This is a genomic window from Pseudoduganella aquatica (genome assembly GCF_009857595.1).
GTDB lineage: Bacteria > Pseudomonadota > Gammaproteobacteria > Burkholderiales > Burkholderiaceae_D > Rugamonas > Rugamonas aquatica_A.
Map to the genome: position 1 here is coordinate 1 of NZ_WWCU01000025.1, position 56,231 is coordinate 56,231.

General features: G+C 67.0%; 50 protein-coding genes and 1 pseudogene (1 of these 51 running past the window's edge). 24 read left to right on the forward strand and 27 right to left on the reverse strand.

Features of this window, described 5'->3' with window-relative positions:
• From GTP77_RS19845 to GTP77_RS19875, 7 genes are all read left to right on the forward strand, one after another.
• On the forward strand, positions 1-1,294 hold a 1,294-nt coding region (locus GTP77_RS19845; protein ID WP_161073885.1), incomplete at its 5' end, for a glycosyltransferase family 4 protein.
• A gap of 70 nt (positions 1,295-1,364) precedes the next feature.
• On the forward strand, positions 1,365-2,462 hold the full coding sequence (locus tag GTP77_RS19850; protein ID WP_161073886.1) for a DegT/DnrJ/EryC1/StrS family aminotransferase: 1,098 nt from the start codon (positions 1,365-1,367) through the stop codon (positions 2,460-2,462).
• 14 nt (positions 2,463-2,476) lie between these two features.
• Positions 2,477-3,466, forward strand: coding sequence for a glycosyltransferase family 2 protein (locus tag GTP77_RS19855; protein ID WP_161073887.1), 990 nt, complete (start codon positions 2,477-2,479; stop codon positions 3,464-3,466).
• Positions 3,463-4,392, forward strand: coding sequence for a GNAT family protein (locus GTP77_RS19860; RefSeq protein WP_161073888.1), 930 nt, complete (start codon positions 3,463-3,465; stop codon positions 4,390-4,392). The genes GTP77_RS19855 and GTP77_RS19860 overlap by 4 nt, the downstream gene beginning before the upstream one ends.
• Before the next feature lies 1 nt (position 4,393).
• Positions 4,394-5,272, forward strand: a complete 879-nt coding sequence (locus GTP77_RS19865; protein WP_228893756.1) for a WxcM-like domain-containing protein — start codon at positions 4,394-4,396, stop codon at positions 5,270-5,272.
• On the forward strand, positions 5,273-5,698 hold the full coding sequence (locus GTP77_RS19870) for a GtrA family protein (RefSeq protein WP_228893757.1): 426 nt from the start codon (positions 5,273-5,275) through the stop codon (positions 5,696-5,698).
• Complete coding sequence (locus GTP77_RS19875; RefSeq protein WP_161073890.1) at positions 5,695-7,995, forward strand: DUF7024 domain-containing protein; 2,301 nt, start codon at positions 5,695-5,697, stop codon at positions 7,993-7,995. The genes GTP77_RS19870 and GTP77_RS19875 overlap by 4 nt, the downstream gene beginning before the upstream one ends.
• 91 nt (positions 7,996-8,086) lie before the next feature.
• Here the strand turns inward: GTP77_RS19875 and GTP77_RS19880 are convergent, their stop codons facing one another.
• Complete coding sequence (locus tag GTP77_RS19880; RefSeq protein ID WP_161073891.1) at positions 8,087-9,622, reverse strand: DEAD/DEAH box helicase; 1,536 nt, start codon at positions 9,620-9,622, stop codon at positions 8,087-8,089.
• Positions 9,623-9,802: 180 nt separating this feature from the next.
• Here GTP77_RS19880 and GTP77_RS19885 point away from each other — a divergent pair, with 180 nt between their 5' ends.
• Positions 9,803-12,961: a ligand-binding sensor domain-containing diguanylate cyclase gene (locus GTP77_RS19885; protein WP_229202268.1), complete on the forward strand. Its 3,159-nt coding sequence runs from the start codon at positions 9,803-9,805 to the stop codon at positions 12,959-12,961.
• A complete protein-coding gene (locus GTP77_RS19890) occupies positions 12,958-13,137 on the forward strand; it encodes an oxidoreductase-like domain-containing protein (RefSeq protein WP_161073892.1) in 180 nt (59 codons plus the stop codon). The genes GTP77_RS19885 and GTP77_RS19890 overlap by 4 nt, the downstream gene beginning before the upstream one ends.
• 67 nt (positions 13,138-13,204) lie before the next feature.
• On the opposite strand, the gene GTP77_RS19895 is transcribed toward GTP77_RS19890, so the two are convergent.
• On the reverse strand, positions 13,205-14,920 hold the full coding sequence (locus GTP77_RS19895) for a methyl-accepting chemotaxis protein (RefSeq protein ID WP_161073893.1): 1,716 nt from the start codon (positions 14,918-14,920) through the stop codon (positions 13,205-13,207).
• A 147-nt stretch (positions 14,921-15,067) separates the two neighbouring features.
• Here GTP77_RS19895 and GTP77_RS19900 point away from each other — a divergent pair, with 147 nt between their 5' ends.
• A complete protein-coding gene (locus GTP77_RS19900; RefSeq protein WP_161073894.1) occupies positions 15,068-15,409 on the forward strand; it encodes a hypothetical protein in 342 nt (113 codons plus the stop codon).
• Here the strand turns inward: GTP77_RS19900 and lpxO are convergent.
• Positions 15,396-16,295: a lipid A hydroxylase LpxO gene (gene lpxO / locus GTP77_RS19905; protein ID WP_161073895.1), complete on the reverse strand. Its 900-nt coding sequence runs from the start codon at positions 16,293-16,295 to the stop codon at positions 15,396-15,398. The two genes, GTP77_RS19900 and lpxO, sit on opposite strands and share 14 nt — an antisense overlap.
• A 94-nt stretch (positions 16,296-16,389) precedes the next feature.
• On the opposite strand from lpxO, the gene GTP77_RS19910 reads away from it, so the two are divergent.
• Complete coding sequence (locus GTP77_RS19910; protein WP_161073896.1) at positions 16,390-16,704, forward strand: hypothetical protein; 315 nt, start codon at positions 16,390-16,392, stop codon at positions 16,702-16,704.
• Here the strand turns inward: GTP77_RS19910 and GTP77_RS19915 are convergent, their stop codons facing one another.
• A complete protein-coding gene (locus tag GTP77_RS19915; RefSeq protein ID WP_161073897.1) occupies positions 16,705-17,604 on the reverse strand; it encodes a hypothetical protein in 900 nt (299 codons plus the stop codon).
• A 106-nt stretch (positions 17,605-17,710) separates the two neighbouring features.
• Here GTP77_RS19915 and GTP77_RS19920 point away from each other — a divergent pair, with 106 nt between their 5' ends.
• Complete coding sequence (locus GTP77_RS19920; RefSeq protein ID WP_161073898.1) at positions 17,711-18,361, forward strand: hypothetical protein; 651 nt, start codon at positions 17,711-17,713, stop codon at positions 18,359-18,361.
• Here the strand turns inward: GTP77_RS19920 and GTP77_RS19925 are convergent.
• Positions 18,358-19,260 (reverse strand): beta propeller repeat protein, encoded by a 903-nt coding sequence (locus GTP77_RS19925; protein WP_161073899.1) that lies wholly within the window; start codon positions 19,258-19,260, stop codon positions 18,358-18,360. The genes GTP77_RS19920 and GTP77_RS19925 overlap by 4 nt on opposite strands.
• Positions 19,261-19,430: 170 nt before the next feature.
• Here GTP77_RS19925 and GTP77_RS31080 point away from each other — a divergent pair, with 170 nt between their 5' ends.
• The 4 genes from GTP77_RS31080 to GTP77_RS19945 are packed head-to-tail and all read left to right on the forward strand — an operon-like array spanning position 19,431 to position 24,149.
• Positions 19,431-20,675 (forward strand): AMP-binding enzyme, encoded by a 1,245-nt coding sequence (locus GTP77_RS31080; RefSeq protein WP_161073900.1) that lies wholly within the window; start codon positions 19,431-19,433, stop codon positions 20,673-20,675.
• A complete protein-coding gene (locus GTP77_RS19935) occupies positions 20,672-21,061 on the forward strand; it encodes a phosphonate transporter (protein ID WP_161073901.1) in 390 nt (129 codons plus the stop codon). Before GTP77_RS31080 ends, GTP77_RS19935 begins: the two co-directional genes overlap by 4 nt.
• Positions 21,058-22,386, forward strand: coding sequence for a sensor domain-containing diguanylate cyclase (locus GTP77_RS19940; RefSeq protein ID WP_161073902.1), 1,329 nt, complete (start codon positions 21,058-21,060; stop codon positions 22,384-22,386). The genes GTP77_RS19935 and GTP77_RS19940 overlap by 4 nt, the downstream gene beginning before the upstream one ends.
• A complete protein-coding gene (locus GTP77_RS19945; protein ID WP_161073903.1) occupies positions 22,383-24,149 on the forward strand; it encodes a putative bifunctional diguanylate cyclase/phosphodiesterase in 1,767 nt (588 codons plus the stop codon). The genes GTP77_RS19940 and GTP77_RS19945 overlap by 4 nt, the downstream gene beginning before the upstream one ends.
• A gap of 9 nt (positions 24,150-24,158) precedes the next feature.
• Here the strand turns inward: GTP77_RS19945 and GTP77_RS19950 are convergent, their stop codons facing one another.
• On the reverse strand, positions 24,159-24,893 hold the full coding sequence (locus tag GTP77_RS19950) for a siderophore-interacting protein (protein WP_161073904.1): 735 nt from the start codon (positions 24,891-24,893) through the stop codon (positions 24,159-24,161).
• A 25-nt stretch (positions 24,894-24,918) separates the two neighbouring features.
• On the opposite strand from GTP77_RS19950, the gene GTP77_RS19955 reads away from it, so the two are divergent.
• Together GTP77_RS19955 and GTP77_RS19960 are read left to right on the forward strand one after the other, a co-directional pair.
• The gene (locus tag GTP77_RS19955) at positions 24,919-25,401 is read left to right on the forward strand and encodes a MarR family winged helix-turn-helix transcriptional regulator (RefSeq protein WP_161073905.1); all 483 of its coding nucleotides are present in this window, start codon (positions 24,919-24,921) and stop codon (positions 25,399-25,401) included.
• Positions 25,402-25,506: 105 nt separating this feature from the next.
• Entirely contained in the window at positions 25,507-26,451 is a 945-nt protein-coding gene (locus GTP77_RS19960; protein ID WP_187358781.1) for an alpha/beta fold hydrolase, read from the forward strand.
• Between the two features lie 12 nt (positions 26,452-26,463).
• Here the strand turns inward: GTP77_RS19960 and GTP77_RS19965 are convergent, their stop codons facing one another.
• The 8 genes and pseudogenes from GTP77_RS19965 to ybiB form a co-directional block, all read right to left on the reverse strand.
• The gene (locus GTP77_RS19965; RefSeq protein WP_161073906.1) at positions 26,464-26,736 is read right to left on the reverse strand and encodes a DUF4242 domain-containing protein; all 273 of its coding nucleotides are present in this window, start codon (positions 26,734-26,736) and stop codon (positions 26,464-26,466) included.
• Positions 26,737-26,788: 52 nt separating this feature from the next.
• Positions 26,789-27,675 (reverse strand): annotated as a pseudogene (locus GTP77_RS19970) (RNA-guided endonuclease InsQ/TnpB family protein).
• A 434-nt stretch (positions 27,676-28,109) separates the two neighbouring features.
• A complete protein-coding gene (rpoD, locus tag GTP77_RS19975; protein WP_371869378.1) occupies positions 28,110-30,308 on the reverse strand; it encodes an RNA polymerase sigma factor RpoD in 2,199 nt (732 codons plus the stop codon).
• 492 nt (positions 30,309-30,800) lie between these two features.
• The gene (gene dnaG, locus GTP77_RS19980; protein ID WP_161073908.1) at positions 30,801-32,597 is read right to left on the reverse strand and encodes a DNA primase; all 1,797 of its coding nucleotides are present in this window, start codon (positions 32,595-32,597) and stop codon (positions 30,801-30,803) included.
• 194 nt (positions 32,598-32,791) lie between these two features.
• Positions 32,792-33,241, reverse strand: coding sequence for a GatB/YqeY domain-containing protein (locus GTP77_RS19985; RefSeq protein WP_161073909.1), 450 nt, complete (start codon positions 33,239-33,241; stop codon positions 32,792-32,794).
• Between the two features lie 134 nt (positions 33,242-33,375).
• Positions 33,376-33,588, reverse strand: coding sequence for a 30S ribosomal protein S21 (gene rpsU, locus GTP77_RS19990; protein WP_008451879.1), 213 nt, complete (start codon positions 33,586-33,588; stop codon positions 33,376-33,378).
• Between the two features lie 192 nt (positions 33,589-33,780).
• On the reverse strand, positions 33,781-34,989 hold the full coding sequence (locus GTP77_RS19995) for a BaiN/RdsA family NAD(P)/FAD-dependent oxidoreductase (protein ID WP_161073910.1): 1,209 nt from the start codon (positions 34,987-34,989) through the stop codon (positions 33,781-33,783).
• Between the two features lie 124 nt (positions 34,990-35,113).
• Positions 35,114-36,070: a DNA-binding protein YbiB gene (ybiB, locus tag GTP77_RS20000; protein WP_161073911.1), complete on the reverse strand. Its 957-nt coding sequence runs from the start codon at positions 36,068-36,070 to the stop codon at positions 35,114-35,116.
• 127 nt (positions 36,071-36,197) lie between these two features.
• Here ybiB and GTP77_RS20005 point away from each other — a divergent pair, with 127 nt between their 5' ends.
• Positions 36,198-37,256, forward strand: coding sequence for a 3-deoxy-7-phosphoheptulonate synthase (locus tag GTP77_RS20005; protein WP_161073912.1), 1,059 nt, complete (start codon positions 36,198-36,200; stop codon positions 37,254-37,256).
• 4 nt (positions 37,257-37,260) lie between these two features.
• Here GTP77_RS20005 and GTP77_RS20010 read toward each other — a convergent pair whose 3' ends face one another.
• Positions 37,261-37,575 carry a Rieske (2Fe-2S) protein gene (locus GTP77_RS20010; RefSeq protein ID WP_161073913.1) on the reverse strand — a complete coding sequence of 105 codons (315 nt, stop codon included), beginning with the start codon at positions 37,573-37,575 and terminating at the stop codon, positions 37,261-37,263.
• Between the two features lie 225 nt (positions 37,576-37,800).
• On the opposite strand from GTP77_RS20010, the gene tsaD reads away from it, so the two are divergent.
• Positions 37,801-38,841 carry a tRNA (adenosine(37)-N6)-threonylcarbamoyltransferase complex transferase subunit TsaD gene (tsaD, locus tag GTP77_RS20015; RefSeq protein WP_161073914.1) on the forward strand — a complete coding sequence of 347 codons (1,041 nt, stop codon included), beginning with the start codon at positions 37,801-37,803 and terminating at the stop codon, positions 38,839-38,841.
• A gap of 106 nt (positions 38,842-38,947) precedes the next feature.
• On the opposite strand, the gene GTP77_RS20020 is transcribed toward tsaD, so the two are convergent.
• The 5 genes from GTP77_RS20020 to GTP77_RS20040 form a co-directional block, all read right to left on the reverse strand.
• The gene (locus tag GTP77_RS20020) at positions 38,948-39,751 is read right to left on the reverse strand and encodes an ABC transporter ATP-binding protein (protein ID WP_161073915.1); all 804 of its coding nucleotides are present in this window, start codon (positions 39,749-39,751) and stop codon (positions 38,948-38,950) included.
• A 1-nt stretch (position 39,752) separates the two neighbouring features.
• Positions 39,753-40,673: a nitrate ABC transporter permease gene (ntrB, locus tag GTP77_RS20025; RefSeq protein ID WP_161073916.1), complete on the reverse strand. Its 921-nt coding sequence runs from the start codon at positions 40,671-40,673 to the stop codon at positions 39,753-39,755.
• Between the two features lie 9 nt (positions 40,674-40,682).
• Complete coding sequence (locus GTP77_RS20030) at positions 40,683-41,915, reverse strand: CmpA/NrtA family ABC transporter substrate-binding protein (RefSeq protein ID WP_161073917.1); 1,233 nt, start codon at positions 41,913-41,915, stop codon at positions 40,683-40,685.
• Between the two features lie 194 nt (positions 41,916-42,109).
• Positions 42,110-43,018, reverse strand: coding sequence for a LysR family transcriptional regulator (locus GTP77_RS20035; protein WP_308807759.1), 909 nt, complete (start codon positions 43,016-43,018; stop codon positions 42,110-42,112).
• Between the two features lie 54 nt (positions 43,019-43,072).
• On the reverse strand, positions 43,073-44,041 hold the full coding sequence (locus tag GTP77_RS20040) for a LysR family transcriptional regulator (RefSeq protein WP_161073918.1): 969 nt from the start codon (positions 44,039-44,041) through the stop codon (positions 43,073-43,075).
• 109 nt (positions 44,042-44,150) lie between these two features.
• Between GTP77_RS20040 and GTP77_RS20045 the strand changes: the two genes are divergently transcribed.
• Positions 44,151-45,002, forward strand: a complete 852-nt coding sequence (locus tag GTP77_RS20045; protein ID WP_161073919.1) for an oxidoreductase — start codon at positions 44,151-44,153, stop codon at positions 45,000-45,002.
• 20 nt (positions 45,003-45,022) lie between these two features.
• On the opposite strand, the gene GTP77_RS20050 is transcribed toward GTP77_RS20045, so the two are convergent.
• The 6 genes from GTP77_RS20050 to ybaK form a co-directional block, all read right to left on the reverse strand.
• Positions 45,023-46,249: a metal-dependent hydrolase gene (locus GTP77_RS20050; protein WP_161073920.1), complete on the reverse strand. Its 1,227-nt coding sequence runs from the start codon at positions 46,247-46,249 to the stop codon at positions 45,023-45,025.
• Positions 46,250-46,316: 67 nt separating this feature from the next.
• Complete coding sequence (locus GTP77_RS20055) at positions 46,317-46,607, reverse strand: DUF427 domain-containing protein (RefSeq protein WP_161073921.1); 291 nt, start codon at positions 46,605-46,607, stop codon at positions 46,317-46,319.
• 21 nt (positions 46,608-46,628) lie between these two features.
• Entirely contained in the window at positions 46,629-47,684 is a 1,056-nt protein-coding gene (locus tag GTP77_RS20060) for a sensor domain-containing diguanylate cyclase (protein WP_161073922.1), read from the reverse strand.
• Between the two features lie 129 nt (positions 47,685-47,813).
• Positions 47,814-48,470, reverse strand: a complete 657-nt coding sequence (locus GTP77_RS20065; protein ID WP_161073923.1) for a DsbA family oxidoreductase — start codon at positions 48,468-48,470, stop codon at positions 47,814-47,816.
• A gap of 57 nt (positions 48,471-48,527) precedes the next feature.
• Positions 48,528-49,157, reverse strand: a complete 630-nt coding sequence (gene plsY, locus GTP77_RS20070; RefSeq protein ID WP_161073924.1) for a glycerol-3-phosphate 1-O-acyltransferase PlsY — start codon at positions 49,155-49,157, stop codon at positions 48,528-48,530.
• Positions 49,158-49,236: 79 nt separating this feature from the next.
• Complete coding sequence (ybaK, locus tag GTP77_RS20075; protein WP_161073925.1) at positions 49,237-49,728, reverse strand: Cys-tRNA(Pro) deacylase; 492 nt, start codon at positions 49,726-49,728, stop codon at positions 49,237-49,239.
• Between the two features lie 36 nt (positions 49,729-49,764).
• Here ybaK and GTP77_RS20080 point away from each other — a divergent pair, with 36 nt between their 5' ends.
• Positions 49,765-50,727, forward strand: coding sequence for an endonuclease/exonuclease/phosphatase family protein (locus GTP77_RS20080; protein ID WP_161073926.1), 963 nt, complete (start codon positions 49,765-49,767; stop codon positions 50,725-50,727).
• On the opposite strand, the gene GTP77_RS20085 is transcribed toward GTP77_RS20080, so the two are convergent.
• Positions 50,724-53,159 (reverse strand): sensor domain-containing protein, encoded by a 2,436-nt coding sequence (locus GTP77_RS20085; protein ID WP_229202269.1) that lies wholly within the window; start codon positions 53,157-53,159, stop codon positions 50,724-50,726. The two genes, GTP77_RS20080 and GTP77_RS20085, sit on opposite strands and share 4 nt — an antisense overlap.
• 286 nt (positions 53,160-53,445) lie before the next feature.
• Here GTP77_RS20085 and GTP77_RS20090 point away from each other — a divergent pair, with 286 nt between their 5' ends.
• The gene (locus tag GTP77_RS20090) at positions 53,446-54,696 is read left to right on the forward strand and encodes an efflux RND transporter periplasmic adaptor subunit (protein ID WP_161073927.1); all 1,251 of its coding nucleotides are present in this window, start codon (positions 53,446-53,448) and stop codon (positions 54,694-54,696) included.
• Positions 54,697-54,699: 3 nt separating this feature from the next.
• Positions 54,700-56,231, forward strand: partial view of an efflux RND transporter permease subunit gene (locus GTP77_RS20095; RefSeq protein WP_161073928.1) — the start only. It continues 1,600 nt past the right edge of the window; 1,532 of the gene's 3,132 nt are visible here — the first part of the coding sequence; the start codon lies at positions 54,700-54,702; the stop codon falls past the right edge of the window.

Genomic DNA, 56,231 nt, shown 5'->3' on the forward strand with positions numbered 1-56,231 from the left:
CCTGCCGCACGCGGCGGCCGCGCAGCCGGGCGAGCTGCTGGCGGCGGCGCGCGCCATCGCCTGGAACCAGCCGCCGCGCGGCCTGCGCCAGTTGTTCGTCGACATTTCCGCGCTGGTCGAATCGGATCTGCGCACCGGCATCCAGCGCGTGGTGCGCAGCGTGCTCAAGGCGCTGATCGACGCGCCGCCGCCCGGCTGGCGCGTCGAGCCGGTGTACGGCGACGGCGGCAACCGCCCCTACCGCTATGCGCGCCGCTACATGCTGCAGCAGCTGGGCCTGGCCGATCCCGGCCTGGAGGACGCGCCGCTGGCGCTGCGCCCGGACGACGTCTTCCTCGGCCTGGATCTGTACACCAACGGCACCGCGCAGAACCGGGCGCAGCTCATGGCCATGCGCCAGCAGGGCGTGGCGGTGCATTTCGTGGTGTACGACGTGCTGCCCATGCTGCGCCCGGACTGGTTCCCCTTCGGCACCCAGGACTACTTCGGCGACTACCTCGACACGCTGTCCGAGGTGGCCAACGGGGTCGTGTGCATCTCGCGCGCGGTGGCCGACGAGCTCACCGGCTGGATGGCCGAGCGCCCGTGGCGGCGCCAGTCGCCGCTCAAGCTGGGCTATTTCCACCTGGGCGCCGACATCGACGCGAGCAAGCCGAGCTTCGGCCTGAGCGAGAACGCCGAGCAGGTGTTCGCGGCGGTGGCCGCCCGTCCCTCGCTGCTGATGGTGGGCACGCTGGAGCCGCGCAAGGGCCATGCCCAGGCCCTGGCCGCGTTCGACCTGCTGTGGCAGCAAGGGGTGGACGCCAACCTGGTCATCGTCGGCAAGGAGGGCTGGATGGTGGAGCAGCTGGCCAAGCGCCTGCGCAGCCATCCGGAGCGCGAACAGCGCCTGTTCTGGCTGGCCGGCGTCTCCGACGAAATGCTGCTCAAGCTGTACCAGAGCTGCAGCGGCCTGCTGGCCGCCTCCGAGGGCGAAGGCTTCGGCCTGCCGCTGATCGAAGCGGCCCAGCACGGCATCCCCATCCTGGCGCGCGACATCCCGGTATTCCGCGAAGTGACCGGCGCGCACGCCCATTATTTCCGGGCCGCCGACGCGGCCCAGCTGGGCGCGGCGCTGACCGAGTGGCTGGCCCTGCTGGCCGACGGCAAGGCGCCGGGCTCGGACGGCATGCCCTGGCTGAAATGGCAGCAGAGCGCGCAGCAATTGGTGGACGTGGTGGTGGGGCAGCGCTGGTACCGCAGCCTGACGCAAGACCAGCGCGCCGCGCCGCCCAAACCAGAAGTCCATGAGTAATCAAAGTGCTAAGATGAGCGTCTACGCAACGGCGCCCGCGGCACTTTCCAACCAGTATCGGAACCCTGACATGCAACAAATTAACAACCTCTCGACCCGTTTGACCCAGCACCAGACCCAGATCAAGGCCGCCATGGACCGCGTCATCGCCAGCGGCTGGCTGGTGCTGGGACCGGAAGTGAAGCGCTTCGAGCAAGACTTCGCGGCCTGGCTGGGCGCGGCGCACTGCGTCAGCCTGGCCAACGGCACCGACGCCATCGAACTGGCGCTCAAGGCGCTGGGCGTGCAGCCGGGCGAGCGCGTGGCCACCGTGGCCAACGCCGGCATGTACACCACGCTGGCCATGCTGGCCGCCGGCGCCGAGCCCTTCTTCATGGACGTGGACCTGGACACGCGCGGCGCCACGCTGGCCGAAGTCACGCGCGCGCTGGACGCGGGCGTGAAAGCGGTGGTGGTGACCCACCTGTACGGCCTGGCCCTGCCGGAAATCAAGGCCATGGCGGCGCTGTGCGCCGCGCGCGGCGTGCCGCTGCTGGAAGACTGCGCGCAGGCGCACGGCGCCACCGTGGACGGCCAGCGCGTGGGCACCTTCGGCGACGCCTCCACCTTCAGCTTCTACCCGACCAAGAACCTGGGCGCGCTGGGCGACGGCGGCGCCGTCGTCACCAGCCGCGCCGACGTGGCCGCCACCGTGGGCATGCTGCGCCAGTACGGCTGGACCGCCAAGTACAAGGTGGAACTGCCGGCCGCGCGCAACAGCCGCCTGGACGAGCTGCAGGCGGCCATCCTGAGCGAATTCCTGCCGCTGCTGGACGCGGCCAACGCGCGCCGCCGCGACATCGCCGCGCGCTACCGCGCCGGCATCGCCCACGCGCAGGTGCAGACCCCGGCCGACGCCGGCGCCGCCTCCGTGGCCCACCTGTACGTGGTGCGCAGCCCGAACCGCGACGCGCTGCGCGAGCACCTGAAGGCCAATGCCATCGGCTCCGACGTGCACTACCCGATTCCCGACTACGCGCAGCCGGTGCTGGGCGCGCGCTTTGCCGGCGTCAAGCTGGCCAACACCGAGACGCTGGCGCGCGAGATCCTGACGCTGCCGTGCTACCCGGAAATGACCGACGCCGAAGTGGACGCGGTGATCGCCGCCGTCAACAGCTGGCAGGCCTAAGCGGCATGGGCAGCATGAAGTTTTCCGTCGTCATTCCGGTCTACAAGAACGAGGAGTCGATCCCGCGCCTGCTGGCGGCCGTGCAAGGCATGAACCAGGCGCTGGACGGCCGGCTCGAAGCCGTGTTCGTGGTGGACGGCAGCCCGGACCAGTCCTTCGCGCTGCTGCGCGACGCCCTGCCCACGCTGCCCTTCGCGGCCCAGCTGCTGGCGCATTCGCGCAATTTCGGCTCCTTCCCCGGCATCCGCACCGGCCTGCAAGCGGCGCGCGGGGAATACTACGCGGTGATGGCGGCCGACCTGCAGGAACCGCCCGAGCTGGTGGTGGAATTCTTCCAGTCGCTCGAGCGCGACGAGTGCGACGTGGCCATCGGCACCCGCACCACGCGCCAGGATCCGCTGCGCTCGCGCCTGGCCTCCAGCCTGTTCTGGGGCATGTACCGCCGCCTGGTGGTGCACGACATGCCCGAGGGCGGCGTGGACGTGTTCGGCTGCAACCGCGCCTTCCGCGACCAGCTGCTGCAGCTGGAGGAATCGCGCTCCTCGCTGATCGCGCTGATCTTCTGGCTGGGCTACCGGCGCAAGCTGGTGGCCTACGAGCGCCAGGTGCGCCAGGAAGGCAAGTCGGCCTGGACCTTCAGCAAGAAGCTGGACTATATGATGGACAGCATCTTCGCCTTCACCGACTATCCGATCCGCATGCTGGTACGCATGGGCGCGATCGGCTCCATGCTGTCGATCGGCCTGGGCCTGCTGGTGGCCGGGGCGCGCCTGAGCGGCGCCATCGACGTGCCCGGCTATGCCGCCACCATGCTGGTGGTGCTGCTGTTCGGCACCCTGAACCTGCTGGGCCTGGGCCTGGTGGGCACCTACGCCTGGCGCGGCTACGAGAACAGCAAGCAGCGTCCGCTGGCCGTGGTGGCCGCGCGCCTGAGCCATACGCCGCCGGCGGCCGCGCACAGCGCCGCCGCGCCGCATCCCCTGACAGAAGGAGTTTCCTCATGACCTTGACCGTTTCCGACAAGGCCGGCTTTTACTCGCCGGTCAGTTTCCTGAGCCGCACGCCCGAACAGCTGGGACCGGACTGGCTGGGCGAACTGGCGGCCGACCTGGCCGCCGGCAAGGCGCAGCTGTTTGAAGGCCGCCAGGACCAGGGCAGCGCGGGCGTGCAGATAGTCTACCGCGCGCTGCCGTGGGACACCGATTTCTTCGGCACCGCCACCTTCCGCGTCGACTACACGGCGGCCGCTCCGGGCACGCCGTTCAGCGCGCTGCAGGCGGCCTTCGCCGGCCTGCGCGCCCACCTGGCCGCGCAGGCCCCGGCGTTTTACCTGTTCGCCGAAGTGCCGTCGGAAGACACGGCCGCCATCGCCGGCATGAGCGGCGCCGGCTACCGCCTGATCGAAACCCGCCTGACCTGCTTCCGCGACGACCTGCAGCGCTTCGACGCCAAGGGCGCCGCCGCCGTGCGCGGCGCCACCGCGGCCGACATCCCGGCACTGCGCGTGGCCGCCGCCCAGGCCGTCAACCACTATGACCGCTTCCACGCCGACGACTTCTTCAGCGCGCAGCAGGCCGACGACTTCCTGGCCGTGTTCGTCGAGAACTCGGTCAAGGGCTATGCGGACGAAGTCATCGTGCCGGCCGACGGCCCGGCCGACGCCTTCCTGACCGGCAACTACGTGACGGCCCCGGCCGCGCTGGGCGGCCAGAAGCTGGGCCGCATGGTGCTGTCGGCGGTGACGCCGGCGCGGCGCGGCTGGTACGTCAAGCTGATCGGCGCGCTGAGCGCCAAGTTCCAGGCCGCCGGCGTGGGCACCGCCTTCATGACCACCCAGGCCACCAACCGCGCCGTGCTCAAGGTCTGGGCCCACCATGGCTACCGCGTCGGACGCAGCAGCCATATCTTCTCCACTTACAGCCGAGGCTAATATGCAGCACAGCTCCTCCCCTTCCGCCGTGGTGCACGACGGCGCCCAGGTCGACGCCAGCGCCCAGCTGGGCGACTACGTGGTGGTCTACGGCGGCGCCGAACTGGCCGCCGGCAGCGCCGTGGCCGGCTTCACCCAGGTGTGGCCGGGCGTGCGCCTGGAAGCCGGCGCCAGGCTGGCCGCCGGCGTGACGCTGGAGCGTCCCGACGAGGCCAGCGGCCACACCGTGTTCGGCACCCACAGCAAGGTCGGCGCCGGCGCCACCATCTGCGCCGGCGTCAAGGTCGGCCAGGGCGCCGTGGTCGAGGCCGGCACCGTGGTGAGCCACAGCGTGCCGCCCTACGCCATCGTGTCCGGTTCGCCGGCGCGCATCGTCGGCTACGTGGAAACGCTGAGCCAGTCCGAGCGCCCGAACTGGCACCGCCAGGCCGAATTCCCGGCCACCCAGTCCACCGTGCCGCTGGGCGTGGGCGGCGTGACGCTGCACCGCTTCAAGGCCGTGAAAGACCCGCGCGGCGACTTGTCGGTGGGCGAATTCGCGCGCGAGATCCCGTTCGAGCCCAAGCGCTACTTCCTGGTCTACAACGTGCCGACCGAGAAGACGCGCGGCGAGCATGCGCACCATAAATGCCACCAGTTCCTGATCTGCGTCAAAGGCAGCTGCGCGGTGGTGGTGGACGACAACGCCTCGCGCTGCGAGGTGCTGCTCGAGTCGCCCGACCAGGGCATCTACCTGCCGCCGCTGACCTGGGGCATCCAGTACAAATATTCGAGCGACGCGGTGCTGCTGGTGTTTACCTCCGACTACTACGAAGCGGCCGACTACATCCGCAACTACGACGAGTTCTCGGCCGTGGTCGGCGCGCAGAAGGCAGGCTGAGTGGGCCGGCGGGCAGTACTGGCGCGCTGGGCGCGCTTTGTGGCCGGCGGCGCCATCAACACCGGCTTCAGCTACGGCCTGTATCTGCTGCTGGCCCTGGCCCTGCCCTATCAGGCGGCCTATCTGCTGGCCTACGCGGCCGGCGTGGTGTTCTCCTACTGGTTCAACGCCGTGGTGGTGTTCCGCGTGCCGCTGTCGTGGAGCGGCTTCCTGGCCTTCCCGCTGGTGTACGCGCTGCAATACCTGATCTCGGCCGCCCTGCTCGGCCTGCTGGTCGAATGGCTGCAGGTGCCGCACAAGCTGGCGCCGCTGGCGGTGGCCGCCTGCATGGTGCCGCTCAGCTACGCCATCAGCAAAATGGTGCTGGCATGGTCGGCGCGCCGCAGCGCGGCCGCCGCTACGATACAAACAACGGAAACTGAATGACTAACTATCACAATGGCGGCGCCGCGGACGCGGCGCTGCTGGCGCCGCAATCGCTGGGCGCCTTGATGCGCGCCGAATGGCGCTGGTGGCTGCCCGGCGCGGTCCTGTGCTTCTTCCTGGCCAGCCTGGTCACGGTCGGCTGGCCGCAGGGCCTGCTGCCCGACCTGAACGTGCCGTATTGGTATGTCGGCGACGGCCTGAGCCATTCCTGGCTGATGAAGCGCCTGATCGAGGGCTGGGCGCTGCACAACGACCACAGCGGCTATCCCTTCGGCTCCGACTTCCACGACTACCCGGGCGCCGACGTGGGCAGCCTGGTGCTGATGAAGCTGCTCGGCCTGATCAACGGCAATTTCGCCACCGTGTTCAATCTGTACTACCTGCTCAGCTTCAGCGCCGCCTTTGCCAGCGCCTTCCTGGTGCTGCGCGCGCTGCGCCTGGAGCGTCCTTACGCGGCCGCCGCCGCGCTGCTGTTTACCTTCATGCCCTTCCACATGATGCGCCTGTCGCATCTGTTCTACACCTGGTACTTCGTGGCGCCGCTGTATTTCTACGCGGCCCTGCGCATGGCCGAGGGCAAGCTGTTTGAAGGCAAGCTCCGCGGCAGGATGCGCCCCACGCTGCTGGCCGGCGCCGGCCTGATGGTACTGGCCAGCTTCGGCGTGTATTACGCCCTGTTCGGCGTGCTGGTGTTCGGCGCCGTGGCGCTGGCCGGCCTGTGCCGGGGCGAGTGGCGCAGCGTGCGCGCCGCCGCCGTCGCCACCGCCTTCGTGGTGCTGGGGATCGTGCTCAACATCGCGCCCAACCTGGCCTACCAGCGCGCGCACGGCGCCAATGCGGAAGTGGCCAACCGCGGCATCGCCAATGCCGAAGTGTACGGCCTGAAGCTGATGCAACTGATACTGCCGCGCGGCGGCCACCGCAGCAGCACGCTGAACGGCCTGGCCGACATGTATGCGCAGAATATGCCGCTGGTCAATGAAAACAGCACTGCCGCGCTGGGCCTGCTGGGCGGCGCCGGCTTCCTGGCGATGCTGGGCGTGCTCCTGGCCGCCACGGCTGGCCGGCGCATGGACCGGCGGCTGACCCTGCTCGCACTCATCGTCACCCTGCTGTTCCTGTTCGGCACCATCGGCGGCCTGGGCGCGCTGTTCTCCATGACCATCTCGTCCTCGATCCGGGGCTGGAACCGCATCAGCGTGTTCATCGGCTTCGGCGCGCTGGCCGGCCTGATGCTGCTGCTGCAGGGCTGGCTGGCCGGGCGCCTGCAAGGACGCCGCCTGGCGCTGGGGGCGGGGGCGCTGTGCGCGCTGCTGGCTGGCGCCGGCATGTGGGACCAGTCGGGCGCAGTCTGCACCGGCTGCCGTGCCCAGCTCAAGCAGGAGTTCCAGCAAAACCAGGACTTCGTGCGCGCCATCGAAGCGGCGCTGCCGCGCGGCGCGGCGATTTACCAGCTGCCGTATATGCCGTTCCCGGAAGTGCCGCAGCTGCACCAGATGTCGGTGTACGACCACATGCGCGGCTATCTGCACTCGAAAGAATTGTCTTGGAGCTACGCCGGCATGAAAGGCCGCGAAGGCGACCTGTTCTACCGCCACCTGGACAGCCAGCCCATGGCGCAGCAGCTGGCCACCATCGCCAAACTGGGCTTTAGCGGCATCTACCTGAACCGGGACGGCTACGCCGACCAGGGCGCGGCAGCGGTGGCCGAGCTGAGCGCGCTGACCGGCGCGCCGCCGGCGCTGGCGCGCGCCGACGGCAAAGTGGTGTTCTTCCGCGTGCCGGCCCCGGCCACGCCACCGCTGGCGGTGGCCGGCAAGAGCGCGCGCCAGATCATCCGCAGCCTGTACGGCGGCCCGAACGGCGTGCTGAACACGCCGGCGGCGCTGGCTGCGGGCATCCGCTTCGCCGATCCGGCCTATCCGGTGATCGTGGCGGCCGCGCGCGGCCTGTCGGTGGCCGAAGGCTGGGGCCGCTGGTCGGATGCCGTGCTGAGTCCAACGGTGCAGATCGATTTCCTGGAGCCGCTGGAGAAGCGCTTCACGCTGGCCCTGACGCTGCAGCCCTTCGGCCCCAACACCGGGCAGCCGCTGACCGTGCGCATCGGCAAGCAGAGCCACAGCGTGGTGCTGCAGCCCGGCCAGCAGACCTACCGCCTGCCGTTCGACCTGGGCGCGGACCGTGCCGACCGCCTGGAACTGGTGCCGCCGCACCCGGTGTCGCCGCAGTCGATAGGCGCCGGGCCGGACGGCCGCCGTCTCGGCATCGGCCTGATCCAGATCAGCATCACGCCCTAAGCCGGCGCGGCGCCGCCGCGGCGCCAGCCGCGCATAAAAAAAGCGCCGGACGAGATCATCGTCCGGCGCTTTTTTATTGACGCTGCGCGTTTCAGAGCTTGCGCAGGCCGCCCAGCAAGGCGGCGAGTTTCTGCTTGGGCTTGCTGCTCACCGGCAGCGGGGCCGGCGCCGGCGCGCTGCTCTGGGCCGGCTCGTAGGGCTTGAGGAACCACGGATCGACCTTTTCGCGGCGCGGCATCGGGCCGGAGCTGGAACGGCTGCGTTCCGGGCGCGCGCCGGCGTAGCTGCCGCCGGCGCTGCTGCCGCCGCCGTTGCTGCGTTCCGGCGCAGCGCGCGTTTCGCCTTCCGGACGGCGGCTGCTGCCGTGGCGGCGTTCGCCGTGGCGCTCGTCGCCGCGCGCGGACGACGGCGCGAAGCCGTCCAGTTCGCCGCGCTTGATGGTCTGCTTGATCAGTTTTTCAATGTCGACCAGCAGGCGCTCGTCCTTGTCCGAGTAGATCGAGATGGCGTCGCCCGAGGCGCCGGCGCGGCCGGTGCGGCCGATGCGGTGCACATAGTCTTCCGCGTTGTAGGGCAGGTCGTAGTTGATGACGCAAGGCAGGTCGGAAATGTCCAGGCCGCGCGCCGCCACGTCGGTGGCCACCAGCACGTCGATCTCGCCCTTCTTGAACGATTCCAGCGCGGCCATGCGTTCCTGCTGCGTCTTGTCGCCGTGGATGGCGGTGGCTTTCATGCCCTCCTGCTCCAGGCTGCGCGACAGGCGCGAGGCGCCGATCTTGGTGTTGGAGAACACGATCACCTGCTTGAGCTCGCGCTGGCGCAGGATGTGGGCGACCAGGTCGCGCTTGTGCTCTTCGCTGACTTTGTACACCACCTGGGTCACGCGCTCGGCGGTGGCGTTGCTGCGCGCCACTTCGATCAGCTGCGGATCCTTCAGGAAGCTGTTGGCCAGCTTCTTGATCTCGCCCGAGAAGGTGGCCGAGAACATCAGGTTCTGGCGCTGCTTGGGCAGCAGGTTGATGATGCGCTGCAGGTCCGGCAGGAAGCCCATGTCCAGCATGCGGTCGGCCTCGTCCATGACCAGCATCTGCACCTGGCCCAGCGAAATATTCTTCTGCTCGATGTGGTCCAGCAGGCGGCCCGGCGTGGCGATGACGATCTCGACGCCGGCCTTCAGGGCCACGGTCTGGCCCTTCATGTCCATGCCGCCGAACACCACGCAGGAGCGCAGCGGGGTGAATTTGCAGTAGGCGGCCACGTTCTCGGCCACCTGCACCGCCAGCTCGCGGGTCGGGGTCAGGATCAGCGCGCGCACCGGATGGCGCGCGGGCGACATGGAGCTGTTGGCGGTGGCCAGCAGCAGCTGGATGATGGGCAGCGAAAAACCGGCGGTCTTGCCGGTGCCGGTCTGGGCCGCGCCCATCACGTCGCGCCCTTGCAGCACCACGGGGATCGCTTGCGCCTGGATCGGCGTCGGGTGGACGTAGCCTTGCGCGGTCAGCGCGCGCAGAATGTCGGGCGACAGGCCAAAATCGGCAAAGCGGACCTGCTCGGCAGCTTCGGTAGCGGCGGCCGGGGCGGCAGCGGGGACGGCTTCTGGCGTGGAAATGTTCTCGATGTCGGACATAAATTTTTCAATAAACAGCAAAATCCGCGCGAAGCGGCGAGGCGGGAGGACAGCAGGGCGGGGCCAGCTTGCGCGGATACAGGATACAAATTCAGCGGCCTACACGATACCCTAAATTTCCGCCACTGTACACGGAAACAGTCGCTTTCCCGCGATTCTGTTACATGAATGAAATGTATAATGGCAATGATGGCAACCCCCTTCCTCCCCCTTTTTCAGCGCCCCCGCTGGCCGCGCTGGCAGCAGCTGCTGGCCGCCCTACTCCTTCTGGGTATCTGCGGCCTGGGCTGGCCCCAGCCGCCGGCGCACAGCGCCCCGCCCTCGCTGCGCTTCAAGAAACTGGGGCCGCTGGACAATGACGAGCCGTCCATGCTGTCGCTGCTGCAGGACCGCCAGGGCTTCGTCTGGATAGGCACCCACAGCAACGGCCTGTACCGCTATGACGGCTACCGCGCCGTCAAGTTCGCCCACGCCCGTAACGAAGCGCGCAGCCTGCCGCACGACCGCGTGGCCGCCATCTACGAGGACCAGCGCGGCCGCCTGTGGGCCGGCACGGCCAACGGCCTGGCGCGCTACAACCCGGACAGCAACGATTTCACCGTCTTCGCGCCGCCCTCCGGCCCGGCCAACCGCCTGATCGTCAAAAACATCATCTCCGACGGCAAGGACGGCATGTGGGTGGGCACCTGGGGCGGCCTGCAGCATTTCAACCCGGACAGCGGCAAATTCACCGTCTACGCGCACGACGCGGCCCAGCCCGGCAGCCTGGGCAGCAACGACCTGAACGCGCTGGCGCTGGACAAGGACGGCGGCCTGTGGGCCGGCACCTGGCCCGGCGGCGTGGACTACCTGGCGCCCGGCGCCACAACCTTCCAGCACTACCGGGTGGACAGCGCTGCCCAGCCCGACAGCCGCAGCAACATCGTGCGCGCCATGCAGTTCGACCGCGACGGCACCCTGTGGCTGGGCACCGAGGCGGGCGTGCTGAGCCAGCCAGCCGGCCAGCCCTGGGCGCCGCGCAGGCCGGCCGCCAGCCCGTCCAGCCGCATCACCAGTTTCTATGTGGACCAGGCCCAGACCCTGTGGGCCACCACGCTGTCGGCCGGCCTGCTGCGCTGGAATCCGGATAAGGCCAGCTTCGACCAGTACCAGCACCAGGCCAGCGATCCCTATTCGCTGCCGGGCAACAATCTGCGCGCCATGCTGCAGGACCGGGGCGGCATGCTGTGGGTGGCCTCGTTCACCGACGGCATCAGCCTGGCCAACCTGAACAGCCGTGGCTTCCGCCGCCACGTGCCGCACCGCCTGGACCAGGGATCGCTGTCGACCAACGCGCTGCTGGCGCTGGCGGCGGCGCCGGACGGCAAGGTCTGGCTGGCGGCCAATCTGGGCCTGAGCCTGTACGACCCGGCCAGCGGCGCCGTGCTGCAAAGCTACCGCGCGGACGGCAAGCCGGGCGCCCTGAGCCACGACATCGTCTACAGCCTGTACCAGGATGTGCCGCAGGGCCAGGGCAAGGACGCGGCCGGGCCGCTGTGGGCCGGCACCGCCAACGGCCTGAACCGGCTGGGGCCGGACGGCCGCTTCCAGGTAATCCGCTTCGGCAACACCGCCAGCGACTACATCAACGCCATCGCGCCCGGCCGCGACCATGTGCTGTGGCTGGCCACCGGCAACAGCCTGGTGCGCTACGACAGCAAGCGCGGCAGCCACCACATCTATTACAACGACCCGGCCGACCCGGCCAGCCGCAGCGTCAACGGCACCTCGGCGGTGCTGGAGGACCGGGCAGGCCGCGTGTGGGCTGGCTCGGAGTGGAACGGCGGCGGACTGGACATGCTGGACCCGGCCACCGGCAAGTTCCGCCACCTGCGCCATGCGCCGGATGCCAGCAAGGACGGCGGCCAGCCCTCGCTGTCGGACGACAACGTCTCCAGCCTGCACGAGGACGCGGCCGGCCGACTGTGGGTGGGCACCGCCAAGGGCCTGGACCTGGTGACGGTGGCGGCCAGCGGCGCGCTGCGGGTGCAGCCCTACGCGGCGGCGGTCGGCTCGGGCAAGGTGCTGGCCATCCGCAGCGACCAGGACGGCATGATCTGGGCCAGCACCATCGCCGGCCTGTACCGGCTGGACCCGGCCAGCGGCAAGGTGGAACGCTACAGCCCGGCCGACGGCCTGACCGACGGCTACACCACCAACTCCTCGGCCAACGGCAGCGACGGCACGCTGTACTTCGGCGGCGTGCACGGCATGACCGCCGTCACGCCGCGCAGCGTGCGCAGCGACACCGTGGCGCCGCAGGTGGCCATTACCGACATCACCGTGTTCAACCGTTCGCTGGGCGAAGGCCAGCGCAGCGAGGGCGCCGAGCTGCAAGGCCCGGTGACGGCGCCACGCGTGTTGACCCTGTCGGCCCAGGCCTCGGTGTTTTCGATAGAATTCGCGGCGCTGCACTACACCGATCCCGGCCAGAACCGCTACGCCTACCAGTTGGCCGGCTTCGACCGCGACTGGGTGCTGGCCGACGCCTCGCACCGCAACGCCAGCTACACCAATCTCTATCCCGGCACCTACACCTTCCGCGTGCGCGCGGCCAACCACCGCGGCGTGTGGAGCGCCGAGCCGGCCAGCATGACCATAGTCATCACGCCGCCGTTCTGGCAGCGCTGGTGGTTCCGCGCCGGGCTGGGCCTGCTGGTGCTGGGCGGCCTGCTGGCCGCGCACCGCTGGCGCATCCGGCGCCTGACGCGGCGCCAGGCCGAGCTGGCCGCGCTGGTGACGGCGCGCACCGCCGCGCTGGAGGAATCGAACCGCAAGCTGGCCGCGCTCAGCACCACCGACGGCCTGACCGGCGTGCGCAACCGGCGCGGCTTCGACGAGGCGCTGGCGGCCGAATGGCGGCGCGCCGCGCGCACCGGGCAAACGGTGGCCCTGTCGCTGCTGGACGTGGACCACTTCAAGAAGTATAACGACCACTACGGCCACCTGGCCGGGGACACCTGCTTGCGCACGGTGGCCGAACTGATCACCAAGCACGGGCGCCGCAGCACCGACCTGGTGGCGCGCTACGGCGGCGAGGAATTCGCGCTGCTGGCGGCGGCCACCAATGCGGCCGACGCGTTCGGCGTGGCGCAGGATATCTGCGCGGAGCTGGCCAGGCTGGCGCTGCCGCACGCGGACGCGCCGCTGGGCATCGTCACCATCAGCATCGGTGTGGCGGTGCTGGCGCCGACGGACGACAATACGGAGGAAATGCTGGTGGCGCTGGCCGACCAGGCGCTGTACCGCGCCAAGGAGAAGGGCCGCAACCAGGCGCTGCTGGCACTAGGAATGGAATGAACGAGATGACTGAAACAACGCTGGATGCGGAAGACCCGCGCCCGGAACCGCCGCAGCCGCCCGAACCGGGCGACTGCTGCCATAGCGGCTGCGCTTATTGCGTGGACGATATGTACCAGGATGCGCTGGACAAGTACCGGGCCGATTTGAAGGACTGGCAGGCGCGCCATCCTTGAGGACGCGCACTGCGGCGGGTTACGCGCCTTGCGCTAACCCGCCCTACGCGTTTCGGCGGCAGCGGTTTTAGAACTCTTCCCATTCGTCGGCGGCGGGCTTGGCCGGCGCCTTGACGGCGGCGCGCGCAGGCGGCAGGGCCTTGGCAGGGGGCGGACTGACCGCCCTTGCCGGCGCTGCCGGCGCGGCCTTGCGCGCGCGCGGCGGCGCTTGCGTGGCGCTGGCGGCCATGGCGCTGGCGCTGAGCTTGAAGGCGCTGACCACCTGGCTCAGGTGCGCGGCCTGGTCCATCATCGATTCGGCGGCGGCGGCGGCCTGCTCCACCAGGGCCGCGTTTTGCTGCGTCACCTGGTCCATCTGCACGATCGCCGTATTGACCTGCTCGATGCCGCTGCTCTGCTCCTGGCTGGCCGCCGTGATCTCGGACATGATGTCCGTCACGCGCGTGATGCTGGCCACGATTTCATCCATCGTGGCGCCGGCCTGGTCCACCAGGCGCGAGCCGGCGTCCACTTTTTCCACCGAATCGCCGATCAGGGTCTTGATGTCCTTGGCCGCCGCCGCCGAACGCTGCGCCAGGTTGCGCACCTCGGACGCCACCACCGCGAAGCCGCGCCCCTGCTCGCCGGCGCGCGCCGCTTCCACGGCGGCGTTGAGCGCCAGGATATTGGTCTGGAAGGCAATGCCGTCGATGACCGCGATAATGTCCACGATCTTGCGCGACGATTCATTGATGGAGGCCATGGTGCCCACCACCTGCCCCACCACGTCGCCGCCCCGGACGGCAATGCCGGAGGCCGACTGCGCCAGCTGGTTGGCCTGGCGCGCGTTGTCCGCGTTCTGCTTGACGGTGGAGGTCAGCTCCTCCATCGACGAGGCGGTCTCCTCCAGCGAACTGGCCTGCTGCTCGGTGCGCGAGGACAGGTCCTGGTTGCCCGAGGCGATCTGGCCGGACGCGGTGGCGATGGTGTCGGTGCCGCTGCGCACCTGGGCCACCAGCGACTGCAGGCTGCCCGTCATGTCCTTGAGCGCGCCCATCAGCTGGCCGGTTTCGCACTGCGACTTGACCTCAATCTCCTGCGTCAGGTCGCCGCCGGCCACCTGCTTGGCCACCGACACCGCTTCCTGCAAGGGACGGGCCACGATGCGCGCCACCCACAGCGCCAGCAGCATGCCCAGCACCACGGTGGCCACCAGCAGCACCACGATAATCAGGCGCGAATTGTTGTAGGTGGCGGTGGCCGCGTCGCTGGCGGCGTCGCCGCCGTCCACATTGAGCTTGACCAGCTTGTTGAGCTTCTCGCTCAGCGCGGTCATGACCTGCGCCGAAGTGCCTGTGGCCAACGCGCGCGCCTCATCCTTGAGTCCCTTGCGCGAGGCCTCCACCAGCTTGGGGTTCTCGGCCACAAATTGCTGCCACTCGGTCACGAAGGCATCGTACTGGGCTTTTTCTTCCGGGCTGGAAATGAGTTTCTGATAGCGTTCGCTGTCGGCCTTGAAGGTGGCCAGCGTGTCGGTCATGCGCTTTTCGTAGGTGTCGTACAGCTTCTCGTCATTGCCCAGGATGTGGGCCAGCTGCCAGCGGCGGAAATCGCCCAGGTCGACGCGCAGCGCCATCACGGCCTGGACGCTGGGCATCCAGTTTTGCGCCAGGTCGTCCGACGCCTGGTTGATGCGGCCCATGGCGGCGATGGCGTTGAAGCCCAGGATCAGCGACAGGATCTGCACTGCGCCGAATGAGACGATCAGTTTGGTGGCGATTTTGAGGTTGTAAAACCATTTCATGGCATCTCCCTGGCTATCTGTCCGGAGATCCAGTATAGACCGATGGCGGTTTCGCTACTGGAAATCCACGCACGGTTTTGCGTCAAGACAACAGCAGCGGGCGCGGCGATCGGGTAAGCTGGCGCTTTCCCTGAACGGACCCGCACCATGTGGAAACGACGCAGCCTGGCAGTGCTCTTGATGTTGCCCTTGCTGGCCCTGGCGGACAGCCGCCCCTTCCCGCCCGACGCCAAGCGCGGCAAGATGACGCCGGCCTGGCATCCGTCGATTGTTATCGACGGCAAGAAACGCACGCTGTCGCCGGCGGCGCGCATTTTCAACCAGGACAATATGATAGAAATGCCGGCCAGCCTGCGCGGCGAGAACTTGCTGGTGAACTACCAGGAAGACAGCGACGGCCAGATCCTCAACGTGTGGATACTGACCAGGGAAGAGGCCAGCCAGCGTCTGCCGGCCGGCCAGACAGGCAGGCGGCTTACAGCAGAATAATGGCGGCGGCCACGCCGATAATCAGGCCGAACTTGGTCAGCTTGTAGGCGGTCTTGTTCCAGGCCTTGTAGCGGCGGCGGTACTGGCCGGCCACATAGGACACCTTGAACAGCTTGCTCACCAGGCCGGTCTGGTCGCCCTGCTCGTTGGGCGAGGCGGCGGCGGTCATCATGGTGCGGCCCAGCCAGCGGTTGATGGCCTGCGCCCAGCGGTAGCGCATGGGGCGCTCGACGTCGCAGAACAGGATGATGCGGTCGCTCTCGCTGCCGTTGATGGCCCAGTGGATATAGGTTTCGTCGAACATCACGCCCTGGCCGTCGCGCCAGCTGTGGCGTTCGCCATCCACGTCGATAAAGCAGCGGTCGTCGTTCGGCGTGGCCAGGCCCAGGTGGTAGCGCAGCGAACCAGCGAAGGGGTCGCGGTGCGGATTGAGCTTGCCGCCCGGCGGCAGCTCGGCGAACATGGCGGCCTTGACGGTGGGGATGCCTTTGAGCAGCGCATAGGTCTGCGGGCACAGCTGTTCAGCGGACGGATGGCTGGCGTCGTACCACTTCAGGTAAAAGCGTTTCCAGCCGTTCTTGAAGAAGGAATTGAAGCCGGCGTCGTTGTTCTGTTCGGCGGCCTTGATCTTTTTCAGCGCCAGCAGGTTTTCCGCTTCGGCACGGATGATCTGCCAGTTCTGCTGCAGCGGCTCGAGTTCCTTGAACTGGTCCAGCGACAGATAGGGCTTGGACGGCACCTTGGAGAACACGTGCATGAACAGGTTGATCGGCGCCATGAACGAGGAATGGTCGAACAGCTGGCGCATGAACGGCAGCCGCACCTTGCCCCGGAAGTGGATGTGGAAAATAGCTAACAAATAAAACGATACCAGTGCCAACTTCATGGCGCCTCCAGCGTACACAATCCACCATGATATCGCCAAACGGCTTTTTCTGCGCGATCTTCGTGGGCCGTAAACTTCCGGCTACAATGCCCGGATGGCAAGAAAAACTCCCACCTTCCCCGGCCCGCAAAGTGCGCGGGCAGCCGTGCTGGCGGTGCTGCTGTCGAATAGCGACCAGACCGGCGCGGAGCCGCTGCAGGGGCGCGTCTCGCTGGCGGCCATCGTCAAGGCCTTGAAACGCAAATATCACTGGCCCATCGAGGCGAGCAGCTTTCCGGCCAACAGCGGCGACGGGCGCGCCACCTGGGCCACGGTGTACAGCCTGCCGCCGGACGTGATCGCCGCCGCGCTGGCCAACGGCGGCGCGGACTGGCTGGCCAGCCGCCGCTCGGCCAGGCGCGCGGGCTGACTACTTCTTCGCCGCCTTGCTGATGGCGCGGCAGCGCGCCGTGGCGCGGTTGGCCGCATCGCAGCGCGGCTTGGCCGCTACGGCGGTCTTGCGCGCCGGCTTGGCGGGCGCCGCCTGCTTGCGCGGCTCGCGCACGGCGCCGGCCTTGGCAGGCTTGCCGGCTGTCTTCTTGGCCTTCTTGACCGCCGCCTGAGGCAAACCGGTGCGCGCACCGGTGCGCGCGGCCGTCTTCAGCTTGGCCGGAGCAGCTTCCGCCGGCTGCAACTGCAGCGCGGCGACGGCACGGCTGGCCGGAGGCGCGGCGGCGACGGTGCCGCTGGCGCTTGTACCAGCCGGAGCGGCGGAATTTGCCGCCAAAGGTGCGGCAGACAGTAGCGCCGAAGGCGCGGCGGCGGTCGCACCGGGCGGTACGGGCGGGACCGGCACCGCATGCTGCGGCTCGGACGGCGCCACCAGCGCCGACTGCACCACCGGCGGCGGCGCTATCTTCTGCACGTCCGGCGCCGGCAGCGCCTTGGCGCTCATGCCTGCCGGAGCGGCCAGCGCCGGCGGCTGGTGGCGCTGTTCCTGCGCCGTGTTGCCGATCCACACAATCGCTCCGATCAGGCCGGCGGCAAGGGTGCCGCCCAGCGCCATGGTTTTCAGCGGCAGCGGCTTCCTGGCGGGCGCATCGGCCTTGAGCGGATCGGGATCGGCGGCGAACGGATCAGGCACAGAAGCATCAGGCGCTGCTCCCGCAGGCGGGGCCATATGCGGTTCGGTATGGGCTTCGCCCACCTCGGGCCAGGCGGTGAAAACGGCCTCGGCCGGGTCCGCGCCGGCAGGCGCTGGGGCGGAGGCGGAGGACAGAGGGTCGTCCCCGAAAGTCGGTTCAACGCGCGGCGTAGTCTGCATCTTCATGGGTCTGGAATTCTGGGATATGCGCAAAAAGCGAACAGGACTCTACCACACCTGCCCGCCCGCCAGACCTCTGCGCCGCAGCAAAAGCCCGTAGTATACTGCGCGCATGACCTTATCTGCCCCACAAATCACCCTCACCCTGGCCGAACTGGCGGCGCGCTGGAACATGAGCACGCGCGAGCTGCTGGAACTGTCCCTGCCCGAGCCGCTGCCGGTGTATTTCTACTTTGACGGCCTGGTGTTCGACTTCGGCGACAAATGGCTGCGCGCCAACGGCGACGTGAAGGACGCGCAAGACCTGGAAGCCCACCAGCAGCACCTGAGCGCGCTCGACATCGACCTGCAGCGCCAGACGCTGCACAAGCAAGGCCTGCTGAAACTGAGCCAATGGGAAGAAGCCATGAGCGACGTTGAGCTGCAGCGCCAGCACGCCGAAGCCGAACGGCTGCGCAAGGAAACCACGCGCCTGAGCACGCTGCTCAAGGAGCGCAGCGAAGAACGCCAGCGCCATGTGCGCAACGGCCTGCTGCGCGCCGCGCCGCGCACGCTGCACGAGCTGGCCCGCAACGGCAGCGCGCGCTTCCCGCAATTCGCCTTCCTGCCCGCCCGCCCGGACCAGCCGTCCGACCGCCTGCTGGTGGCGCTGGAGGACGGCTTCCCCGTCCAGCAGCTGCTGACCGAGGCCGACCTGGTGGTGGCCATGCAGGACGTGACCGCTGCCGAAGCGGCCCGGCCGGGCCTCGCGCCCGCAGCCTAGTCGCTGCCCGCCGCGCGGCGGCGCTGGCCCTCCAGCCACGCGGGCGGCAGCCGGCCCAGCAGCGGATCGTCGCGCCGCAAGCTGGCCCAGCTGGCGCCGCCGTCGCCCGAGTACGACAGCATATACGGCCGCTCTTCGCTCTCCCCGCTCTGCGCGGCGGCAACCCAGATTTCCTTGTCATTCACGGCATAGCTGCTCGTCAAGGGCGCGCCTTGCGCCGGCACCCGCACCTTGCGCCAGCGCCGTCCATCCGCCGAACGCAGCAGCGTCTGCGCGGCCGAACCGGTGATCCACCAGCCGCCCGCTTTGGACGCCGCCAGTTCCACCAGTAAATCCGGATTGCCCAGCCAGGTGCTGTGCGCCACCTTGCACGAGGCCGCGTCGATCAGGCTGGCCGTGTAGCCGGACACCTTGCCGTTCATTCCCAGCTGCGTGGCCAGCCCCACCACCCCGCGCGGCGACGACGCGAACGCCACGCTGGCGTCCTTCATCGCCCGCAGCGCGGACTTGCCGCCGCCGGCGTTGAGCTTGTTCAAAGGCAGCAGGCAGTCGCGGCCGGGCGTGGCGCTGCTGCGGAAACGGTAGCCGCCCGCTTCCGGCGCCACCTGCACGCCATACGGCAAGGCCAGCACGTCGCGCCCGCCCGCCTGCAGCACGCGGCCGCTGAGCGCGTCGATCACCGTGCCGCCCACGTAGATGCGGCCGCCGTCGTCCACCACCAGCGGCGGCCAGATCCGGCCGCCCGGGCGCAATTCCAGCCGCACCGGCTCGTGCGCATGGATCACAATGCCGTGCTCGTCCTCGGTTATGCCCGTGGCGCCGATGCGGTAGTCAAACGGCACGCCGGCCATGGCCGCTGGCGCCAGCACGGCGGCGCCCAGCGCCAAAGCCAATCTCATGCGCGCGCGCGCCGGCGGGCTCGCATCGTGTTGTAGCGTGTCGCACTTGGCCATCATTCCCCTTCCAAAGTTTGTTGCATTCTAATACTGCTTTGCATACCTACAAACTTGTTTTGCTCAGGAAACCCCACGCGCCGCTACGGCCGGCCAAACCGCTCTATACTGCTGCCATGTCAACCCTAGCCCCATTCGCGCCCACCCGCCCCTGGTGGCAGCAGGACAGCCTGCCGCGCCTGATTGCCGATCTGGCCAGAAGCGAACTGGCCGCCATGCGCCTCAGCCATGCCGGCCTGCCGCACGCGCCCTGGTCCGGTGAGCTGCATTTTGAGCGCGACCTGGGCGCCGACTCGCTGGAGCGCTTCCAGCTGGCCACAGCCTTGAGCGCCGCGCTGTGCATGGAGCAAACCGGCCTGGACGAGCAACTGCCGGCGCTGCCGACCCTGGCCGGCTGGTGCAGCATCGCGCAGGCCAGCCTGGCGCTGCAGGACGCGCACATCAGCTTCCGCACCTCGGGCAGCAGTGGTGCGCCCAAGCAATGCCAGCATGCGCTGGCGCAGCTGGAACAGGAAGTGCAGTACTGGTCCGGCGTGCTGGGGCCGGTCAAGCGCATCCTCTACACCGTGCCGGCCCACCATATCTACGGCTTCCTGTTCACCGTGCTGCTGCCGCAGGCGCTGCCCGATGCGCCGCAGCTGGTCGACGCGCGCGCCACCCTGCCGGCGCGCCTGGCCGGGCTGGCCCGGACGGGCGACCTGATCGTCAGCTTCCCGGATTACTGGGCCGGCGTGGCCGCCGCCGGCCAGCCCTTCGCCCACGGCGTGGCCGGCATCACCTCCACCGCGCCCTGCCCCGACCCGGTGGCGCTACAGCTTCAGGCACTGGGCCTGGACCTGCTGCAAATTTACGGCAGCAGCGAAACGGCCGGCATCGGCTGGCGCCGCCAGGCAGGCGAGGCCTACGCGCTGCTGCCCTACTGGGACCGGACGGCGCAGCCGGGCATGCTGCTGCGCGACGGCCGGGAGGTGGCGCTGCAGGACACGCTGGACTGGCGCGGCGAGCGCGCCTTCGTGCCGGCCGGGCGGATCGACCAGGCGGTCCAGGTGGGCGGCGTGAACGTGCACCCGGCCGCCACCGCAGCGGTGCTGGAGCGCCACCCGGGCGTGGCCCAGGCCAGCGTGCGGCTGATGCGCCCGGACGAGGGCCAGCGCCTGAAGGCCTTCATCGTGCCGGCCCCCGCCGGCGCGCAGGAAGCCGCGCTGGCCGCAGAATTGGCGGCCTGGGCGCGCGCCCATTTGACTATGGCCGCGCGCCCGGTATCATTCACCTTCGGCAGCAATTTGCCCAGGACAAAACAAGGCAAGCTGGCGGACTGGATTATCGACGCCGGCAACGAATCAACCCCGGAGCAACCATGACTGAAGCAAACACCCTCACCTTTACGCAAGCCGCCTTGGGCGAGCGCCTGGACCAGCTGGACCAGGCCGCGCTGGACGCGCTGCCGTTCGGCGTGATCGGCTTTGACGAGAGCACCCGCGTGCGCCGCTACAACGCCTTCGAATCGCGCGCTGCCGGCCTGAGCCCCGAACGCGTGCTGGACCAGGAGCTGTTTACCGTCGTGGCGCCGTGCATGAACAATTTTCTGGTGGCGCAGCGCTTCGAGGACGCACAGGACAGCGGCACGGCGCTCGATGCCACCATCGACTATGTGCTGACGCTGCGCATGCGTCCGACCAAGGTGGCGCTGCGGCTGCTGTGCTCGCCCGGCTCGGCCATGCGCTACGTGCTGGTGCAGCGGCTATGAACGCCGTGGCGGACGCGCCCGACGCCGCCGAGCACGAGGCGCTGCTGCAATTTTTGTACATGGCGCCGGTGGGCCTGGTGCAGGCCGGCAGCGACGGCGCCATCCTGATGCTCAATCCGCTCTCGGCCCAGCTGCTGATGCCGCTCAGCGCCGACGGCAATCTGCTCAACCTGTTCGAGGCGCTGGCGCCGGTGGCGCCCGACCTGCGCCAGCGCTGCGCCGGCTACAGCGCGCCCAGCGGCAATGTGTGCGAAGGCATGCGGCTCTACCTGAACGGCGCCAGAGGCGGCCCTCAAGTGCTGTCGCTGACGCTGCTCAAGCTGGACGCGGCGCGCCTGATGGCGGTGCTCAGCGACATCACCGAGCAGGACAAGCGCGAGCGCCAGCTGCGCAACACCGACGCCTGGCTGAACGCCATCATGACCAATATCGCCGACTACGCGCTGGTGAGCCTGGACCAGGACGGCCGGGTGGCCGCCTGGAATGACAGCATAGGCCGGGTCACCGGCTTCGACGAAGCCGGTGTGCGCGGCCAGCCCTTCGGCCTGTTCTACCCGGCCGACGACGCCTCTGCAGCACAGCAGGCGCACCGCCTGCAGCAGGCCAACCTCAACGGCTGGCACCTGGACGAAGGGCTGCGCCGGCGCGCCGACGGCAGCCAGTTCTGGGGCAGCGCCATGCTCTCGCCGCTGCCGGGGCGCAAGCGCGACGACGGCACGCTGGCGCCGGCCGCGCCGGGCGAACCGGCCTACTGCCTGATCCTGCGCGACATCACCGACAAGCGCGCACTGAGCGAAAACCTGCGCAGCGCCACCTATGGCGACCACCTGACCGGGCTGGCCAACCGGCGCGCCTTCTTCGAAGCGGGCGAGCTGGAATTGCTGCGCCGCGCCAAGATGCCGCAGGCGCCGGTTCTGATCCTGATCGACGCCGACCATTTCAAGGCCATCAACGACAGCCACGGCCACCCGGCCGGCGACGCCGTGCTGCGCCACCTGGGCGCCACGCTGAAAAGCATGTTCCGCCAGGTCGACACCGTGGCGCGCATAGGCGGCGAAGAGTTCGCCGCCATCCTGCCGGGCGCCAGCCTGGCCGACGCGGCCATTGTGGCCGAGCGCCTGCGCGAGCGGGTGCAGGCTGGCCCGGCGATGGTCGGCGACACCGCCATCGCCTATACCATCAGCATCGGGGTAGCGGCCATGGACGACCCGGCCTGCACCCTGGCCGGCTTCCTGCAGCGCGCCGACGACGCGCTGTACGCCGCCAAGCGCGGCGGACGCAACCGCGTGGTGTGCTGGCCCGCCGAAGGGGAGTCCCAGGCATGACGAGCGAGAGCGACGACGCCTACGAGGCGCTGATCCAGTTCCTGTACCAGGCTCCGGTCGGGCTGATCCAGCTGCAGCAGGACGGCAGCATTGAAATGCTCAATCCCATGGCCTCGCAATTGCTGATGCCGGTGTCGCCGGACGGCAACCTGGCCAATCTGTTCGACGTGCTGCAGCAGCAGGCGCCGGGCCTGCGCGCGCAGTGCCAGGCCTATCCGTACGCGCACGGCGTGATTGCCGATGGCATGCGCCTGGTGCTGGGTAGCGCGGGCGCCGCGGAGCCGGGCGGGCGCGGCGCGCGGCCCGAAGTGCTGGCACTGGGCGTGCTGAAGGTGGACGCCGGGCGCATGATGGCGGTGCTGGTGGACGCCACCGCCGAAGTCCAGCGCGAACAGCGCACCCTGGCGCGCCGGCTCGACAGCGCGGCGCGCATCGACACGCTGACCAAGCTGCCCAACCGCGCCGCCGTGCGCGAACTGCTGCAGCGCATGGCCGCCCGGCCGCGCGCCGCCAGCGGCGACGAAGGCGCACTGCTGTTTATCAATGTGGACCGCTTCCGGCAGGTCAACCATACCCTGGGCAGCCCGGTGGGCGACCAGGTGATGGTGCTGATGGCCGAACGCCTGCGCGCCAGCGTGCGCTCGGGCGCACGCCCCGGCGGCGACGGCAACGCCCAGGGCCTGGGCGAAGTGGCCGCGCGCGTGGGCGGCGACGAATTCACGCTGGTGCTCGACGGGCTGGCCGGCGCCGGCGTGGCCGAGAGCATCGCCGCCCGGCTGCAACAGACGCTGGGCAAGCCCTACCGCATCGGCCTGCACGACATCAGCCTGCAGTTCAGCATAGGCGTGGTGTACCTGGGCGCGGGCGGCGCGGCCGCCGACGACGTGCTGCGCGACGCCAGCGTGGCCGTGGCGGTGGCCAAGGCGGCCGGCGGCGGCCAGACCGTGCTGTTCCAGCCGGCCATGCGCGAGCAGGCCGCGCGGCGCGGCGGCATCGAAGCGGAGCTGCGCAGCGCACTGGCCCAGGGCCAGCTGTTTACGGTCTACCAGCCGGTGGTCGGGGTGCTGCCGGACGGCGCCATCGACCGCTCGGCCGGGGTGGAAGCGCTGGTGCGCTGGCAGCACCCGGGGCGCGGCGTGGTGGGGCCGATCGAATTCATCGAGATCGCCGAGCAATCCGGCCTGATCGACGCCATCGGCGAGTTCGTGCTGCGCGCCGCCTGCCGCGACTTCGCCGCCTGGCAAAACGAGCTGGGGGCGCGCGCGCCGCGCCTGCTGGCGGTCAACCTGTCGCGCGCGCAGCTGGGCGATGCGTCGCTGTGCGACAAGGTGGCGGCCATCCTGGACGCCAGCGGCATGCAGCCGGCCCAGCTGCAGCTGGAAGTGACGGAAAGCCTGGCCGCGCAAGGGGCCGATATCCAGCAGCAGCTGCAGCGCCTGAAAGCGCTGGGCGTGAAGCTGGCGCTGGACGACTTCGGCACCGGTTTCTCCTCGCTGTCCAGCCTGCACCTGCTGCCGGTCGACACGGTGAAGATCGACCGCTCCTTCGTCAGCCTGTCCGACACCAGCCACCACCATGAAGTGCTGATCGAGGCCACCGTCAAGGTGGCGCGCAGCCTGGGCATGAGCACGGTGGCCGAGGGCATAGAAACCGAAGCCCAGGCCGCCGTGGTGCGGCGCCAGGGCTGCGACAAGGGCCAGGGCTATCTGTACAGCCGCCCGCTGCCCGCCGCCGCGCTGGCCGCGTGGATACAGGCGCGGTAGCGGCCCGCCTTACTCCAGGTTCTCGTGATAGCCGCTGCCGCCGCGCTTCCAGTAGGCGGCGGCGCGGATGGCGTGCTTGCCCAGGCCCTTCACGTTGACCAGCTCGTTGCGCACCGCCACCATGGTGGCCGCTTCGCCCGCGCACCAGGCATAGCCGTCGCCGGCGGGCAAGGTCCAGGCTTGCACGGCCGCCAGCAGCTCCGCGTCGCTGGACACCCAGCGCACATCGGCCGCCGCCTCGCCGGCGAAGGCGCGGCGGTCCGCCGCGTCGCCCACCTTGGCGATCACGGTCACGCGCGCGCCGCGCGGCAGCTCCTCCAGGCGGCGCGACATGGCCGGCAAGCCGGTCTCGTCGCCCACCAGCAGGTGCCATTCGTAGTCCAGCGGAATGATGAGCGAGCCGCGCGGCCCGCCGATAATAACCTGCTGGCCTGGCGCGGCCTGCGCCGCCCATGCCGCGCACGGACCGTCGCCATGCAGCGCGAACTCGATCACCAGCTCGCCCGCCACCGGGTCGAAGCTGCGCGGCGTGTAGTCGCGCTTGGCGGCGTCCGGGCCGTCGCCCAGGATGAATTTAACGTGGTCGTCGAAGGACGCGCTATGGAAATCCTGCAAGGCGGGACCGCCGAAGGTGATGGCGCGGAAATGGCTGCCGATGGCGCGCACGCGCACCACTTCCACCCGGCGTATCTTCAGCTCGTGGCGCACACGCTGCACACGGCTGGCGGGAGAGTCTATACTCATATCTTTCACTTCCAATTGATTGACAATGTCACCCATCATCCCTGAATCGAATGACAATGTCAACCATTGCCGCGAGCAGCGGCAGGACGCGGTATTGGAGCTGGTCCACACCATCATGCACCAGTACAAGACCCGCCAATTCCAGGCGCTGCGCGACGGCCAGCACGAGCTGACCCATATGGAAGCGAAAGTGCTGGGCTATTTCAGCCGCCATCCGGGCGCCACGCAAAGCGATTTATCGAAGCACAGCGGGCGCGACAAGGCGCAGCTGGCGCGCCTGATCACCGCGCTGCGCGAGCGCGGCCTGCTGCACGGCGAAGCCGACGCGGCCGACCGCCGCAACACCCGCCTGTCGCTGACCGACGCCGGCCGCGCCATCCAGGCGGCAGCGCAGCGCGAGGCGGAGATCCTGAACACGCAAGCCGTACACGGCATGAGCGCCGGGCAGCAAACGGCGCTGCTGGAACTGCTGCAGCAAGTGAAGCAGAACCTGGACCAGCCGGACTGACACGGGTAGTTTCGCCGAGCGAAACAATGTATTGATCCCGGCACCCTTTTTGCCGCCCGGCGCGGCAGCTACATTGGCACCATTCAACCACGACTGGAGCCCATCATGCACACCACGTCCACCGCCGCAAATGTCCTGGCGGCCGCAGCACTCTCCCTGGCCGCGGCTATGCCGGCTGCGCAAGCCGCGCCGGTGGCCTACCGCACGGTTGCCGTGGAAGGCGTGCAGATCGCCTACCGCGAAGCCGGCGACGCCAGCAAGCCCGCCATCGTGCTGCTGCACGGCGTGCCCAGCTCGTCCCGCATGTACGACGGATTGCTGCGCAAGCTGGGAGACCGCTACCACCTGATCGCGCCGGACTACCCCGGCTTCGGCAACAGCGAAGCGCCCGACCCGGCCAGCTTCAGCTACACCTTCGACCATCTCGCGGCAGTCATGCAGAAATTCACCGACGCGGTAGGCGTCACGCGCTACGTGCTGCTGATGCAGGACTACGGCGCCCCGGTCGGCATGCGCATGGCCATTGCGCGCCCCGCCGCGATCCAGGGCTTGGTCTTCCAGAACGGGAACGTGTATGAAGAAGGCCTTGGCGCCATGTGGGCCAAGCGCAAGCCCTTCTGGACCGACCGTGCCGCCTATGAGAAGGAGGTGGTGGCGGTGCACCAGTCGGTCGCGGCCACGCGGGCGCGCCACATCGGCGACGATCCTGCCGTGGAAGCATACGACCCTGATTTGTGGATGGACGAATACGCCTACCTGAACCGCCCGGGCCAGGCCAGGATTCAGGCCGACCTGATCTACGACTACCAGACCAATCTGGCCGCCTACCCGGCATGGCAAGCCTGGCTGAAGCAGCGCCAGCTGCCGACGCTGGTGGTATGGGGCAAGCACGATCTGGCCTTCACCGTGCCCGGCGCGCACGCCTTCCGCCGCGACAATCCGGCGGCCGAGGTCCACATCCTGGACGGCGGACACTTCGTGATGGACACCCGGCTCGACGACGTCGCCCGGCTCACCGCTGCCTTCATGGCCAGGGTGAACACCCGCTAAGCGGCAGGCAGCCTACTCCGCAGTGACCGGATCGATGATCTCCCGCACCTGCGAGATGCGGTTGGCGGGAAAGCCCCCGCGCTGGGCGTGTTCCCGCACCAGCTCTTCGCTGGGGGCGTTGTAGATGCAGTAGATTTTGTCGTCGGTGACATAGCTGTGCACCCACTGGATGGCCGGCCCCAGTTCATTGAGGACGCCGCAGGATTTGGCCGAGATTCCCTGCAGTTCCGCGCTGGTGAGCTTGCCCGCGCCGGGAATATCGCGCTCAATGACGTATTTCGGCATGATGTCACTCCTCTTGGTTAGCCTATTTAGGCTAGCCCACGTTTCAAGGATGTCAACCTGCCGCACCGGCACCAAAGGATTTTGGCGTCTCCCTGCCATCGTGAAGCAGAGCTCCTGCAGCCAGCGTCGCACGCCCGCGACGGAGAATGTTCAACGCGGCGTTCACATCGCGGTCATGCATTGACCCGCATTCGCTGCATTGCCACTCCCTTACGCCAAGATCTGCGATACCTTTCGGCCTCGTGTCCGGCAAGCGTCCGCAACACGAGCAGATCTGGGAGGTGAAACGTTCATCGACTTCCTCGAACCAGGCGCCATGCTTAACAGCCTTGTACGCCAGTTGTTGACGGAACGATGACCAGCCCGCATCCAGCACCGACTTCGCCATATGCGTCTTCGCGAGCGCGGCGGCATTGACGTTGCCAACGACGATGTAATCAAAGTCGCGCACAAGAAGGGCAGTAACTTTATGCAAGTAGTCTTTGCGACGATTGGCAACCCGCACATGAATAGCCCGAACCCGCAGCCGCTTGCGGGCACGCTGCGCAATCGCCAGCCGGTCTTCCTCGGCGCGATAGCAGGCCGGTGTTTCAATCCTGATCCCGTTGGACAGGGTTGCCAGCACCTTGAGACCGAGATCAATTCCAATGCCGCGCATAGGCAGCCTGGCCTCCGGCTCGGCTACCTCCACTACAATATTCAAGAACCAGTTGCCACGCCGATCTCGCGAAAAATTTGTACCGTCCAGTACTTTTCCCCTTCTTTGCTGGCGCCGCTCGTCAAATTGATGAGGTCGAATCCAGTTAGCCATCGGCGTCCAAAGCGCAACGCGTCGCGCTGACGGTCGTTGCAATAGTTCCAGACGAAATTAACTGTCTGTGCCTGCCGATCAAGCAAGGCAAGATGGGATTTGACGCGGTATCGGTAGACTAGCTTCATGCATATCAGACACCGGAAGTAGCGAATAGTTCCAGGGCCAAATGAAAAAAGCCAACCCCGAAGAGTTGGCTTTTTTCATTTGTCTGGTGGGCCTCCCGTGAGTCGAACACGGCACCAACGGATTCTGGTTTGTGTGACTTTCGCCACTCCCTGGACTATGCCTTCACCATAGCGTACGCCTTAGGTGGGTGCCGTCTAGTCTCTACACCTTCAACAGCGCTTTCGCACCGAAGCTTGGCTCGGCGTTGCCATCCACATTGCTGTGCTTAGGTTTCGCCGAATTTGACACCATCCCTTACGCAGTTTCCAAACGTAAGGCACAAATTTTATGAGTCCGCTGCTCTAACCAAGCATGAGCTAGAGGCCCTGGGTACTGCAACCGTTGATTAAACGGACACGGGAGCATAGGCGGAACCGACGCTCCCGTCAAGTGCCTAGTTGCCTTCCAAGAAGCTTTTCAGCTTGTCCGAACGCGAAGGGTGGCGCAGCTTGCGCAGCGCTTTCGCTTCGATCTGGCGGATGCGCTCGCGCGTCACGTCGAACTGCTTGCCGACCTCTTCCAGCGTGTGGTCGGTCGACATTTCGATGCCGAAACGCATACGCAGCACCTTCGCTTCGCGCGGCGTCAGCGAGTCCAGCACGTCCTTGACCACGCCGCGCATGGACGCGTGCAGCGCCGCGTCGGACGGGGCCAGGGTGTTGTTGTCCTCGATGAAGTCGCCCAGATGGGAATCGTCGTCGTCGCCGATCGGCGTTTCCATGGAGATCGGCTCTTTGGCGATCTTCATGATCTTGCGGATCTTGTCTTCCGGCATTTCCATCTTGATGGCCAGGGTCGCCGGATCGGGCTCGGCGCCCGTTTCCTGCAAGATCTGGCGCGAGATGCGGTTCATCTTGTTGATGGTCTCGATCATGTGCACCGGGATGCGGATGGTGCGCGCCTGGTCGGCGATCGAGCGCGTGATCGCCTGGCGTATCCACCACGTGGCGTAGGTCGAGAACTTGTAGCCGCGGCGGTACTCGAACTTGTCCACCGCCTTCATCAAGCCGATGTTGCCTTCCTGGATCAGGTCCAGGAACTGCAGGCCGCGGTTGGTGTATTTCTTGGCGATGGAAATCACCAGGCGCAAGTTGGCCTCGGTCATTTCGCGCTTGGCCTTGCGTGCCTTCATTTCGCCGGCCGCCATCTGGCGGTTGATGTTGCGCAGGTCCGGCAGCGGCAGCACCACGCGGGCCTGCAGGTCGATCAGGCGCTGCTGCAATTCCTTGATGGTCGGAATGTTGCGGCCCAGGATGGCGCTGTAGGCGTGGCCGGCTTCCACTTCGCCGTCCACCCATTCCAGGTTGGTTTCATTGCCCGGGAAGACCTTGATGAAGTGGGCGCGCGGCATGCCGCACTTGTTCACCGCCACGTCCAGGATCTGCTTCTCGATGTGGCGCACTTCGTCCACCTGGCCGCGCAGGGTGTCGCACAGCTTCTCCACCACCTTGGCGGTGAAACGGATGCCCAGCAGTTCGAAGGAAATCGCTTCCTGCGCCTTGACGTAGGCTTTCGAGCTGTAGCCGTCCTTTTCGAAGGCGCGGCGCATCTTGTCGAACTGTTGCGAGATCAGGTCGAATTTTTCCAGCGCAGCATTTTTCATCTGCTCCAACTGTTCGGCCGAATAGCCGGCGGCGCCCGAGGCGCTGGCCGCTTCCTCTTCCTCTTCGGCCTCTTCCTCTTCCTCGTCCTCGTCCTCTTCCTCGTCGTCCGAGGCGGCGGCGGCCGGGGCGGGCGCGGGCTCGCCTTCGCTTTCGTCGACCAGGCCGTCGACGATCTCGTCGATCTTGATCTCGTCGTTACGGATGCGCTCGGAGGCGGCGATGATCTCGGCGATGGTCACCGGGCAGGCGGAAATGGCCTGGATCATGTCCTTCAGGCCGTCTTCGATGCGCTTGGCGATCTCGATCTCGCCTTCGCGCGTGAGCAGCTCGACCGAGCCCATTTCGCGCATATACATGCGCACCGGGTCGGTGGTGCGGCCGAAGTCGGAGTCCACGGTGGACAGGGCCGCTTCGGCGGCCGCTTCGGCTTCGTCGTCGCTGGTGACGGTGGCCACATTGTCCGACAGCAGCAGGGTCTCGGCGTCCGGCGCGTGCTCGTAGACGGCGATGCCCATGTCGTTGAAGGTGCCGATAATGCCCTCGATCGCTTCCGGATCGACGATATTTTCAGGCAGGTGATCATTGATCTCGGCGTATGTGAGGAAGCCGCGTTCCTTGCCGAACTTGATCAGGGTCTTGAGTTTCTGGCGGCGGCGTTCGAGTTCCTCCTCGGTCGCTTCCGTGTCGGACGAGAAGGCGTCCTTCAGCAGCGCTTTTTCCTTGGCCTTGCGGTCCTTGGCCTTGGCCTTGTCGACCGCCTTCAGCTCGGCGCGCTCGACCGCGTTGAGCGCGGCCACTTCGTCGTTCTCGGGCTGGAATTCTTTCGGCTTGCGGCCACGGCGGCCCGGCACCTTCACTGAAGGCAGCACATAGCCTGAAGTATCGATGGCTGCCAAGGCGGCGGCATCGGTGGTCTGGCTTACCGCCGGCGGCGTGTTGGTAACACGCGTTTCCGGTTTGTCGGCCGTTTTGGCGGCCTTGGCGGTCACTTTGCTCGGCTTTGCAGCCGCTTTGGATTCAGGTTTCTTTGTTGGCACAGGCGCTTTCGATTACACAACGACTTGCTTTACGGGTTAGGATAAAGTTCTTGCAACACCGCTACGAATACTTATACCTTCTGGCTCCTGCGCACACAGGAACCTCCACCGCCGGCCCAAACCCGGGACCGTACTCGGCAGAAATTCTACTGTAGACAGCGCAAGGGGGCTAGATCCACCAGTGTCCGGAGGCAGGCGCCGCGCCTGGGCGGTTACCGACTGCGCCATCCGGCCATGATCCGGCAACATTCCGGCCCCGGCCTACGGTGCCGCAGCCTTACCGCCTGCCGCACCGATCAAGAGCCTAACTTACTGAAAACAAACAGAATTCCGAACTGAAACAACAAAGCTAAGCACTCAATACTTAGCGTTTTATTATAGCACGCTACTTTACAATTTCCAGACCCCGCCCGGCCCGTCTCATAGGGGCGCAGCCCCGTGAGACTAGCGGGCTGATAGCTCCGCTTCGGCCTCCCGTAACAACTGGTCTTGCATAGCCGTAATTTCGCGGTAGCGTACACCAATTTCGCTGGAAGACAAACCGGACGCGAACAACTGTGCCAGCTCGGCTTTCAGCGCGTCGGTCCGGATCTGGCGGATGGCACTGCTCAGATACGTCTTGATGGCGTCGAAATCCGACTCCGGCTCGGCGGCGATCTCGCTGATGATGCCGTCGTACTCGCTGCCCTGCTCCTTCAAATGCTGCGCCAGCGCGGCGAAGCTGCCCTGCGGCCCCAGCGCGATGGCCGCCGCGATCAGCTGGTACAGGCGCTCGGCCGCTTCCTCGCCGAAGTTGGTGAATGCGCCCAGGCCCGCCTCGTCTATCGTAAAGGCCAGCGGCGGGTGCGCCACCAGGTGCCGCACAATCTGCAGCTCCAGGCCCACGGGCTGCGGACGGCTGCTGCGCTGCGGCGCCCTGCGCACCTCGGCCACCGGCTTGCTCAGCTCGTACAGCTGCTCGATCTCGCCCGGGCTGCTCTGCGTCATGGTGGCCAGGCCGCGCACGATCTGCAGCCGCAGCGCCGACGGCGTCATGGCTTGCAGCAGCGGCTTGGCCTCGAACTGCACCCGCGCGCGCCCTTCCGGCTCGCTCAAATCATGCTCGGCGGACACCACGCGCAGCAGGAACTGCGACAGCGGCATGGCCTCGTGCACCTGCTGCTCGAAGGCCGGGGCGCCATATTCGCGGATATAGCTGTCCGGGTCGTGCTCGGCCGGCAGGAACAAGAACTTGATGGTCTTGTTGTCCGACACATGGGGCAGGCAGGCTTCCAGCGCGCGCTGGGCAGCGCGGCGGCCGGCCTTGTCGCCGTCAAAACTAAAGATCACGGTGTCTGTTTGGCGCAACAGTTTCTGCACGTGGGTGCTGGTGCAGGCCGTGCCCAGGGTCGCCACCGACTGCGGGAAACCCATTTGCGCCAGCGCCACCACGTCCATATAGCCTTCCGTCACCAGCACATAGCCGGCGTCGCGGATGGCCTGGCGCGCCTCGAACAGGCCGTACAGCTCGTGACCCTTGGAAAATAAAGGCGTTTCGGGGGAATTCAAGTACTTAGGCTCGCCCTGCTCCATGATGCGGCCGCCAAAGGCGATCACCTGGCCCTTGGTGTTGCGAATTGGAAACATCACGCGCTCGCGGAAACGGTCGTAGCGCTTGCGGTGGTTGCCCTCCTCGTCCACGCGGTCGATCACCAGGCCGGCCTCGACCAGCGCCAGCGCCTCGTAGTTGGGAAACACGCTGCGCAGGTTGTCCCAGCCGTTGGGCGCGAAGCCGAGCGCGAAGCGGGCCGCGATTTCGCCGGTCAGGCCTCGGCTTTTCAGGTAGCCGATGGCGTTCGGGGCCGAGCGCAGCTGGGATTTGTAGTAGTCGGCGGCCAGGTTCATGGCCTCGGACAGGGCCATGCTCTGGGCCTGCATCTGGGCGCGCTGGGCGGGCGGTATCTTGTCGTCCTGCTCGGGCACGACCATGCCGCAGTTCTGCGCCAGCTCCTTCACGGCATCGACAAAGCCCATGCCGGAGTATTCGATCATGAAGCCGATCGAGGTGCCGTGCGCGCCGCAGCCGAAGCAGTGGTAGAACTGCTTGGTGGGGCTGACCGTGAAACTGGGGGATTTTTCGTTGTGGAACGGGCACAGGCCCATGAAGTTGGCGCCGCCCTTTTTGAGCTGCACATAACGGCCGACCACGTCCACGATGTCGACGCGGTTCAATAGATCGGAGATAAAGGATTGAGGTATCACGGCGATCAGTCTTGTTCTACATCAGAGGCTATACTGCCGCGCGAGCGATCGGCTTGAGGCTGATCAATCGGCGGCGCGATGGCGGGTTACGGCGGCGAGCCGCCTAACCCGCCCTACGCCAACACCGGTAGGGCGGGTTAGCGGAGCGTAACCCGCCGGAGCCGCCTGCGGCGCATGGCGGGCCGGCACCCGGATCAGGCCGGGGTCAGCGCTTTTTTGATCAGCGCGGACACGACAGCCATGTCGGCCTTGCCGGCCAGCTTGGGCTTGACGATGGCCATGACCTTGCCCATGTCCTGCGGACCGGCGGCGCCCGAGGCGGCCACGGCGGCGGCCACTTCGGCGGCCACCACTTCGTCCGACAGGCCGGCCGGCTTGTAGGCAATCAGCACTTCCAACTCGGCTTTTTCGATGTCGGCCAGGTCCTGGCGGTTGCCGGCTTCGAACTGGGTGATGGAGTCCTTGCGCTGCTTGATCATCTTGTCGACGATGGCGACCACTTGCTCGTCGCTCACTTCGATCTGCTCGTCCACTTCCTTGCGCTTGATTTCCGCCAGCATCAGGCGGATGGTGGCCAGCTTGCCGGCTTCCTTGGCACGCATGGCGGCCTTCATGTCATCGCTAATCTGTTGTTTCAAGCTCATTGTTCGTTCTCACTGGGAAAAATCGTGGCGCAAAATGCGAAAACCCGCTGCGGCGAACCGGAGCGGGCATGCGACTGGACAGGATGAGCCCGCGGCGCGACGCCGTACTGCCGGGCTATCCTGAAACAACAGTCTTAGAACAGTTTCTTAGGCAGTTGCTGGCTGCGGATGCGCTTGTAGTGACGCTTCACGGCAGCTGCCAGCTTGCGCTTGCGCTCTGCGGTTGGCTTCTCGTAGAACTCGCGTGCGCGCAGTTCGGTCAGCAGGCCGGTTTTTTCGATGGTGCGTTTGAAGCGACGCATTGCAACTTCGAACGGCTCGTTTTCTTTAAGGCGGATAGTGGTCATGTAAAAATTCAAACCGTTAGATTTTAGGAAGATAAAGATATTAGCAGTATTCGGCCAAATTGGGAAGACCTTTGGACGGAAAACCGGCTCAACAGGCCAGTTTCATCTAGAAAACTGTCTGTTTTTGAGCAACCTTTTCGTCCTGCCAACACCTGACTCCGGCGGCAAAACACACGCCGGAATGCAATCATATCAGACTGCTTGGCCGGCCGCCACACCCGAAGCCCAGGCCCACTGGAAATTGTAGCCGCCCAGCCACCCCGTCACGTCCACCGCCTCGCCGATAAAGTACAGGCCAGGCACCTTGCCCACCATCATGGTTTGCTGGGACAGCTCGCGCGTATCCACGCCGCCCCGGGTCACCTCGGCCTTGCGGTAGCCTTCGGAACCGTTGGGGGTGATGGTCCACTGGTTGATGGCCGCGCCCAGCTTGCGCAGCACCGCGTCCTGCATGTCGGCCAGGCGGGCGTCGGCGGCCAGGCCGTGCAGCTGCAGCAGGCCTTCGGCCAGGCGGGCCGGCAGCCATTGCGCCAGCACATTGCCCAGCTGCTTCTTGACGGTCTGCTTGCCCTCGATCAGCTCCTGGGCCACGTCCATTTCCGGCAGCAGGTTGATGACGATGGGCGCGCCGGGCTGCCAGAAACTGGAAATCTGCAGGATGGCCGGGCCGGACAGGCCGCGATGGGTGAACAGCAGGTCTTCGCGGAAACGCGCGCCGTCGGGCTTGCGGCCCTTCAGGCTGCCGGTCTCCACGTCCACTTCCAGCGAAATGCCGGACAGGGGCGCGAACGGCGCCCAGGTGTCGGCGTCGAAGGTCAGCGGCACCAGCGCCGGGCGGGTGGGCACGATATTCAGGCCGAACTGCTCGGCGATCTGGTAGCCGAAGCCGCTGGCGCCGATTTTCGGAATCGACAGGCCGCCGGTGGCGATCACCACGCTGTCGCATTCGATGTCGCCGGTGTCGGTGGCGAGGTAGAAGCTGCCGTCGTCCATCTGTTCCACGGAGGCGACCTTGGACGGCATGCGCCAGTGCACGTCGCCCGCCGCGCATTCGGCCTTCAGCATCTCGATGATGCGTTCGGCCGAGTCGTCGCAGAACAGCTGGCCACGGTGCTTTTCGTGGTGGGCGATGCGGTATTTCCGCACCAGCGCCAGGAAGTCCGACGGCGTGTAGCGCGACAGCGCGCTCTTGCAGAAGTGCGGATTTTCGGACAGGAAGTTGGCCGGGCTGGTGTTGATATTGGTGAAGTTGCAGCGGCCGCCGCCGGAAATGCGGATTTTTTCGGCCAGCTTGGCGGCGTGGTCGATCAGCACCACCCGGCGCCCACGTTTGGCGGCCTCGGCCGCGCACATCATACCCGCCGCGCCCGCGCCGATTACCGCCACATCAAATTTCGCCATCACTGCTCCGATTCCGCTTCAAAACCGGCCATTGTACTCTGACTTGGCGGCCGGACCGGCGGCGCTTGGCGGGTTACGCGGTTCCCGCTAACCCGCCCTACGCTTCATCATGCATTGCGGCACATCAGGCCAGGCTGCGCGCGACCTTGGCGACCTGGGCCACCTGCTCGGCAATGGAGGCGGGCACGGCGATGTCGCCGCGCAGCACGGAGGCGATCCACGCGGCGGTGGCGGCGGCGCTCTTGTCCTCCGGCAGCACCACTTCCTCTTCGGCCGTGAGCTGCTTTTCCACCAGCACGGTGCGCTCGCCATCATGGAACCAGTCGATGCGCTGGCCCTTGTTGGCGTTGGCCACCGTTTCGCCCTCGGTGCCGCGCATCAGGAAGGCGTGGCCGCGTTCGGGCGCAGCCGCCGTGCAGAAGTATTCGCCCAGCATCTCCAGATATTCCGGATGGGTGTAGGACACCAGCCGCAGCGCCGGGCCGGCGAAGGGCTGCATCATCTTCACCAGCGTGTGGGTGGAGTTGCGCACGCCCAGGATGCGGCGCAGCGACAGCATATGGGCCAGCTTGGGCGCCAGCGCGTCGATGGTGATGAAGGCCAGCTTGCCCGACGCCAGCGCCGCCTCGGCTTCGGCATGGCTGCCGGCAGCATGGATGCCCAGTTCGGCAAACACCTCGGCGGTGGCCACCCGGCCCAGGTCGTGCGGCACGCCGTGCACCAGCACCGGCACGCCCTCGCGCGCCAGCAGCAGGGCCAGCAACGGCGTCAGGTTGGCCATCTTGCGGGCCCCGTTGTAGGTGGGGATGAGCACCGGCGCGCAGCCGCCCGCAGGCGCTTGCAGGGGCGTGAACGAGGCTTCCGCCGCGTCCAGGAAGCCTGCGATCTCGTCCACGGACTCGCCCTTGATGCGCATCGCCAGCAGGATGCCGCCCAGTTCCAGCTGGGAGACCCGGCCGTCCAGGATGGCTTGATACAGTTCTTGGGCGTCGGCGCGCGTCATGCTGCGCGCGCCTTTCTTGCCACGGCCGATTTCTTTGATGAACCTTGCCGCAGGGAATGGGTTGGGATGTGTCGTCATGGTGGAGAGCTTACTACAAGAGCCAGCGCCCAGGATTGCTGCATTGCAGTGCCGCCCGCATCAAACTGGCAATTCGGCTACACTTATAGGTCCCCCTGATTAAAATAATGAGTTGAGGCACCGAATCATGATCTCGCCAGACATCGAAAACGTAAACGTTACCAACTTCGCGTCCATGCCGACTCCGTCCGCACTGCACGCGAAACTGCCGCTGACCGACGCCGCGTCGGCCGTCGTCATGCAGGGCCGCGCCGACCTGCGCGCCATCCTGGACCGCAAGGACAAGCGCCTGTTCGTGGTGGTCGGCCCCTGCTCCATCCACGACCCGGTGGCAGGCCTGGACTATGCGCGCCGCCTGAAGGCGCTGCAAGCCGAAGTGGCCGACACCATGCTGCTGGTAATGCGCGTGTATTTCGAGAAGCCGCGCACCACCACCGGCTGGAAGGGCTATATCAACGATCCGGACATGGACGACTCCTTCCGCGTGGACGTGGGCATGGAAAAGGCGCGCCAGTTCCTGCTGGACGTGTGCGAACTGGGCCTGCCCACCGCGACCGAAGCGCTCGACCCGATCTCGCCGCAGTACCTGGGCGACCTGATCGCCTGGACCGCGATCGGCGCGCGCACCACCGAGTCGCAGACGCACCGCGAAATGTCGTCCGGCCTGTCGACCCCGGTGGGCTTCAAGAACGGCACCGACGGCGACATCAGCATCGCCATCAACGCCATTTTGTCGGCGGCCAATCCGCACGCCTTCCTGGGCATTAACGGCGAAGGCAATGTGTCCATCGTGCGCACGCGCGGCAACGGCTACGGCCACGTGGTGCTGCGCGGCGGCGACGGCCGTCCGAACTATGATTCGGTGTCGGTGACCATCGCCGAGCAGGCGCTGGCCAAGGCCAAGCTGCCGGCCAATATCGTGGTGGACTGCTCGCACGCCAACAGCTACAAGAAGCCCGAGCTGCAGCCGCTGGTGATGACGGACGTGGTGAACCAGATCACGCACGGCAACCAGTCGCTGGTGGGCGTGATGATCGAGTCGAACATCGTAGGCGGCAACCAGAAGATCCCGGCCGATCTGAGCGAGCTGAAGTACGGCTGCTCGGTGACGGACGGCTGCATCGACTGGGACACCACGGCTGAGATGCTGCGCAAGGCGCATGCGGAACTGCTGAAGCGTCCTTAAAGCATCAAGCCCAGGGGTTGGCGCCGACGTGGGGGGCTACCCCGAACGCTCCCGCCAGCGCCGCCTCGGCGCGGCTGGCGGGGGCGTTCAGTTCATTCAGGTCCAGGTAGATCTTGCCGTCCTCCAGCTTGACGGCGTAGTGGCGCACGGCGCCCTGCTCGGGCCGGCCGCCGTCCAGCACCGCGAAGACCTGGTCGTCCAGCGTGCGGATCACCGCCACGCCCGGCAGTTCCTGCCACGCCAGCCCGCGCGGCACCAGCCGCACGCCCTGCGGGGCAATGTCCTTCAGCTTGCAGATCAGTTTCCAGTACTCAGCCATGGTTTGGCTCCTTCGATGCTATATGGGATCTAAAGCAAGAGGGATGCCAGCGGTGAAGACGCTATTGGCGGCTCGATGGCGGGTTACGCTACGCTAACCCGCCCTACGCGCCCTACCGCCGCCGTGCCGCCGCCCTACGGGTGTGCATCGGCGGGCCCCTTTGGTGCGGGCTGCGCCCGCTTTCCATTACAATGGCGGATTCCCCTTTCACTTTGCACGGTCCCAATGATTGTTCTCGGCGTTGAATCCTCCTGTGACGAAACCGGCCTGGCTCTGTACGACACAGAGCACGGCCTGCTGTCCCATGCCCTCTATTCCCAGGTGGCCATGCACGAGGAGTACGGCGGCGTGGTGCCCGAACTGGCTTCGCGCGACCATATCCGGCGCGCCATCCCGCTGCTGGAGCAGTCGCTGGCCGGCGCAGGCAAGCAGCTGGCCGATATCGACGCCATCGCCTACACGCAAGGCCCCGGCTTGGCGGGCGCGCTGCTGGTCGGCTCGTCCATCGCCTGCAGCCTGGGCATGGCGCTGGACAAGCCGGTGCTGGGCGTACACCACCTGGAAGGCCATCTGCTGTCGCCGCTGCTGGCCTCGCAGCCGCCGGAGTTCCCGTTTATCGCGCTGCTGGTGTCCGGCGGCCATACGCAGCTGATGCGGGTGGACGGCGTGGGCCAGTACACCTTGCTGGGCGAAACGCTGGACGACGCGGCAGGCGAGGCCTTCGACAAGTCCGCCAAGCTGCTGGGCCTGGGCTATCCGGGCGGCCCCGCCATTTCGCGCCTGGCCGAATTCGGCGACCCGGCGGCCTACAAGCTGCCGCGCCCGATGATGCACACCAAGGACTTCAACTTCAGCTTCTCCGGCCTGAAAACGGCGGTGCTGACGGTGGTGAAGAACCACGAGGAAAAGGTGATCGCCAATATCTGCGAGCAGGACAAGGCGAATATCGCGCGCGGCTTTGTGGACGCCATTGTGGAAGTGCTGACGGCCAAGTGCGTGTCGGCGCTCAAGCACACCGGCCTGAAGCGGCTGGTGATCGCCGGCGGCGTGGGCGCGAATGCGCAGCTGCGCGCTTCGCTGAACGCGGCGGCGGCCAAGAAGCGCTTCAAAGTGTATTACCCGGAGCTGGAGTTCTGCACAGACAACGGCGCCATGATCGCCTTTGCCGGCGCCATGCGGCTGATGATCAACCCGGACGCAGCGAAGAAGGATTACTCCTTCAATGTGCGTCCGCGCTGGCCGCTGGACGAGCTGCGGGTGATTTGAATTTGGCGGGTTACGGCGGCTGGCGCCGCCTAACCCGCCCTACGCATCAGCACATGCCCCTTGCAAATTCGTAGGGCGGGTTAGCGTAGCGTAACCCGCCAGGCGCTCACGCGGCCCTTTGCGCCGGCCGCCCCTGCCGGTGGTACAGGAACTCCAGCACGCTGCTGCGGTAATCGATATACAGCGGGTCCTGCGCCAGCGCCAGCCGGTCGCGCGGACGCGCCAGCCGCACCTGCACGATATCCCCTATCGTCGCCGCAGGCCCGTTGCTCATCATGACGATGCGGTCCGACAGCAGCACCGCTTCATCCACATCATGCGTCACCATCACCACCGTCGATCCGGTGGCCGCCACGATGCGCAGCAGCTCGTCCTGCAAGTGCGCACGCGTCAGGGCGTCCAGCGCGCCGAAGGGTTCATCCATCAGCAGCACTTTCGGCTCCATCGCCAGCGCGCGCGCGATGCCCACGCGCTGCTTCATGCCGCCCGAGATCTCGTTCGGCCGCTTGCCCGCCGCCGCCGTCAAGCCCACCAGCGCCAGCGCGGCCCAGGTGCGCTCCTGCAGCTGCTTGTTACTCTCCTTTGCGCTGAACACCCGCTCCACCGCCAGGTACACGTTCTCATAGCAGGTCAGCCACGGCAGCAGCGAGTGGTTCTGGAACACCACCGCGCGCTCGGGCGAAGGCCCGGCGATCTCGCGGCCGTTGCAGATCATGGTGCCGCCGGTGGGCGTGGTCAGCCCGGCGATCAGGTTCAGCAGCGTGGACTTGCCGCAGCCGGAGTGGCCGATCAGCGTGATGAACTCGCCCTGCTCCACCGTCAGGTTCACATTGGCCAGCGCATGGAACTGGCCCTTCTTGGTGTTGAACACCATCTCGGCCTTGCTGATGTCGATGAATTTCGCGCTCATATCAGTTCTCCACTTGTTCGTAGGTAAATGCCTTGGCCAGCGACACCAGCGCCCATTCCAGCAGCAGCCCCACCACGCCGATCACGCCGATGGCGATCAGGATGTGCGGCACGTTCAGGTTGTTCCACTCGTCCCAGACCCAGAAGCCGATGCCCACGCCGCCGGTCAGCATTTCCGCCGCCACGATCACCAGCCAGGCGGTGCCGATGGCCAGGCGCACGCCGGTGAGCATGTAAGGCAGCACGGAAGGCAGCAGGATCTTGGTGACGATCTTCCATTCGGACAGGCTGAGCACGCGCGCCACGTTCATGTAGTCCTGGGGCACGCGCTGCACGCCCACCGCCGTGTTGATAATCATCGGCCAGATCGAGCAAATAAAGATCGACCAGATGGCGGCCGGGTCGGCGGCCTTGAAAACCAGCAGGCCAATCGGCAGCCAGGCCAACGGCGACACCGGCTTGAGCAGGCTGATGATGGGGCTGAACATGCCGTACATGAAGGGGAAGCGGCCGATGATGAAGCCCAGCGGTATGCCCACCAGCGCCGCCAGGCCGAAGCCCATGCCCACGCGCTGGAGCGAAGCCAGCACGTTCCAGCCTATGCCCTGGTCGTTCGGCCCCTTGCGGTAGAACGGGTCCGAGAACAGCTTGACCGCCTCCTCCCAGGTGGCCCACGGCGTGGGGAAGCTGCTGTTCTTGGAGGCCAGGATCTGCCAGGCCAGCACCAGCAGCGCCAGGCCGATCAGCGGCGGCAGATACTTCATCACGTAGGGCCGCATGCGCGCACTCCCCGATTCAAGTTTGATGCCCTTGGCGGCGATGCGCTCGCTGCGCGCGGGCTTCTCCGGCGCGGCTTCCTTCACGGCTTCCTTCACGGCGTCCTTTACCGGCACGGCGGCGATATTGTGCAGAACTGCGCTCATGGCTGCTCCTTATGCTTTGATCTTGAATGAATCGGCGTAGGCTTTCGGATTCTTGCCGTCCCAGGTGGTGCCGTCGATCAGCTTCACGCTGCGCATGGCGGACTTCGGCACGGCCACCTTGGCCATGGCGGCGGCGTCCTTGTACACATCGACCTGGTTGATCTGCGTGGCCACCGCCAGATAGTCCGGCTCGGCCTTGAGCAGGCCCCAGCGCTTCTGCTGCGTGAGGAACCACATGCCGTCCGACAGGTAGGGGAAGTTCACCGAACCGTCGTTGAAGAACTTCATCGAATTCGGATCGTCCCAGGTCTTGCCCAGGCCATTCTGGTAGCGGCCCAGGATGCGCTGGTTGATCACGTCCACCGAGGTGTTCACATAGGACTTGTCGGCGATGGTTTCGGCCATCTTCAGCTTGTTCGACAGCGACGCGTCGATCCAGCGGCTGGCGTCCAGGATGGCGGCGGTCAGCGCGCGCGCCGTGTTGGGATACTTCTTCACCCATTCGGCGCTGGTGCCGAGCACCTTCTCCGGATGGTCGCGCCAGATCTCCTGGGTGGTGGTGGCGGTGATGCCGATGCCGTCCACAATCGCGCGGTGGTTCCACGGCTCGCCCACGCAAAAGCCGTCCATATTCCCGATGCGCATATTGGCCACCATCTGCGGCGGCGGCACGGTGATCATCTTGGCGTCCTTCATGGGATTGATGCCATAGCTGGCCAGCCAGTAGTACAGCCACATGGCATGGGTGCCGGTGGGGAAGGTCTGCGCGAAGGAATACTCGCGCGGGTCCTTCTTCATCAGCGCGGCCAGCGAGGGGCCGTCCACGCCGCCCTTGTCGGACACTTTTTTCGACAGCGTGATGGCCTGGCCGTTGTGGTTCAGATTCATCAGCACGGCCATATCCTTCTTGGGACCGCCGGCGCCCAGGTGCACGCCGTAGACCAGGCCATACAGCACGTGGGCCGCGTCCAGTTCCCCGTTCACCAGTTTGTCGCGCACGCTGGGCCAGGAAGCTTCCTTGCTGGGCACGATCTTGATGCCGTATTTCTTGTCGAAGCCCAGCACGGAAGCCATCACCACCGAGGCGCAGTCGGTCAGCGGGATGAAACCGATCTTGACTTCTTCTTTTTCAGGCTTGTCCGAGCCGGCGGCCCAGACGCCTTGCGTGGCAAGGCCGGAGATTGCGGTGGCGGCGCCGGCTTTCAACAGGCTGCGGCGAGTCAAGCTGATTTTGCTGTCCATCTTATCCCCATGCTAGTTTGTGAACTGCGGCAGGCGGACGCCTGCCCTGCCACTAGCTTTGCAATAGCTGTGCCAGCCCGATTCCGGGGCGGCGGCTGTCAAACGCGGGGAAAGAAGTGTATTTTCAGCACCGATATTGTGCGGCGCACCAAAAGCAGGCGCACAAAGTGCGCATTTGGCGCCGGGCCGGCGCCCTAAAGCGGCTGCAGCACCGGCACGGCGCGCAGGCGCTCCGCCATCAGGTCGACGAAGCTGCGGATGCGGGCCGAACCCTGCCGGCTGTCGCGATGCACGATGCTGACCGGCACACCGGGCGTGGCGTACTCCTCCAGCAGCAGCACCAGCTCGCCCGACGCCAGCAGCGCCTCGGCCTGGTAAGACAGCAGGCGCGTGACGCCAAAACCGCGCCGCACCGCCTCGATCGCCGCGTCGTTGCTGTTGACCACCAGGCGCGGCTTCAAGCGCAGCGACTGCGCGCGGCCCGCCTGCGCAAAGCGCCAGTCCGGCGCACCGCTCGAACCGGACGACGTCACGATCACATGGTCCGCCAGCGCCTCGGGCGCGGACGGGGTGCCGTGTTCCGCCAGATAAGACGGCGCGGCGCAGATCACGCGCCGCACCTGGCCCACGGTGACGGCGCGCAGGCTCGAATCGGGCAGATCGCCGATGCGCACCGCCACATCGATGCCCTCCTCCAGCATATTGGTCACGCGGTCCACAAACATGGCGTTGACCTCCATGCCCGGATAGCGGCGCAGATACTCGACGATGCCGGGCGTGACGTACTGGCGGCCGAACAGCACCGGCGCCGTCACCGACAAGTGGCCGCGCGGGGCGGCGTTGCTGCCGGCGGCGGCCTCGTCGGCCTCGTCCACCTCCGCGATGATGCGGCGCGCATCGTCCAGATAGCGCTGGCCGGCCTCGGTGACGCGCACATGGCGCGTACTGCGGTCCAGCAATCGCACGCCGAGGCGCTCCTCCAGCGCGGCGATGGCGCGCGTGACGGCCGGCGGCGACATCCCCAACCGCCGCGCCCCGCCCGCAAAGCTCTGCTCCTCGCCCACGGCGACAAACACCCCCATCAAATGCAGTCTATCCATCATTTCTCCAAACAAAACCGGGGTCAGTTCTACCATCGCGTCACGGACTCAAGCACGTTAAGGCTGAGTTCGTGACGCGATGGTAGAACTGACCCCGATGGTGACCCCGATGGTGGGGTGCTTAATTTTCGGGAACAGGCCGGGGGCGCGCTCGGAGGCGAAGTCGATGAACTGGCGCACGCGCTGCGGCATCTGGGTGCGCTGCTGGTAGTACATGTAGACGCCGCTGTTGACGGTGACGGTGTGCGGCAGCAGGTGCACCAGGCGGCCGGCGGCGATGTCGGCTTCGGCCATGTAGGCGGCCAGCTGGCCAATGCCGACGCCTTCGCGCACGGCCTGCACTTCGCCCTCCACCGTGTTGAAGCTGGCCACCGTGGGAATGTCTTTGTAGACCGTGCCGCCGTCGATGCGCAGTTCCCACGGCACCAGGCGGCCGGTGTTGGGCTGGCGGAAGCCGGTGCAGCGGTGCGCGGCCAGCTCGTCCACCGTCTGCGGCGCGCCGTGCTTTTCGAGGTAGCGCGGCGCGGCGCAGATGTACAGGCCGATGTCGCCGATGCGGCGCGAGACCAGGTTGCGCTCGGGCGGGTTGCCGCCCCGGAAGCCGACGTCGATCTTGGCGTCGATCAGGTCGGTGAAGTGGTCTTCCAGCAGCAGGTCGAACTGCACGCCGGGATGCAGATCCTGGAAGTCGCGCACCAGCGGGATCAGCATGTGGTTGCCGAAGGAGGTGGGCGCGGCCACCCGTATCACGCCGTCCATGTCCTTGCGGCTGTTGCGCACGTTTTCCAGCGCTTCGTCCAGCAGCCGCAGGCCGGGGCTGGCCAGCTCGAACAGGCGCTCGCCCTCCTCGGTCAGGCTGAGGCTGCGCGTGGTGCGGTGGAACAGGCGCACGCCGAGGCTGTCCTCCAGCTGGCGCACGGCTTTGCTGACGGCCTGCGGCGACAGCCCGGCCTCGGCCGCCGCCTGGCTGAAGCTGCCGGCACGGACCACGGCGATAAACAAAGTGATAACGCGGGAAGTATCCATTTACAACCAGAAGGTGAAAATCAAACGCCTTTATGGTGGCTAGTGTAGCAGAGGCAGGCGGCCTAAACTGGCCTCCATCAACATCCCACCACCTCTCAAGGAGAACAGCATGTCTAAAGTATGGTTTATCACCGGTGCATCGCGCGGCTTCGGCGTCCTGATGGCGAAAGATGCGCTGGCGCGCGGCGACAGCGTGGCCGCCACCGCCCGCAACCCGCAAGCGGTGATCGACGCCATCGGCGCCCATCCCAATCTGCTGGCGCTGCGCCTGGACGTGACGCAGGAGGCGGCCGCCGTGCTGGCCGCGCGCGCCGCCGTGGACCGTTTCGGCCGCATCGACGTGCTGGTGAACAACGCCGGCTACGGCCTGCTGGGCGCGGTCGAGGAGGCCAGCGACGCGGAGGTGCGCGCGCTGTACGACACCAATGTGTTCGGCCTGCTCAACGTCACCCGCGCCGTGCTGCCGCATATGCGCCGGCAGGGCGGCGGCCATGTGATGAATATCTCGTCCGTGGGCGGCTACACGGCCCACGCGGGCTGGGGCGTGTACGGCTCGACCAAGTTCGCGGTGGAGGGCATCAGCGAGGCCATGGCCGAGGAAGTGCGGCCGCTGGGCATCCACGTCACGGTGGTCGAGCCGGGCTATTTCCGCACCGAGTTCCTGGAAGGGAATTCGCTGGTCTCCACCGATGCGCGCCTGGACGACTATGCCGGCACCGTGGGCGCCATGCGCACCTTCGCCGCCAGCGTCAGCCTCAAGCAGCCGGGCGATCCGCGCAAGCTGTCGCTGGCCATCCTGAAGCTGGCCGACAGCGCGCAGCCTCCCGTGCGCCTGATGCTGGGCAGCGACACGGTGCGCATGGTGCGCGAGAAGAACCGCTTCGTGGAGCAGGAACTGGGCGAGTGGATCAGCCTGTCGCTGTCCACCGACCATGACGACGTGCTGCCACAGGCGGCCTGAGGCCACCGCAGCCCCGGCCGCTAGCGGGCAAGCAGATCGGCGCGGGGCGGCGTCCAGGCGGGGACGCCGGCGGGACAGGCGCGTCCGGCGGTCGCCGCCAGGTCCAGCGTGGTGAAGTTGCCGCGCGGCGTGGTGGCGAAGCGCATGTCGCTGGCGGTGGCGCCTGTGATGGCGGGCATGCGCGCGAAACGCAGCCAGGCCGACAGCCAGCAGTTGCCGTCCGCCTGGCTGCGCAGTTCGGCCAGCTTGCCGCTGACCTCGCTATACAGTTCGACGCCCGGAGCGGCGGCGCGGTGCGGCGGCGGGTCCAGCAGGCCCGAGGGGCATTGCTGCGGCGGCAGCCAGCCCGGCGCCAGGCTGACCAGACCGCGCCGCAGGCGGTAGCTGCCAGCCGCTACATTGGATTCGATCGAAACAAAAGCCCAGCACAGCGGCTGCGCCGGAAAAGCGGTCATGGCGACGTCGTGGATGCGCGACTGCGGATCGGCCGCCTGCAGCGCAGCCTGCACGCGCTGTCGCCCCGCCGTGCCGGCCACGCCTTGCGCCGCGACGAAGCCCACGCTGACCAGCAGCGCCAGCGCCATCGCGCGCCGGCTGCGCCGCCGTGCCGCTTTCAGGCAAGCCAGCCCGGCGCCCAGCGCCAGCAAGGCCGCCAGCGACACCGTCCCCAAATAGCCCCGCGCCGCGAAGTAGCACAGCGCGCCCGCCAGCCCGGCCAGCATCAGCCAGCGCAGCCACGGCCGGCCGATCGCCATGATCAGCGGCGCGCCGAACGCCACCCAGAACACCGGTTCGATGATGAAGATCATGTCGCCATAGAACCAGCGTCCGTCGAAGGGATAGAAAGGATGCACGCCATAGGAATTGAGGAAGTCCATGCCGATGTGCAGCAGGAAGCCCAGCACGACCGCCGCGCCCAGCCCGGCGCGCGCGTGCTGGCTGCGCCGCAGCAGCGCCCGCGCATTCGGCCATAGCAGCCATAGCAGCGCCACCAGCAGCAGGGCCTGCGGCACTTCATAAAGCAAGGTGTGCGTGTGGCCGCGATGCTGCAGCAGGTAGCCGAGCGGGTCGGGCAGCAGCCGGGTCAGGAACAGGTCGAGGTCGGGGAAATTGCTGGCGGCGGCGCAGGCGGTGAGCAGCAGGCGGTGCCGCGTGCGCTGGCCTGCTTCGTCCGGTTCGGCGGGCAGGCTGCGCTGCACCAGTTCGCCGACGCCGAGGCCGACGACGGTGTGGGTGATGTTATCCATGCCCCGGATGTTACCCGAACCCGGGGCAGGAAAATGGCTGGCTTACAACTTTTCCACCTACACCACGCTAGCGCTGCACTTCCACGCCGTGCCAGAAGGCGACGTGGTCCTTGATGTGCTGCGCCTTGTCGGACGGGTGGCGGTAGAACCAGGCGGCGTTTTCGTTGACCTTGCCGTCCACCAGCAGATGGTAGTAGTTGGCCTTGCCTTTCCACGGGCAGGTGGTGGTGTGCTCGCTTTCCTGCAGGTATTCCTCGGCCACTTTCCCGATCGGGAAGTAGACGTTGTTCTCCACGATCTGCACTTCGTCGTCATTCGCTTCGGCGATCACTTCGCCGTTCCAGATTGCTTTGGGCATGGCTGCCTCCTGTGGGCTGAATTAACTTTCGACGCGGTCGCGTCCGCTCGCCTTGGCGCGCGCCAGCGCCTGCTCGGCCTGGCGCAGCAGGCTGTCGCCGTCGCTGATGTCCATGTGGTTGAAGGCGCCGACGCCGATGCTGGCCGTGACCGGCAGCAAGCGCCCTGCTTCGCGGTGGATTTGCGCAGCCAGCTTGGCGCGCAGGTTTTCGGCCAGCTTGAGCGCGCCTTCCAGCGGCGTGTTGGGCAGCAGCACGCAGATTTCCTGGCCGCCGTAGCGCCCGGCCAGGTCGATCACGCGCACGTTCTCGCGCACCAGGCGGCCGACGTTGGCCAGCACCAGGTCGCCCGCGTCGCTGCCGTGGCGCTCGTTGACGGCCTTGAAGCCGTCCAGGTCGATAATCAGGGCCGACAGCGGCGTGCGGAAGCGGCGCGTGCGCGCCACTTCAAAGCTCAGCTTGCCCAGCAGGGAGCGGCGGTTGTGCAAGCCTGTCAGCTCGTCGGTGGTGGACAATTCGGCCAGTTCGGCCCGGGCCGCCTGCAGCGCGTGCCGCGCGGCGCGCGCTTCCAGCAGCGCCATGGCCTGCGCGGCAAGGCGGCGCAGGCTGCGCGCCTGCTCGGGACCGAGACGGCCCGGCCTGCTGTCCATCACGCTGAGCGCGCCGATGGCGTAGCCGTCCGGCGCGGTCAGCGCCACGCTGCTGTACATGCGCATATGGGGGGCGGACACCGTCAGCGGCATCTCGGCGGTGCGCGGGTCGGCGCTCAGGTCTTCGATTTCGGTGGCTTGCTGGCCCAGCACGGCCAGCGAGCAGTAGCTTTGCTCGCGCGGCAAGGTGTCCAGCGCCAGGCCGGTGGCGGCTTTCACCCAGGCGCGCCCGGCGTCCACCAGGGTGATGAAGGCGTACGGCACGCCGCACAGCTGCGCGGCCAGTTCGGTCAGGAAGGTGAATTCCTCGCAGGCGGGGGTGTCCAGCACGTGGTAGCGCTGCAGCGCGCTTACGCGGCGCGCGTCGTCCGGCGGAATGGCATAACTGAGTGGGTATATATTCGGGTAAATATTCTCTGCGGCCAGCATGGCGTCCCTTCGTAGCGTCGTTGCGCTTGTCTAGTCTATAAGCTTCGGTGCTACATCGACAAGTTTAGCGCAAAAAAACCGCGAACGGACATCCGCCCCGCCTTTCGGCCGCAGATTGCCCGCCCGGGCTTAGGCCGCGCCGGCCATGATCTGGCGCAGCGCGCGCTCGAACAGCTCGGCGGGCTGGCCGCCGGAGATCAGGTGGCGGTCGTTGATGATGACGGCCGGCACCGAGTTGATGCCCTGGCGCTGGTAGAACTGCTCGGCCGCGCGCACCTCGGCGCCGTAGCTGTCCGAAGCCAGCACGGCGGCGGCGCCGGCCGGGTCCAGGCCCGCCTTGACGGCGGCCGCCTGCAGCACGGCGTGCGCGCTCGGATCTTCGCCTTCGGTGAAGTAGGCGGTGAACAAGGCGTGCTTGAGCGCGCGCTGCTGTTCGGCGCCTTCCAGGCCGGCCCAGTGCAGCAGGCGGTGCGCGTCGAAAGTGTTGTAAATGCGGCTGCGCTTGCCCATGGCGAAGTCGAAGCCGACGTCGGCGCCGCGCTGCCGTATCATGGCGCGCGACTGCTCCTGCTGCTCCGGGGTGGCGCCGTATTTCTGGGTGATGTGTTCGGTGATGTCCTGCCCTTCCGGCCCCATGTTGGGGTTCAGTTCGAAGGGCTGGAAGTGCAGCGTGGGGGCGGCCTCGCCGCCTATGCTGCGCAGCGCGGTTTCCAGCGCGTTCAGGCCGACTGCGCACCAGGGGCAGGAGACGTCGGAAACGAAATCGATTTTGATGGGAGTGGTCATGGCGGCCTCGCGGAAAGTATCCCTGCGATATGGGGCCGCCACGGCCTATTTCAACGCTTACTTCTTCTTGGCGGCGGCCTTGCTGCCGATGCGGCTTTCCTTGCCCGCGATCAGGTTGGAAATATTGGCGCTGTGGCGGAACAGCAGCAGCATGGACATGGCCACCACGGCGATCAGGATGGCATCCACGCCGAACAGCAGGCCGTAGTAGAACGGCGCAAACACGGCGGCGGCCAGCGCGGCCAGCGAGGAGTAGCGGAAGGCGTAGGCCACGATCAGCCAGGTGGCCAGCGTGGCCAGGCCCAGCCAGACGTTCAGCCCCAGCAGCACGCCGGCGGCCGTGGCCACGCCCTTGCCGCCCACGAAGCGGAAGAAGATGGGCCACAGGTGGCCCAGGAACACGGCGATCGCCGTCAGCGCGATGGCGATGTCCTCCACGCCCAGCTGCTCCTGGTAATGCACGGCCAGCCACACCGCCAGCCAGCCCTTGGCGGCGTCGCCGATCAGGGTGGCGATGGCGGCTTTCTTGTTGCCACTTCGCAACACATTGGTCGCGCCCGGGTTCTTGGAACCGTAGGTGCGCGGGTCGGCGATGCCGAACAGCTTGCTGGCCACCACGGCGAAGGAAATCGAGCCCAGCAGGTAGGCGCCCACGGCCATGGCCACTGTTATCAGTGCTGTATTCATACGTTTCTCTCTTTTATTTTTTCATGCTGCCACTGCGGCGGCTGACGACTATACAACAAGCGCCCGGCACTGAGTAGCCTCAGTCGGCCAGCGCGCAGTGCACCGGCTTGGCCGCGATCAGCTCGAGCAGCACCTGCGGCTTGATGCCCACCAGGTAGCCGCGCCGCCCGCCATTGATATAAATCGTATCGAGCGCCAGGATGGACTCCTCGACATACACCGGCAGCGCCTTCTTGGTGCCGAAGGGCGAGGTGCCGCCCACCATGTAGCCGGAATGGCGCTGCGCCACCTCCGGCTTGCACGGCTCGACCGACTTGCAGCCGATGCCGCGCGCCAGGTTCTTGGTCGACACCTTGCAGTCGCCGTGCATGAGCACGATCAGCGGCTTGGCCGCCTCGTCCTGCATCACCAGCGTCTTGACCACCGCGTGCTCATCCACGCCGAGCTCGCGCGCGGACACCGTGGTGCCGCCGTGTTCTTCATATTCGTAAGGGTGTTCGGAGAACGCCACCTTATGCTTGCGCAGCATCTGGGTCGCGGGCGTTTCGGAAATATGCTCTTTTTTGGCCATGCCGTGATACGCTAACCGTTCAATAGGAGTTTCGTTATGCGGGAAGAAATTCGCTTCGCCACGTTCAATGTCTGCAATCTCGCCCCGCCGGGTGCTCAATTGTACGACAACCTGCCGCCGCTTTCTGAGCAGGAATATGAGGCCAAGGTGGAATGGACCGCGCAGCAGCTGGACCAGCTGGATGCCGATGTGGTTGGTTTCCAGGAAATCTTTTCCCAGGCCGCGCTGCGCGACGTGCTGTCGCGCACCCGCAAATACCGCGACGCCATCCACGCCGGCTTCGACCCCGACCCGCACGCCACGCGCCTGACGCCCAATGTGGCGCTGGTGTCGCGCCTGCCGTTGGCGGCGCCGCCCACGGTGTATGCCGAGTTCCCGGCCGGGGTGGTGTCCGACTCCGGCAATCCCGATGCCGACCGCTTCGCGCGCGCGCCGCTGCACGCCCAGGTGGTGCTGCCCAATGAGACCACGGTGGACGTGGTGGTGGTGCACCTGAAGTCGCGCCGCCCCGACTACCGCCGCGACGACTGCGGCGACGATCCGCTGCACTACGCGCTGGCCAATCTGCGCTCGCTGGTGTGGCGCGGCACGGAGGCGGTGGCGCTGCGCGTGCTGCTGAGCAAGGTGATGAAGGACGGCCAGCGGCCCTGCGTGGTCATGGGCGACTTCAACGACACGGCCGACGCCGTCACCACCACCATTGTGCTGGGGGGCAATCCGAACTGCGAGCCGGGCGACGAGCTACGCGGCCGCATGTTCGACTGCGCGCAGATCCAGCAGCGGCAGGACCATCTGCACCACATGGGCTACACCACCGTGCACGAAGGGCATTACAGCACCATAGACCATGTGCTGGTGTCGGAGCAGTTCCACCCGGAGTCGCCGCGCGCCATCGGCGAGGTGTATGACGTGACGTACCTGAACGACCACCTGAGCCAGCAGCGGCCGGAGACCTCGGACCACGGGCAGGTGCTGGTGCGGCTGCGCTTGCGGCGCTAACCCGCCAAAAGCTGCCCCAAAGCGCTGGCCTGCACCTGCGCATCCGCCAGGTAGCCCTGGTACTGGTCGCAGCCCGCGCTGCGCAGGAAATCAAGCTGCTCCTGCGTTTCCACCCCTTCCGCAATGGCCAGCATGTCCAGGCTGCGCGCCATGGCGATCATGGCGCCGATCACAGCGGTATTGCCGTCCAGCGTGGCCACGAAGGACTGGTCTATCTTCAGCTTGTCCACCGGGTAGTCCTTCAGATAGCCCAGGCGCGAATAGCCGGTGCCGAAATCGTCTATGGTCAGCCGCACGCCCAGCCCATGCAGCGCATCCAATGTGCTGCGCGCGGCGTTACCGCCCTTCATGATGATGGCCTCGGTCAGCTCCAGCTCCAGGCTGGCCGGGTCCAGCCCGCTGGCCTCCAGCGCCGCGCGCACGACGGCCAGCAAGTCCTTCTGCGCAAACTGCGCCGCCGACAGGTTGACCGCCACCACCAGGCTGTGCCCGGCGTCGCGCCAGCGCCGCGCAGTGCGGCAGGCCTGCTGCAGCACCCAATTCCCGATCGGCACCATCAAGCCGGCCTCCTCGGCGGCGGCCATGAAGCGCTCCGGGCGCAGCAGGCCCAGCTCGGGGTGGCGCCAGCGCAGCAGCGCCTCCACGCCCACCGCCGCGCCGCTGGCAATGTCCACCTCCGCGTGGAAGGCCAGCTCGAACTGCTGCTCGCGCAAGGCCAGCCGCAAGCCGCTCTCCAGCTGCTCGCGCTCGGCTATCCTGGCGTGCATGTCGGCGTTGAAGAACTTGAAGCCGTTGCGCCCGCTTTCCTTGGCGTGGTACATGGCCACGTCCGCATTGTTGATGAGCTGCTCGATGCCGTCGCCGTCCTCCGGATACAGGCTGATGCCGACCGAGCCGGACACGTGCAGCGCATGCGGCCCCAGCTGGAAAGGCTGGGCGATGGCGCCCAGCACGCTGGCCGCCACGTGCGCGGCCTGGTCCGCGCCGCCGATATCGGCCAGGATGATCAGGAACTCGTCGCCGCCCTGGCGGCTCACCGTGTCGGCGCCGCGCACGCACTTCACCAGCCGCGCCGCCACCTCCTTGAGCAGCTGATCGCCCACCTGGTGGCCCAGCGTGTCGTTGACCTCCTTGAAGCGGTCCAGGTCGATGAACAGGATGGCCAGCATGGTGTGGCTGCGGCGCGCCGACGCCAGCGCCAGGCTGAGCCGGTCCAGCAGCAGCACGCGGTTGGGCAGGTCGGTCAGGAAGTCGTGCTCGGCAAGGTGGCGGGTGTGGTCCGCGTCGCGCTTGCGGTCGGTGATGTCGGACAGCATGCCCATGTAGCTGCTGACCCGGTCCGCGTTGTCGCGGATGGCGGTCAGCGACAGCCAGCCGGGAAACAGTTCGCCGCCCCGCCGGCGGGCGCTGACCTCGCCCTGCCAGTGGCCGTTGGCATCCATTTCCTGCCACACCAGGCGCTGGAAGTCGTGCTCGTCCTCGCCGCTGCGGCGCAGCTGCAAGGGCTGGCCCAGCATGGCCTCGGCCTCGTAGCCGGTGATCTGGGTGAACGAGCGGTTGAGGGCGATGATGCGGCGTTCGCGGTCGGTCAGCACGATGGCGTCGCGGCAGTTCTCGAACACCTGGGCCGCCAGGTGCAGCGTGCGCTCGGCCTGCTTGCGGGCGCTGATGTCGCGCACCACCACGTAGAACAGGTAGCCGTGGTCCAGCGAAATCGAGGTCATCAGCACTTCGGCCCAGAAGGCTTCGCCGGCGCAGTTGAGGAAGCGCCAGTCGTAGCGCAGGCTGCCGCCGCCCTCATCCATGCCGGGCGGCCCCGCCTGCTGCTCGCCGTCCGGCGGCTGCTGCGTGGAAAAATCGCGCAGGCGGTGACCGACCATGCCGTCGCGCTGCGGGCATTTGAACAGCGCCAGCGCGGCCGGGTTCAGGTCGGTCACGCGCTCGCCCTGCAGCATCAGGATGGCGTCGGCGGAGCTCAGGTAGAGCTGGCGGAAATTGGCCCCGGCCGCGCGCAGCGCCTCGTCCTCGATGCGGCGCGCGGTAATGTCGGCGTCGACGCAAAACATCTGCCGCACGGCGCCGTCCTGCGCCACCGGGAACAGCGTGGAATTGACCCACAGGCGGCGTCCGCTCGCCGTATTCACCTGCCAGTCCCGGGCCGGCTTGGCGCGCCCGCTGCGCCAGGCCTCCGCCAGCGCGGCCGCGTGCTCATCGGCCTGCTCGAAGGCCAGCAGGCTGGCCAGCGGCCGGCCCAGCGCGTCGGCGGAGGCGATGCCGTACAGTTCGGCGCAGGCGCTATTCCAGAACAGCACGCAGCCAGCCTCGTCCATGCAGTGCACGGCCACCAGCTGGGACGGCTCAACCGTATCGATCAGGCGGGAGATCAGGTTCAGTGCGTCCGGCACCGCGATGGTGTCGGACGGTGCGGGCAAGGCAGGCCCAGCGTCAGGTTGATGCGGCTCCACGGCGCCCTCGATGCGATGTGCCCGCTTCGGGGCGTAGCATTCATCTTGGCGCGTGCGCGCGGCGCACGTATTGCGCTTTGTCAAACGTGCGCGCCGCCGGCGCCGGGTCGTTGCCGTGATGCATCAGGCCACCCGCCCCCGCGTTTTTGCAACTCAGCCCTGCTTTTCTCCGTTTCGTCGCACTGGCGTGGTGCGGGCTCTTGAAATTACCTAGAGTGGCAACATCCCAATCTGGCCTCCAAGAGACAAAACAATGAAAATCGAGACCTTGCCCCTATCCTCCGCTCCCGCCCAGGCCGCAGCGCGCGGCAAACGCTGGCGCAAGCCTGCCGCAGTGCTGATCGTACTGGCCCTGGCGGGCGGCGGATGGACCGTGATGCAGAGCCGGGCCAAGACGCCCGCTCCGGCCACTGCCGCGGCGCCGGCCAAGGCCGACGCGAAAAAAGGCCCGGAAGTCTACGAACTGGCCGCCGCCGACGTGGCCGCCATCGATGCGCGCGCGCTGGCCGTGAGCTTGCCGCTGTCCGGCTCGCTGGCGCCCGTCAGCCAGGCCACCATCAAGGCCAAGGTGTCCGGCGAAGTGCGCGAGGCGGCCGTGCGCGAAGGCACGCATGTGGCCCAGGGCCAGGTGCTGGCGCGGCTGGACCAGGCCGACCTGCAGGCGCGCCTGACGCAGCAGCAGGCCATGCTGGACGAGGCGCAGGCCAAGCTGGCCATGGCCAGCCGCAACCACGCCAACAGCCAGGCCCTGCTCAAGCAGAACTATATTTCCTCGACGTCCTACGACACCACCGCCAACGGCGTGGAACTGGCGCGCGCCAATGTGAAGTCGGCCAGCGCCATGGTGGACATGGCCCGCATTGCGCTGAACGACAGCGTGATCCGCGCGCCCATGAGCGGCGTCATCTCCAAACGCCATGTGCAGGCGGGCGAAAAAGTCGCGCCTGACATGCCCGTCTACACCATCGTCAACCTGGCCGAGCTGACGCTGGAAGCGCAAGTACCCACGTCCGAGATTCCGCGCGTGAAAACCGGCCAGGACGTGGCGTTCAAGGTGGACGGCTTCCAGCGCGAATTCCACGGCAAGGTGGCGCGCATCAACCCCACCGCCGAGCCCGGCTCGCGCGCCATGCTGGTCTACATTTCCGTCGAGAACAAGGACGGCGCCCTGCTGGGCGGCATGTTCGCCAAGGGCAATATCGTCACCGAACGCTCGGCCGTGATGCCGGTGGTGCCGCTGGCGGCGCTGCGCAGCGACGGCGGCAAGCAGGTGGTGTACCAGGTGGACCAGGGCAAGGTGGTGGCGCAGCCGGTCACGCTGGGCCTGCGCAACGAGGACACCGGCTACGCCGAAGTGACCGGCGGCCTGCAGCAGGGCGCGCAGGTGATCGTGGCCAAGCTGGACGCGGTCAAGCCGGGCGCCAAGGTCAAGCTGGCCGCGCCGGCCGGCGCGGACGCGGCGGCGGCCACGGCAAAGGCCAGCGTGCCGGGCGCGCGGAGCTAAGCCATGTGGATAACCAAAGTCAGCATTAAAAATCCGGTGTTCGCCACCATGGTGATGGTGGCGCTCATGGTGCTGGGCCTGTTCGCCTACAAGCGCCTGGGCGTGGAGAGCATGCCCAACGTCAGCCTGCCCTTCGCCGCCATCGAGATCGAATATCCGGGCGCCTCGCCGGAAGCGGTGGAGAACGACATTACGCGGCCGGTGGAGGACATCGTCAACACCGTCAGCGGCGTGAAGACCATACGCGCCAACTCCTGGGAAGGCCGCGCCGGCGTCTACCTGGAGTTCCAGCTGTCCACCAATATGGACCGCGCCATGCAGGAGCTGCGCGACAAGGTGGCCCTGGTGCGCCCGCGCTTCCCCAAGGAGGCCAAAGACCCCTTCATCGCCCGCGAGGAAGGCGACAATGAACGCCCGGTGGTGACGCTCTCGTTGAGCTCGGACAAGCACAGCCTGCGCGAGCTGTCGACCATGACGGACCAGATCATCAGCAAGCGCTTCCAGAACGTGGCCGGCGTGGGCCAGGTGCGCGTGCTGGGCACCACCAAGCGCCAGGTGCTGATCAGCCTGAAACCCAACGAGATGACCGCGCAGGGCATAGGCGTGGACGAGATCATCCGCGCCATCCAGGCCACCAATGCCAACCTGCCGGCCGGTAACATCAGCCAGCCGGTGACCGAGCAGCTGGTGCGGGTGGAAGGCAAGATCAAGGACGCGCGCGAATTCAACAAAATCATCGTGGCGCGCCGCGCCAACGGCCCGGTCTACCTGGACCAGGTGGCCAGCGTGGTCGACGGCGAGGAGGAAGCGCAATCGTACTCGCGCATCGACGGCAAGCCCGGCATTTCGCTGGAAGTGACCAAGGTGCAGGACGCCAACGTGGTGGTGGTGGGCGAAGGCGTGCGCAAGGCCGCCGAGGCCCTGCAGCAGACGCTGCCGGACGGCGTCCGCCTGCACATCCTCGATTCGCAGTCCGAGCGCGTGCAGAGCCAGCTCGACAACGTGAAGCGCACCATCATCGAAGGCGCGGTGCTGACCATGGTGATCGTGTTCTTCTTCCTCAAGTCCTGGCGCTCGACCATCATCACCGGCCTGACCTTGCCGATCTCCGTCATGGCCAGCTTTATCGCCATGCAGGCCTTCGGCTTCACGCTGAACTTCCTCACGCTGATGGCGCTGTCGCTGTGCATCGGCCTGCTGATCGACGACGCCATCGTGGTGCGCGAGAACATTGTGCGCCACTTCGGCATGGGCAAGGGCCACCACCAGGCGGCCGAGGACGGCACCAACGAGATCGGCCTGGCCGTCATGGCCACCACCTTCGCCATCGTGGCCGTGTTCATCCCGGTGGCGTTTATGGACGGCATTATCGGCCGTTTCTTTCTGCAGTTCGGCATCACCGTGGCGGTGGCCGTGCTGGTGTCGCTGTTCGTCTCCTTCACGCTGGACCCCATGCTGTCGTCCGTGTGGCCGGACCCGGAAGAGAACCGCTTCCGCTACCTGCCGTGGCTGGGCCGCTTCATGGACTGGGTCGA

Excerpts from the sequence above, each read along its gene's own strand:
- GTP77_RS19850 (WP_161073886.1), top strand. The coding sequence starts at position 1,365 with ATGCAACAAATTAACAACCTCTCGACCCGTTTGACCCAGCACCAGACC.
- GTP77_RS19855 (WP_161073887.1), top strand. The coding sequence starts at position 2,477 with ATGAAGTTTTCCGTCGTCATTCCGGTCTACAAGAACGAGGAGTCGATC.
- GTP77_RS19860 (WP_161073888.1), top strand. The coding sequence starts at position 3,463 with ATGACCTTGACCGTTTCCGACAAGGCCGGCTTTTACTCGCCGGTCAGT.
- GTP77_RS19865 (WP_228893756.1), top strand. The coding sequence starts at position 4,394 with ATGCAGCACAGCTCCTCCCCTTCCGCCGTGGTGCACGACGGCGCCCAG.
- GTP77_RS19875 (WP_161073890.1), top strand. The coding sequence starts at position 5,695 with ATGACTAACTATCACAATGGCGGCGCCGCGGACGCGGCGCTGCTGGCG.
- GTP77_RS19880 (WP_161073891.1), bottom strand. The coding sequence starts at position 9,622 with ATGTCCGACATCGAGAACATTTCCACGCCAGAAGCCGTCCCCGCTGCC.
- GTP77_RS19885 (WP_229202268.1), top strand. The coding sequence starts at position 9,803 with ATGGCAATGATGGCAACCCCCTTCCTCCCCCTTTTTCAGCGCCCCCGC.
- GTP77_RS19890 (WP_161073892.1), top strand. The coding sequence starts at position 12,958 with ATGAACGAGATGACTGAAACAACGCTGGATGCGGAAGACCCGCGCCCG.
- GTP77_RS19895 (WP_161073893.1), bottom strand. The coding sequence starts at position 14,920 with ATGAAATGGTTTTACAACCTCAAAATCGCCACCAAACTGATCGTCTCA.
- GTP77_RS19900 (WP_161073894.1), top strand. The coding sequence starts at position 15,068 with ATGTGGAAACGACGCAGCCTGGCAGTGCTCTTGATGTTGCCCTTGCTG.
- lpxO (WP_161073895.1), bottom strand. The coding sequence starts at position 16,295 with ATGAAGTTGGCACTGGTATCGTTTTATTTGTTAGCTATTTTCCACATC.
- GTP77_RS19910 (WP_161073896.1), top strand. The coding sequence starts at position 16,390 with ATGGCAAGAAAAACTCCCACCTTCCCCGGCCCGCAAAGTGCGCGGGCA.
- GTP77_RS19915 (WP_161073897.1), bottom strand. The coding sequence starts at position 17,604 with ATGAAGATGCAGACTACGCCGCGCGTTGAACCGACTTTCGGGGACGAC.
- GTP77_RS19920 (WP_161073898.1), top strand. The coding sequence starts at position 17,711 with ATGACCTTATCTGCCCCACAAATCACCCTCACCCTGGCCGAACTGGCG.
- GTP77_RS19925 (WP_161073899.1), bottom strand. The coding sequence starts at position 19,260 with ATGAGATTGGCTTTGGCGCTGGGCGCCGCCGTGCTGGCGCCAGCGGCC.
- GTP77_RS31080 (WP_161073900.1), top strand. The coding sequence starts at position 19,431 with ATGTCAACCCTAGCCCCATTCGCGCCCACCCGCCCCTGGTGGCAGCAG.
- GTP77_RS19935 (WP_161073901.1), top strand. The coding sequence starts at position 20,672 with ATGACTGAAGCAAACACCCTCACCTTTACGCAAGCCGCCTTGGGCGAG.
- GTP77_RS19940 (WP_161073902.1), top strand. The coding sequence starts at position 21,058 with ATGAACGCCGTGGCGGACGCGCCCGACGCCGCCGAGCACGAGGCGCTG.
- GTP77_RS19945 (WP_161073903.1), top strand. The coding sequence starts at position 22,383 with ATGACGAGCGAGAGCGACGACGCCTACGAGGCGCTGATCCAGTTCCTG.
- GTP77_RS19950 (WP_161073904.1), bottom strand. The coding sequence starts at position 24,893 with ATGAGTATAGACTCTCCCGCCAGCCGTGTGCAGCGTGTGCGCCACGAG.
- GTP77_RS19955 (WP_161073905.1), top strand. The coding sequence starts at position 24,919 with ATGTCACCCATCATCCCTGAATCGAATGACAATGTCAACCATTGCCGC.
- GTP77_RS19960 (WP_187358781.1), top strand. The coding sequence starts at position 25,507 with ATGCACACCACGTCCACCGCCGCAAATGTCCTGGCGGCCGCAGCACTC.
- GTP77_RS19965 (WP_161073906.1), bottom strand. The coding sequence starts at position 26,736 with ATGCCGAAATACGTCATTGAGCGCGATATTCCCGGCGCGGGCAAGCTC.
- GTP77_RS19985 (WP_161073909.1), bottom strand. The coding sequence starts at position 33,241 with ATGAGCTTGAAACAACAGATTAGCGATGACATGAAGGCCGCCATGCGT.
- rpsU (WP_008451879.1), bottom strand. The coding sequence starts at position 33,588 with ATGACCACTATCCGCCTTAAAGAAAACGAGCCGTTCGAAGTTGCAATG.
- GTP77_RS19995 (WP_161073910.1), bottom strand. The coding sequence starts at position 34,989 with ATGGCGAAATTTGATGTGGCGGTAATCGGCGCGGGCGCGGCGGGTATG.
- ybiB (WP_161073911.1), bottom strand. The coding sequence starts at position 36,070 with ATGACGACACATCCCAACCCATTCCCTGCGGCAAGGTTCATCAAAGAA.
- GTP77_RS20005 (WP_161073912.1), top strand. The coding sequence starts at position 36,198 with ATGATCTCGCCAGACATCGAAAACGTAAACGTTACCAACTTCGCGTCC.
- GTP77_RS20010 (WP_161073913.1), bottom strand. The coding sequence starts at position 37,575 with ATGGCTGAGTACTGGAAACTGATCTGCAAGCTGAAGGACATTGCCCCG.
- tsaD (WP_161073914.1), top strand. The coding sequence starts at position 37,801 with ATGATTGTTCTCGGCGTTGAATCCTCCTGTGACGAAACCGGCCTGGCT.
- GTP77_RS20020 (WP_161073915.1), bottom strand. The coding sequence starts at position 39,751 with ATGAGCGCGAAATTCATCGACATCAGCAAGGCCGAGATGGTGTTCAAC.
- ntrB (WP_161073916.1), bottom strand. The coding sequence starts at position 40,673 with ATGAGCGCAGTTCTGCACAATATCGCCGCCGTGCCGGTAAAGGACGCC.
- GTP77_RS20030 (WP_161073917.1), bottom strand. The coding sequence starts at position 41,915 with ATGGACAGCAAAATCAGCTTGACTCGCCGCAGCCTGTTGAAAGCCGGC.
- GTP77_RS20035 (WP_308807759.1), bottom strand. The coding sequence starts at position 43,018 with ATGATGGATAGACTGCATTTGATGGGGGTGTTTGTCGCCGTGGGCGAG.
- GTP77_RS20040 (WP_161073918.1), bottom strand. The coding sequence starts at position 44,041 with ATGGATACTTCCCGCGTTATCACTTTGTTTATCGCCGTGGTCCGTGCC.
- GTP77_RS20045 (WP_161073919.1), top strand. The coding sequence starts at position 44,151 with ATGTCTAAAGTATGGTTTATCACCGGTGCATCGCGCGGCTTCGGCGTC.
- GTP77_RS20050 (WP_161073920.1), bottom strand. The coding sequence starts at position 46,249 with ATGGATAACATCACCCACACCGTCGTCGGCCTCGGCGTCGGCGAACTG.
- GTP77_RS20055 (WP_161073921.1), bottom strand. The coding sequence starts at position 46,607 with ATGCCCAAAGCAATCTGGAACGGCGAAGTGATCGCCGAAGCGAATGAC.
- GTP77_RS20060 (WP_161073922.1), bottom strand. The coding sequence starts at position 47,684 with ATGCTGGCCGCAGAGAATATTTACCCGAATATATACCCACTCAGTTAT.
- GTP77_RS20065 (WP_161073923.1), bottom strand. The coding sequence starts at position 48,470 with ATGACCACTCCCATCAAAATCGATTTCGTTTCCGACGTCTCCTGCCCC.
- plsY (WP_161073924.1), bottom strand. The coding sequence starts at position 49,157 with ATGAATACAGCACTGATAACAGTGGCCATGGCCGTGGGCGCCTACCTG.
- ybaK (WP_161073925.1), bottom strand. The coding sequence starts at position 49,728 with ATGGCCAAAAAAGAGCATATTTCCGAAACGCCCGCGACCCAGATGCTG.
- GTP77_RS20080 (WP_161073926.1), top strand. The coding sequence starts at position 49,765 with ATGCGGGAAGAAATTCGCTTCGCCACGTTCAATGTCTGCAATCTCGCC.
- GTP77_RS20090 (WP_161073927.1), top strand. The coding sequence starts at position 53,446 with ATGAAAATCGAGACCTTGCCCCTATCCTCCGCTCCCGCCCAGGCCGCA.